Origin of the sequence: Pseudomonas sp. SWRI18 (assembly GCF_014268345.1) — a bacterium.
Lineage (GTDB): Bacteria > Pseudomonadota > Gammaproteobacteria > Pseudomonadales > Pseudomonadaceae > Aquipseudomonas > Aquipseudomonas cedrina.
Genome location: NZ_JACCQQ010000014.1, coordinates 56265 through 113935 on the forward strand (window position 1 = coordinate 56265; position 57671 = coordinate 113935).

Consider the following 57671-nt stretch of genomic DNA (forward strand, 5'->3'; position numbering starts at 1 on the left):
CACTGGTTGCTACAACACTTCAAAGCGTCATACATCGATAAGGCATACCCCCTGCTATCGGTCGTATCCTGCAAAACTTGATAGCGAGTGCCTGCAAGAGTCTTTTCCGGTAGCATTCCCACCAGATTGACCCGCCTGGAATCCCCAATGTCCGACCGCCTGACCCTGCTGCGTCCCGACGACTGGCATATTCATCTTCGCGATGGTGCTGCGTTACCCCACACCGTGGCCGATGTCGCGCGCACCTTTGGCCGCGCCATCATCATGCCAAACCTGGTACCTCCGGTGCGTAACGCCGAGCAAGCCGATGCCTATCGCCAGCGGATCCTCGCTGCACGACCGGCCGGCAGCCGCTTCGAACCGCTGATGGTGCTCTACCTCACCGACCGCACCCAGCCTTCGGAGATTCGCGAGGCCAAGGCCAGCGGCTTCGTGCATGCCGCCAAGCTGTACCCGGCCGGCGCGACCACCAACTCCGACTCCGGCGTGACCAGTATCGACAAGATCCTGCCGGCCATCGAAGCCATGGCCGACGTCGGCATGCCGCTGCTGATCCACGGTGAAGTCACCCGTGGCGATGTCGACGTGTTCGATCGCGAGAAGCTTTTCATCGACGAACATATGCGCCGGTTGGTCGAGTTGTTCCCGACCCTCAAGGTGGTATTCGAGCACATCACCACGGCCGATGCCGTGCAGTTCGTGACCGAGGCCTCGGCCAACGTCGGTGCGACCATCACCGCGCATCACCTGTTGTACAACCGCAACCACATGCTGGTGGGCGGGATTCGGCCGCACTTTTATTGCCTGCCAATCCTTAAGCGCAACACCCACCAGGTGGCGTTGCTGGAGGCCGCGACCAGCGGCAATCCGAAATTCTTCCTCGGCACCGACTCCGCGCCCCACGCCCAACACGCCAAGGAAGCCGCGTGTGGCTGCGCCGGCTGCTACACCGCCTTTGCGGCGATCGAGCTGTATGCCGAAGCGTTCGAACAGCGCAACGCCCTGGACAAGCTCGAGGGTTTCGCCAGCCTCAACGGCCCGCGTTTCTATGGCCTGCCGACGAATACCGACCGCATCACCCTGGTTCGTAAAGACTGGACCGCCCCCGCCAGCCTGCCCTTTGGCGAGCTGACCGTTATCCCGCTGCGCGCCGGTGAAACACTGCGCTGGCGCCTGCTGGAGGAAAGCAAGTGAGTGAAGACCATTACGACGACGAACAAGAGCATAACGGTGGCGGTTCCCGTCACCCGATGGCCGAGCGATTTCGCGGTTATCTGCCGGTTGTCATCGACGTAGAAACCGGTGGTTTCAATTGTGCCACCGACGCGCTGCTGGAAATCGCCGCGACCACCATCGGCATGGACGAACAAGGTTTCGTGTTCCCGGAACACACCCACTTCTTCCGCGTCGAGCCGTTCGAAGGCGCCAACGTCGAAGCGGCCGCCCTGGAGTTCACCGGGATCAAGCTCGATCACCCCCTGCGCATGGCGGTGAGTGAAGAAGCGGCGCTGACCGATATCTTCCGTGGCGTGCGCAAGGCGTTGAAGGCCAATGGCTGCAAACGTGCGATCCTGGTCGGCCACAACAGCAGTTTCGACCTGGGCTTCCTGAATGCCGCCGTGGCGCGGCTGGACATGAAGCGCAACCCGTTTCATCCGTTCTCCAGCTTCGACACCGCCACCCTCGCCGGCCTGGCGTATGGCCAGACCGTGCTGGCGAAAGCCTGCCAGGCGGCCGGGATCGACTTCGACGGTCGTGAAGCCCACTCGGCCCGCTACGACACCGAGAAGACCGCCGAACTGTTCTGCGGCATCGTCAATCGCTGGAAGCAGATGGGCGGCTGGGAAGATTTCAACGACTGAAATCCAAGGCATAAAAAACCCGGCTCGGCGCCGGGTTTTTTTATGCCTCGAATCCAGCTTACAGCTTGCCGGCGTTCTCGGTCAGGTAAGCCGCAACACCTTCGGTGGAAGCGGTCATGCCCTTGTCGCCTTTTTTCCAGTTGGCAGGGCAGACTTCGCCGTGCTCTTCGTGGAATTGCAGGGCGTCGACCAGACGGATCAGCTCTTCTATGTTACGACCCAGTGGCAGGTCGTTGATGATCTGGGAGCGAACCACGCCCTTGTCGTCGATCAGGAACGCGCCACGGAAAGCCACGCCGCCTTCGGACTCAACGTCGTAGGCCTTGGCGATGTCGTGCTTCATGTCGGCCGCCATGGTGTATTTGACTTTGCCGATGCCGCCATCATTGATGGCGGTGTTGCGCCAGGCGTTATGGGTGAAATGGGAGTCGATGGAAACGGCCACCACTTCAACGTTGCGCGCCTTGAAATCGTCCATGCGGTGGTCCAGAGCGATCAGCTCCGAAGGGCAGACGAAGGTGAAGTCCAGCGGGTAGAAGAACACCAGGCCGTATTTGCCTTTGATGGCTTCGGACAGTTTGAAGCTGTCAACGATTTCGCCATTGCCGAGAACGGCGGGTACATCGAAATCCGGGGCTTGTTTGCCGACGAGTACGCTCATTGGGTATCTCCTGATGCAAGGGTGACGATTGAAGTAAAAGGACCGGCCTCGAGTCTGCCGTTTATAAGCGACAGCCCTGTGACGCAGTCACGCTTCGTGAAGATCGACCATCATACACTGAAAAAACCGTTCGTCAGTGCGGGCGCGGTGCCAGCCATTACCTTGCGAATCTACTTTGACAATCATTCTCGTTAACATTAAGATCCATCGCACTTAAGCCTTAAACCGCGACGGTTCTCCCTATGTATGTGTGCCTGTGTACCGGCGTCACCGACGGACAAATCCGCGAAGCAATCTACGAAGGTTGCTGCAGCTACAAGGAAGTACGTGAAACCACCGGCGTTGCCAGCCAGTGCGGTAAATGTGCTTGCCTGGCCAAACAAGTGGTACGGGAAACCCTGACGCAGCTGCAGACAGCCCAGGCCGCGCTCCCCTATTCAACAGAATTTACGCACGCCTGATGGGGGTGTTTTAAAGAACCGGACTGGGTGTCCGGTTTTTTTATGCCTGAAATTCAATTAGTTAGCGCCAAGACGCGGAACACAAACATTCTTATTCCGATTAATTTTCATTTATTATTCAATCACTTAGGTTTGACACTAAGGATTTCGCCGCTCAAACTCCGCCTTATACACAGCGATTACAGGGCAGGACCCCAGTCATGAAAGGCGACATCTCAGTCATCCAGCAACTCAACAAAATCCTTGCCAATGAACTGGTCGCGATCAATCAGTACTTTCTGCATGCACGCATGTACGACGATTGGGGCCTGGAAAAGCTCGGCAAGCGCGAATACAAAGAATCCATCAAGGCCATGAAGGATGCTGACGCGCTGATCAAGCGCATCCTGTTCCTGGAAGGCCTGCCAAATGTGCAGGACCTGGGCAAGCTGAACATCGGCGAACACACCCAGGAAATGATCAGCAGCGACTTGGGTTTTGAGCGCAAGAGCCACAGCGATCTCAAGGCCGCTATCGCTCACTGCGAAGCACAGGGTGACTTTGGCAGCCGTGAGCTGCTGGAAGATATCCTGGAAGACCAAGAAGAACATATCGACTGGCTCGAAACCCAACTGGGCCTGATCGACAAGGTCAGCCTGGAAAATTACTTGCAATCGCAAATGGGTGAATAACCCATAGCCCGGCGGCTATAAAAAAGCCCCGCTCTCTTACGAGAAGCGGGGCTTTTTATTGCACTCGGATCACGCGTCAGTCTTGGCTGCCGCTTTCACCGCTGCATCTTTGATCAGCGCCTGCAACGAACCATCAGCGGCCATTTCAGTGATGATGTCGCTACCGCCGACCAGCTCGCCCGCTACCCACAGCTGCGGGAACGTTGGCCAGTTGGCGTACTTCGGCAGATTGGCGCGGATTTCAGGGTTTTGCAGAATATCCACGTAAGCGAACTTCTCGCCACACTGCATCACAGCCTGGGAAGCCTTCGCGGAGAAACCGCACTGAGGAGCGTTTGGCGCGCCCTTCATGTAAAGCAGAATGGTGTTGTTGGCAATCTGCTCTTTGATCGTTTCGATGATATCCATGGAACACCTCGGCTGGAACTTTGCGACTCACAGGTCGGCACGGTGGCGCATTGTAACGCAAAATTCCAGCCGGGTGCTCAGGCGGCTGCTACCTGTACGGGAACGCCGTTCAATGCGGCGTTGCCCGACAACTCGTCCAATTGCCGCTCGTCGGTCAAGTCATTGGCACTGGCGCCTGGCTGTTCGCTGGCGATCGTCATCCGTACGCCTGGGCGGCCATGCCCCCAACCGTGAGGCAGGCTGACGACGCCAGGCATCATCTCCAGACTGGCGACCACCTCCACCTCGATCATGCCGATGCGCGAACTGACACGCACGCGCTGGCCATCGCTCAACTGGCGGCTAGCCAGATCATCGGGATGCATCAGCAATTGATGCCGGGGCTTGCCCTTCACCAGTCGGTGATAGTTATGCATCCACGAATTATTGCTGCGCACATGGCGACGTCCGATCAGCAGCAGTTCATCGGCCATCGGCATCGGCTGCGCCGCAAAACGTACCAGGTCGGCGAGGATCACCGCCGGCGCCGCTTGCACCTTGCCACTCGCGGTTTTCAAACGCGCCGCCAGATTGGGCCTGAGCGGTCCCAGGTCCAGGCCGTGAGGGTGGTCCGCCAACTTCGCCACGCAAAGTTTATGGCTGGATGCATCACCGTAGGTGCCCGCGCGCAGTCCGAAATCAATCATCTGTGCCGGGGGCATGGTCGGCTTGAGCGCGACACTGGTCTGCGCCGCGAACGCACTGGCCAGGCCGACGAAGATCTCCCAGTCATGCAGCGCGCCCTCGGGCTTGGGCAATATCGCCCGATTGAAACGTGTGACGTTCCGCACCGCGAACATATTGAAGGTGGTGTCGTAGTGATCGTTTTCCAACGCTGAGGTGGACGGCAGGATCAGGTCGGCATACCGCGTCGTCTCGTTGATATAGAGATCGATGCTGACCATGAACTCCAGGCCATCCAGGGCTTGCTCCAGTTGCCGCCCATTAGGCGTCGATAACACCGGGTTGCCCGCGACCGTGACCAATGCGCGGATTTGCCCTTCGCCCTCGGTGAGCATTTCCTCAGCCAGGGCCGACACAGGCAACTCCCCACCGTACTCCGGGCGCCCGGAGACCCGGCTCTGCCAGCGATTGAAATGCCCACCGCCGGTCGACGCCACCAAGTCCACGGCCGGGGTGGTGCACAGCGCACCGCCAACACGGTCCAGATTACCGCTCACCAGGTTGATCAATTGCACCAGCCAATGACACAACGTGCCGAACGCCTGGGTCGATACGCCCATGCGGCCGTAACACACCGCCTTGTCGGCAGCGGCGAAGTCCCGCGCCAACTGGCGGATCTGCTCGGCAGGCACCGCGCACTGGCGACTCATAGCCTCGGCGGTGAATCCGGCGATGGCGCGGCGGACATCATCCAGGCCTTCAACCGGCAGGTGGCTATGGCGGGTCAGGTTCTCCGTGAATAACGTGTTGAGCACCCCGAACAACAGGGCCGCATCGCCGCCAGGGCGCACGAACAGGTGCTGGTCGGCCATCGCCGCGGTCTCGCTGCGCCGTGGGTCGACCACCACCACCTTACCGCCGCGGGCCTGGATCGCCTTGAGACGCTTCTCCACATCGGGCACGGTCATGATGCTGCCGTTGGATGCCAGCGGGTTGCCGCCCAGGATCAACATGAAGTCGGTGTGGTCGATGTCCGGGATTGGCAGCAGCAGGCCATGGCCGTACATCAGGTGGCTGGTGAGATGGTGAGGCAACTGGTCTACCGAGGTCGCCGAAAAGCGATTGCGCGTCTTGAGCAAACCCAGGAAGTAATTGCTGTGGGTCATCAACCCGTAGTTGTGCACGCTGGGGTTGCCTTGATACACCGCCACCGCATTCTGCCCATGGCGTGCCTGGATACCCGCCAGCCGTTCGGCCACCAGCGCAAAGGCCTCGTCCCATGCGATGGGCTGCCATTCATTGCCAACCCGCAACATCGGCTGATGCAGGCGGTCGGGATCGTTCTGGATGTCCTGCAGCGCGACGGCCTTGGGGCAGATGTGCCCTCGGCTGAAACTGTCCAGAGCGTCGCCCTTGATCGAGGTAATCGCCAGGCTGCCGTCTTCGGCTCTGGTGGTTTCCAGGGTCAAGCCGCAGATGGCTTCACACAGATGGCAGGCACGGTGGTGGAGAGTCTTGGTCATGGCCAGTCTCTTTATTGGGCTTTGGTCCAACTATGGGCCGCGGCCACCCACGGCGCCACCAACGTTCGCGCCGTGAATCGATGGGCATCAGGCCAGGCCATGGCCAAGCGTGAGTAAATGTTTCAGAAAACCACCCTCCCCCCGCAAAACCGACGCAGCCTGGCCTGCTGGCGCCCCGACGCATTGCAAAAGGTCTCAGCGCCAGTGTACAAATGGCCCGCTGCTGTCTGGAAATCGTCTTCAAACGCGCTCCGGCGCCCTCCTTGAACACCCTTAAAAACCGTAGCCTATTGGAAACACGCGACATTTAATGTCAATATCGCGCCTTCCCCTATTTCGTCGCCCCGTGCGGCTTTCGCCGCAGGTCTCGCCCGTTGTCACAATAAACAAGGCTTTGAGTATCTGCGGTCTGTTGCAAAAGGTAGTTAATGATGAGCGCAAGGCACTTTCTCTCCCTGATGGATTGCACGCCCGAAGAGCTGGTCAGCGTGATCCGTCGAGGCATTGAGCTTAAAGACCTGCGTAACCGCGGCGTACTGTTCGAGCCTTTGAAAAACCGCGTGCTCGGGATGATTTTCGAGAAGTCCTCGACCCGCACCCGCGTGTCTTTCGAGGCCGGTATGATCCAGCTGGGTGGCCAAGCCATCTTCCTGTCCTCGCGCGACACACAGCTGGGCCGTGGTGAACCGATCGCCGACAGCGCCAAGGTGATGTCGAGCATGCTCGATGCGGTGATGATCCGAACCTTCGCCCATAGCACCGTGACCGAATTTTCCGCCAATTCCCGGGTACCGGTGATCAACGGCCTGTCCGATGATCTGCACCCCTGCCAGTTGCTGGCCGATATGCAAACCTTCCTTGAGCACCGTGGTTCGATCCAGGGCAAGACCGTGGCCTGGATCGGTGACGGCAACAACATGTGCAACAGCTATATAGAAGCGGCGATCCAGTTCGACTTCCATTTGCGCATCGCCTGCCCCGAAGGCTTCGAACCCAATGCCGAATTCCTGGCCAAGGCGGACGGCCGCGTGCAACTGCTGCGCGATCCGAAAGACGCCGTGGTCGGCGCGCATCTGGTGAGCACCGACGTCTGGACCTCCATGGGCCAGGAAGAGGAGACCGCCACGCGCCTGGCCCGGTTCGCGCCGTACCAGGTGAACCGCGCGCTGCTCGACCTGGCCGCCCCGGATGTGTTGTTCATGCATTGCCTGCCGGCGCACCGCGGCGAAGAAATCAGCCTCGACCTGCTGGACGACCCACGTTCGGTCGCGTGGGATCAGGCTGAAAACCGCCTGCACGCGCAGAAAGCGCTGCTTGAATTCCTCGTTCCACCGTCGTACCACCACGCATGAGCCAGCCACTACTGCTGAACCTGCGCAACCTGGCATGCGGCTATCAAGACCAGCGAGTGGTGCAGAACCTCAACCTGCACCTCAATGCAGGCGACATCGGCTGCCTGCTCGGCTCTTCCGGCTGCGGCAAGACCACCACACTCCGGGCAATTGCCGGGTTCGAACCGGTGCACGAAGGTGAAATAAGCCTGGCCGGTGAAGTGATCTCCAGTGCCGGATTCACCTTGGCACCCGAGAAACGTCGCATAGGCATGGTATTCCAGGACTACGCACTGTTTCCGCACTTGAGCGTGGCCGACAACATCGCGTTCGGTATTCGCAAGCACCCGCAAAAAGACCGTGTGGTCGCAGAATTGCTCGAGCTGGTAAACCTGAAGAACCTGGGCAAACGCTTCCCCCATGAACTCTCCGGCGGCCAGCAACAACGCGTCGCCCTCGCCCGCGCCTTGGCGCCGGAACCCGCGCTGTTGCTGCTCGATGAACCGTTTTCCAACCTGGACGGCGAGTTGCGCCGCAAGCTCAGCCACGAAGTACGCGATATCCTCAAGGCACGGGGCACCAGCGCGATCCTGGTGACCCATGACCAGGAAGAAGCCTTCGCGGTCAGCGACCAGGTCGGTGTTTTCAAGGAGGGCCGGCTTGAACAGTGGGACACGCCCTACAACCTCTATCACGAACCGCAGACGCCTTACGTCGCCAGCTTTATCGGCCAGGGCTACTTCATCCGCGGGCAATTGAGTTCGCCTGAATCGGTCAGCACCGAACTGGGTGAGCTGCGCGGCAACCGTGCGTATACCTGGCCTACGGGTGGCGCGGTGGACGTGCTGCTGCGCCCGGACGACATCGTCCACGCGCCGGATAGCGCGTTGACAGCACGGATTGTCGGCAAGACATTCCTCGGTGCGTCGACCTTGTACCGCCTGCAATTGCCGACGGGCGCCCAGCTGGAGTCGATTTTTCCCAGCCATGCAGACCATCAGGTCGGGGCGCAGGTGGGGATTCGGGTTGCGGCTGAACATCTGGTGTTGTTCCAGGCATCGGGTAGCACTGCCGCGCAAATCCCGCAGGCCGAATCAGGCGTGCGGCGTTACAGTCCAGCTCACTGACGAAACCCAATCAGAATGTGGGAGCTGGCTTGCCTGCTCTCACATTGGAACTTCTTTGGCTTCGAAAGTGAGGTTCACGCCCGACCAATCGGTGCAAACTTGGCCTGGGTATGCTCCGCCAGCACCGCCGCCGGCAACTCGACTTCCAACCCCCTCCTCCCCGCACTCACAAAAATCGTCGCAAACGGCTGCGCCGTCACATCGATAAACGTGCGCAGGCGCTTCTTCTGCCCCAACGGGCTGATGCCGCCCAGCAGGTAGCCGGTCGAGCGCTGCGCCGCTGCCGGGTCGGCCATCTCGACTTTTTTCACCCCCGCGGCCTGTGCCAGAGCCTTCAAGTCCAGACTTCCGACGACCGGCACCACCGCCACCAACAATTCGCCTTTCTCGCTGCTGGCCAGCAAGGTCTTGAATACCTGCGCCGGGTCGAGCGCCAATTTTTCCGCGGCCTCCAGCCCATACGACGCCGCCTTTGGGTCATGTTCGTAACTGTGGATGCGATGTTCGGCGCGAACTTTTTTCAACAAGTCCAATGCAGGGGTCATGACGTCTCCGGGCGTGGCAAACAGATGGCCGATTCTAGGCCAAGCCCGCGTAAAACGCTCTAGTTCGCCCACTTTCAAGGTGCACGCGCAGCATGACAAATGTGATCATTCACGAGACCAATAGTTTGAAAGTGACTGACAGTTCACTTTCGACCTTTGACAGCCGTCATTCTTGTCTATATTTTTTCGTTTCCGAATACTGTAGGAATAGACTTACAGCGTTCCAGCAGTAAGCCGTGTCCGGGATGGGGATCCTTGCCACGGTGAAAATCGCGCAACAGCCCGTTGAGGCCGTGCGCCAGACAAGAACAACAACTGAGGTTTTCCATGACAACTGCTCTTCAACAGCCTTCACTTTCGAGCCAATGCATGGCCGAGTTCCTGGGGACTGCGCTACTGATCTTCTTCGGTACAGGATGCGTCGCTGCGCTCAAGGTCGCGGGTGCCAGCTTTGGCTTGTGGGAGATCAGTATCATCTGGGGCGTCGGCGTCAGCATGGCGATCTACCTGAGCGCCGGCATTTCCGGGGCTCACCTCAACCCTGCCGTCAGCATCGCCCTTTGTCTTTTCGCCGACTTCGACAAGCGCAAACTGCCCTTCTATATCCTCGCCCAGATCGCCGGCGCCTTCTGCTCGGCCGCGCTGGTCTACACGCTCTACAGCAATCTTTTTTTCGATTACGAACAAACCCACCATATGGTGCGCGGCTCCCAGGCAAGCCTGGAGCTGGCGTCGGTGTTCTCCACCTACCCCCATGCGCTGCTGAGCACTGCCCAGGCGTTCCTGGTGGAAATGGTCATCACCGCGATTCTGATGGGTGTGATCATGGCCCTCACCGATGACAACAACGGCCTGCCACGCGGCCCGCTGGCACCGCTGCTGATCGGTCTGCTGATCGCGGTGATCGGCAGCGCCATGGGCCCGCTGACCGGCTTTGCGATGAACCCGGCGCGGGATTTCGGCCCCAAGCTGATGACCTTTTTCGCGGGTTGGGGTGAAATGGCCTTTACCGGTGGCCGCGATATTCCCTACTTCCTGATACCGATTTTCGCGCCGATCGTCGGCGCATGCCTGGGTGCTGCGGCCTATCGCGGGTTGATTGCCCGCCATCTGCCGAGCGCCGCACCTGCTATAGCTGAAGAAACACCTGACACGGCTGTCAACGGCAATACGCGTATTTCCTGAAAACGCCAGCCTGGTCCCCTGCCCTTCGCGGCCCAGGCTGATTTCTGACTTCCTTATTTTCATGCAAGGCAATCGACATGACCGACCTTCAGAATAAGAACTACATCATTGCCCTTGACCAGGGCACCACCAGTTCGCGCGCGATCATCTTTGACCGTGACGCCAACGTGGTCTGCACCGCCCAGCGTGAATTCACCCAGCATTACCCGCAAGCCGGCTGGGTCGAGCATGACCCGATGGAAATCTTCGCCACCCAGAGCGCGGTGATGGTCGAGGCACTGGCCCAAGCCGGCCTGCACCATGACCAGGTTGCCGCCATCGGCATTACCAACCAGCGCGAAACCACTGTGGTCTGGGACAAGGTCACCGGCCGCCCGATCTACAACGCGATCGTCTGGCAATGCCGGCGCAGCACCGAGATCTGCCAGCAGCTCAAGCGCGACGGCCACGAGCAATACATCAACGACAGCACTGGCCTGGTGACCGACCCGTACTTCTCCGGCACCAAGCTCAAGTGGATCCTCGATCACGTCGAAGGCAGCCGCGAGCGTGCGCGCAACGGCGAGTTGCTGTTCGGCACCATCGACAGCTGGCTGATCTGGAAATTTACCGGCGGCAAGACCCACGTCACCGACTACACCAACGCTTCGCGCACCATGCTCTTCAACATCCACACCCTGGAGTGGGATGCGAAGATGCTGGAGATCCTCGACGTGCCGCGCGAAATGCTGCCCGAAGTGAAGTCCTCCTCGGAAATCTACGGCCGCACCAAGAGCGGCATTGCCATCGGTGGTATCGCCGGCGACCAACAGGCTGCGCTGTTCGGCCAGATGTGCGTCGAAGCCGGCCAGGCAAAAAACACCTACGGCACCGGCTGCTTCCTATTGATGAACACCGGCGACAAGGCGGTGAAATCCAAGCACGGCATGCTCACCACCATCGCCTGCGGCCCGCGTGGCGAAGTGGCCTACGCCTTGGAAGGCGCCGTGTTCAACGGCGGTTCCACCGTGCAATGGCTGCGCGATGAGCTGAAAATCATCAATGACGCCCACGACACCGAATACTTCGCCGGCAAGGTCAAGGACAGCAACGGCGTGTACCTGGTCCCGGCGTTCACCGGCTTGGGCGCGCCCTACTGGGACCCGTATGCCCGTGGCGCGCTGTTCGGCCTGACCCGTGGCGTACGCGTGGATCACATTATTCGTGCAGCCCTGGAGTCGATTGCCTACCAGACCCGCGACGTGCTCGACGCTATGCAACAGGACTCGGGCGAACGCCTCAAGTCGCTGCGTGTGGACGGCGGCGCGGTGGCGAACAACTTCCTGATGCAATTCCAGGCCGATATCCTCGGCACACAGGTCGAGCGCCCGCAAATGCGCGAAACCACCGCATTGGGTGCGGCGTACCTGGCGGGCCTGGCCTGCGGTTTCTGGAGCAGCCTGGACGAATTGCGCGGCAAGGCGGTGATCGAGCGCGAATTCGAACCGCAGTTGGACGAAGTCGCCAAGGAGAAGCTCTACGCCGGCTGGCAAAAAGCGGTGAGCCGTACCCGTGACTGGGAGCCCCACGAAGGCGCTGAATAAGCCAGGCGTCACAACCCATATGGGGTTGTAACTGGCAGGGAGCGGATTCCTGCGTCATCATGGGCCACTTTTGTATGGCAGCCCAAAGGACGCCCCATGAATCTGCCTCCCCGCCAACAACAAATCCTCGAGCTGGTCCGCGAACGCGGCTATGTCAGTATCGAGGAAATGGCGCAGCTGTTCGTTGTCACCCCGCAAACCATCCGCCGCGATATCAACCAGTTGGCGGACGCCAATCTGCTGCGCCGCTACCACGGCGGCGCGGCCTATGACTCCAGTGTCGAAAACACCGCATACGCCATGCGTGCCGACCAGATGCGCGACGAAAAACAGCGCATCGGCGAAGCCATCGCCGCGCAGATCCCCGATCACGCCTCGCTGTTCATCAATATCGGCACCACCACCGAATCCATCGCGCGTGCGTTGCTCAATCACAATCACCTGAAAATCATCACCAACAACCTCAACGTGGCCACCATGCTCAGCGCCAAGGACGACTTCGACGTGCTGCTCACGGGCGGGAATGTGCGACGCGACGGCGGTGTGGTGGGCCAGGCGAGTGTCGACTTCATCAACCAGTTCAAGGTCGATTTTGCCCTGGTGGGTATCAGCGGGATCGACGAAGACGGCAGCCTGCTGGACTTTGATTACCAGGAGGTGCGGGTTTCCCAGGCGATCATTGCCAATGCGCGAAAGGTGATCCTGGCGGCGGACTCCAGCAAATTCGGGCGCAATGCCATGATTCGCCTCGGGCCGATCAGCCTGGTGGACTGCCTGGTGACCGATCAGCAGCCGGTGCCGGCGTTGGTGCAGTTGTTGAGTGAGCATAAGGTGAGGCTGGAGGTCGTCTAGCGTCTGCACCGCCGCCATCGCGGGCAAGCCCGCTCCCACATTTGATCGAGTTCCGGCATGGGAATGCGGCCACCTGTGGGAGCGGGCTTGCCCGCGAAGGCGATCCATCCAGCACTCATTCTCTCGAGCCTGGCCCAGGCTCACGTTCACAAATTTTCCTTTCCCCCTCCTTCGATGAGTTTTTTCAATCGAACTCGACTGGCTGTGCCCGCGTTTATCAGCTACCATTTTCGCAAATGAACATTAATGTTCGAATTCCAATACGAAAAGATCGAGAGGCCAGCCGATGAACCCTTCTACCTTGCCTGCTCCACCGCTTGCCGAAGTCTATGACGTTGCCGTAATCGGCGGCGGGATCAACGGCGTCGGCATTGCAGCAGACGCAGCCGGGCGCGGTTTGTCGGTATTCCTTTGCGAAAAGGACGATCTGGCCAGCCACACGTCTTCCGCCAGTAGCAAACTGATTCACGGCGGCCTGCGCTACCTTGAACACTACGAATTCCGCCTGGTGCGTGAAGCGCTGGCTGAACGTGAAGTGTTGCTGGCCAAGGCGCCGCATATCGTCAAGCAGATGCGCTTCGTCCTGCCGCACCGCCCGCACCTGCGTCCGGCCTGGATGATCCGCGCCGGCCTGTTCCTGTATGACAACCTGGGCAAGCGCGAAAAACTGGCCGGTTCGAAAAGCCTCAAGTTCGGCCCGGACAGCCCGTTGAAAAGCGAAATCACCAAAGGCTTCGAATATTCCGACTGCTGGGTCGATGACGCCCGCCTCGTCGTGTTGAACGCCATGGCCGCCCGCGAAAAAGGCGCGCACATCCACACCCAGACCCGTTGCGTCAGTGCCCACCGCAGCAAGGGCCTGTGGGAAATGAACATGGAACGCGCCGACGGCAGCCTGTTCTCGATCCGTGCCCGTGCGCTGGTGAACGCCGCAGGCCCGTGGGTCGCCAAGTTCATCAAGGACGACCTGAAGCTGGACTCGCCGTACGGCATCCGCCTGATCCAGGGCAGCCACCTGATCGTGCCCAAACTTTATGAAGGTGCGCATGCGCACATCCTGCAGAACGAAGACCAGCGCATCGTTTTCACCATTCCGTACCTGAACCACTTGACCATCATCGGCACCACCGACCGCGAGTACAGCGGCGACCCGGCTGCAGTTGCGATCACCGAAGGTGAAACCGACTACATGCTCAAAGTGGTTAATGCGCATTTCAAGAAACAAGTGAGTCGCGACGACATCGTCCACACCTACTCCGGTGTGCGCCCGTTGTGCAATGACGAGTCGGACAACCCGTCGGCCATCACCCGCGACTACACCCTGGCCTTGTCGGGCGGCACAGGCGAGGCGCCGATCCTGTCGGTGTTCGGCGGCAAGTTGACCACGTACCGCAAGCTTGCCGAATCGGCCATGGCGCAACTGGCGCCGTACTTCACCCAGATGCGCCCGAGCTGGACCGCCAAGGCCAGCCTGCCGGGCGGCGAAGACATGACGACGCCGGAAGCTCTGGCCGAAGCCATTCGCAGCAAATTCGACTGGGTGCCGAGCGAGATCGCCCGCCGTTGGTCCACCACCTACGGCAGCCGCACCTGGCGCTTGCTGGAAGGCGTGCAATCCCTGGCCGACCTGGGCGAGCACTTGGGTGGTGGCCTGTACACCCGCGAAGTCGACTACCTGTGCGCCGAAGAGTGGGCGACCCAAGCTCAGGACGTGCTGTGGCGCCGCACCAAGCTCGGCCTGTTCACCACCGCGCAGGAGCAGGAAAGCGTGCAACGTTACCTGTCCAAGGTCGAGCAGAACCGCAGCAAGACCCAGGCTGCCTGACACACCCGTAATCCTGTAGGAGCGAGCTTGCTCGCGAAAAACGCAAAACGCCGCGTTCATGCTGAATAAACGCGGCGTTCTCAGGGTTTTCGCGAGCAAGCTCGCTCCTACAGGCCCATTCGGTTTTCCGAACACCACACGACAACCTATTCGGTTTGCCGGACCCAAGGCTTAAAAAAACTCGTCATATAAACTTAATCCCCAACTAAATCATGCAGTTAATCTTTTACTGCTGGTATGGCACGACTCATGCTCTACACTCTTGGACGATTGCCTGGGACGCCTCAGGAGCCGTCACGGGCATTCGCTGTACAAGAGAGCCGTTTAGCTGGCTTCATAAAAAAAACAAATGTCGAGGAAGTATTGATGCGCATCGTTCCCCATATTCTGGGCGCAGCTATCGCTGCCGCTCTGATCAGCACTCCAGTGTTCGCCGCTGAACTCACCGGCACCCTGAAGAAGATCAACGACTCCGGCACCATCACTCTCGCTCACCGCGACAGCTCCATTCCGTTTTCCTACATCGCGGATGGTTCGGGCAAACCCGTGGGCTACTCCCACGACATTCAATTGGCTATCGTTGAAGCCCTGAAAAAAGACCTGAACAAACCCGACCTGAAGACCAAGTACAACCTGGTCACCTCGCAAACCCGTATTCCGCTGATCCAGAACGGCACCGCGGACCTTGAGTGCGGCTCCACCACCAACAATGCCGAACGCGCCCAGCAAGTCGACTTCACCACCAATATCTTCGAAATCGGCACTCGCCTGCTGGTCAAGAAAGACAAGGAAGGCAAGCCGTCCTACGCCGACTTCGCCGATCTGAAAGGCAAGAACGTCGTGACCACCGCCGGCACCACGTCCGAGCGCATCCTCAAGGCGATGAACGCCGACAAGCAGATGGGCATGAACGTCATCTCCGCCAAAGACCACGGCGAATCCTTCCAGATGCTCGAAAGCGGCCGCGCGGTTGCCTTCATGATGGATGACGCCCTGCTCGCCGGTGAAGAAGCCAAGGCCAAGAAGCCGGACGACTGGGTCATCACCGGTACGCCGCAGTCCTTCGAAGCCTATGCCTGCATGGTTCGCAAAGGCGATCCGGACTTCAAGAAAGCCGTGGATAACGCCATCGTCGGTCTGTACAAATCCGGCGAGATCAACAAGATCTACGCCAAATGGTTCGAAAGCCCGATCCCGCCAAAAGGCCTGAACCTGAACTTCCCGATGAGTGAAAAGGTGAAGGAGCTGATCGCCAACCCAAGCGACAAACCAGCGCCTGACGTAAAAATCTGATACCTGACTAAGCTTATCGCCTGAGGGAGCCAACCCTCCCTCAGGCGTCTGTTACTACCTGCTGGTTTTACTTTGGAACACTCGACCTGGCGGTTTTCGAGCCGATCGCGTGTGCCTGGCGTTCATCGCCGGGCGGGAATGGACTTTCCCCAAGCGGGTGCTTGTACATCGATCGATTTCGGGGGAGACCCTAATGAATTACAACTGGGACTGGGGCGTATTCTTCAAGTCCACGGGCGTTGGCAGCGAGACGTATCTCGACTGGTACATCGCCGGTTTGGGCTGGACTATAGCCATCGCTGTCGTGGCGTGGATCATCGCCTTGCTGCTGGGGTCCGTCCTGGGCGTCATGCGCACGGTGCCGAACCGCCTCGTGGCGGGCATCGCGACCTGCTACGTCGAACTGTTTCGCAATGTGCCGCTGCTGGTTCAGCTGTTCATCTGGTACTTCCTGATACCCGACCTGCTGCCCCAGGGCCTGCAGGACTGGTACAAACAGGACCTCAACCCGACCACCTCGGCTTACCTGAGCGTGGTCGTGTGCCTGGGCCTGTTCACCGCCGCCCGTGTGTGCGAACAGGTGCGCACCGGCATCCAGGCGCTGCCACGCGGCCAGGAATCCGCCGCGCGGGCCATGGGTTTCAAGCTGCCGCAGATCTACTGGAACGTGTTGCTGCCCCAGGCCTACCGGATCATCATTCCGCCGCTCACCTCGGAATTCCTCAACGTGTTCAAGAACTCCTCCGTGGCGTCCTTGATCGGCCTGATGGAGCTGCTGGCGCAAACCAAGCAGACCGCCGAGTTCTCGGCCAACCTGTTCGAGGCCTTCACCCTGGCCACCCTGATCTACTTCACCTTGAACATGAGCCTGATGCTGCTGATGCGCGTGGTCGAGAAGAAAGTCGCGGTGCCCGGCCTGATCTCCGTGGGGGGTAAATAATGGAATTCGATTTCAGCGGCATCATCCCCGCCATCCCGGGCCTGTGGAACGGCATGGTCATGACCTTGCAGTTGATGGTCATGGGCGTGGTCGGCGGCATCATCCTGGGCACGATCCTCGCCCTGATGCGCCTGTCGTCCAGCAAACTGCTGTCACGCGTGGCCGGCGCCTATGTGAACTATTTCCGCTCGATCCCGCTGCTGCTGGTGATCACCTGGTTCTACCTGGCGGTACCGTTCGTGCTGCGCTGGATCACAGGCGAAGACACCCCGATCGGTGCATTCACCTCCTGCGTCGTGGCCTTCATGATGTTCGAAGCCGCGTACTTCTGTGAAATCGTGCGGGCCGGCGTGCAGTCGATCCCCAAGGGCCAGATGGCGGCGGCACAGGCCATGGGCATGACCTACGGCCAGACCATGCGCCTGATCATCCTGCCCCAGGCATTCCGCAAGATGACGCCGTTGCTGCTGCAGCAGTCGATCATCCTGTTCCAGGACACCTCGCTGGTCTACACCGTGGGCCTGGTGGACTTCCTCAACTCCGCCCGCTCCAACGGCGACATCATCGGCCGCTCCAACGAGTTCCTGATCTTCGCCGGTGTGGTCTACTTCATCATCAGCTTTTCCGCCTCGCTGCTGGTCAAGCGTCTGCAAAAAAGGTTTGCCGTATGATCTCTATCAAGAACATCAACAAGTGGTATGGCGACTTCCAGGTGCTGACCGATTGCAGCACCGAGGTTAAAAAAGGCGAAGTGATCGTGGTGTGCGGGCCGTCCGGCTCGGGCAAATCCACCCTGATCAAATGCGTCAACGCACTGGAACCGTTCCAGAAGGGCGACGTTATCGTGGACGGCACGTCGATTGCCGACCCGAAGACCAACCTGCCGCAACTGCGTTCACGCGTGGGCATGGTGTTCCAGCACTTCGAACTGTTCCCGCACCTGACCATCACCGAAAACCTGACCATCGCGCAGATCAAGGTGCTCGGCCGCAGCAAGGAAGAAGCCACCAAGAAAGGCCTGCAACTGCTCGAGCGCGTGGGCCTGTCGGCGCACGCCCACAAGCACCCGGGCCAACTCTCCGGCGGCCAGCAACAGCGTGTGGCAATCGCCCGCGCGCTGGCCATGGACCCGATCGTCATGCTGTTCGACGAACCGACCTCGGCGCTGGACCCGGAAATGGTCAACGAAGTACTGGACGTGATGGTGCAGCTGGCTCAGGAAGGCATGACCATGATGTGCGTGACCCACGAAATGGGCTTCGCCCGCAAAGTGGCCGACCGCGTGATCTTCATGGACGCCGGCAAGATCATCGAAGACTGCCCGAAAGAAGAGTTCTTCGGCGACATCAGCGCCCGCTCCGAACGCGCGCAGCACTTCCTTGAGAAAATCCTGCAGCACTAAGAGCAACATCAGTCCCGTCTGTGAAGATGGGCTTGTTGTGGCGAGCGGGCTTGCCCCGCGTTGGGCTGCGAAGCGGCCCCAGTAATGAGGAACGCGGTGTGTCTGGCAATCCTCAGTCGCTGGTTTTGGGGCCGCTACGCAGCCCAACGCGGGGCAAGCCCGCTCGCCACAATAACCCCGCTCGCCACTGGACAAGCACCATCAGCACAACTGGTTGACCCAAGGCATCTGTGATGAAATGCGACCCCAACCAATTTCGCGCCGCACCGCCATCACTTGCCGTGAAACCACGCCTGATTCGCCAACTGTTCCTGCCACCGTTGATCATCGCCCTGATGATCGGCCTGGGTTACATCGGCTTCTGGATCAGCGAGTACTACGGCATTCGCACCCTTAGCGACACCGGCGAACGCCAGCTGGAGCTGCATGCCCGCACCGTCGAAAGTGAACTGAGCAAATACACTTACCTGCCCAGCCTCCTGGAGCTGGAATCCAGCGTATCCACGCTGTTGGCCGATCCCAACCAGGAAACCCGCAAAACCGTCAACGATTACCTCGAAGGCCTCAACCGACGCAGTCGCAGCCGCGCCATCTACGTGATGGACACCACCGGCCGCGTACTCGCCACCAGTAACTGGCGCGATGCCGACAGTTACCAAGGCGAAGACCTGTCCTTTCGCGCCTACTTCCAGAACGCCGTGCGCGGCCAGCCCGGACGTTTCTACGGCATCGGCAGCACCAATGGCGAACCCGGCTACTACCTGGCCCATGGCCTGGAAGAACACGGCAAAATCATCGGTGTCGCCGTGGTCAAAGTGCGCCTCGAAGCTCTGGAAGAACGCTGGCAACGCGCGCGCCTCGAAGCCTTCGTCAGCGACGAGAACGGCATCATCATCCTCTCCAGCGACCCGGCCCGCCGCCTCAAGGCCGTGCGCCCGCTGAGCGATGAAACCAAGGACCGCCTGGCCCACAGCCTGCAATATTACTGGGCGACGCTGAACGCGCTGGAGCCCCTGGCCCGCGAACGTCTCAACGAAGGCACCGAGAAACTGACCTTCCCGGCCAACAGCGAAGTGGTCAATGACGAGCACGCCGTCAGTTACCTGGCGCAAACCCGCCCGCTCAACGACACACCGTGGAATTTCACCCTGCTCACCCCGCTCAACGACCTGCGCCGCGCCGCCATCAACCAGGGCATCCTGGTGGCGGTGGCGTTTGGCCTGGTGGCGTTTTTGCTGATTGCCTGGAATGAACGGCGCAAGGTCATCGCTACCCGCCTCGCCGCGCGCGAAGCCCTGCAGGAAGCCAACAGCCAGCTGGAACGACGGATCGCCGAACGTACCGTCGACCTGCGCGCCAGCAACGAGCGGCTCAAGGGCCAGATTCGCGAACGACGCCAGGCCGAAGAAACCCTGCGCCGCGCCCAGGATGAACTGGTGCAGGCCGGCAAGCTGGCGGCCATCGGCCAGATGTCCACCAGCATCGCCCACGAACTGAACCAGCCGCTGGCGGCACTGCGCACCTTGTCCGGCAACACCGTGCGCTTCCTGGAGCGCGGCGCGCTGGACACCGCCAGCGCCAACCTCAAGACCATCAACGAACTGATCGACCGCATGGGCCGCATCACCGCCAGCCTGCGCTCCTTTGCAAGGCGCGGCGACGACCAGGGCGAAGCCAGCCTCGCCAAGGCCGTGGACGCCGCGTTCCAGGTACTCGGCGCACGCCTGGACAGCCTGCCGCTGACCCTGCACCGCGACTTTGCCCAGGCCCAGCTGCAAATTGACCAGACGCGCCTGGAGCAGATCCTGGTCAACCTGATCGGCAATGCCCTTGACGCCATGCAAGCCCAGCCGGCCCCCGAGCTGTGGCTGGACGGCAGCAGCGCCGACGGTAAATACCGCCTGCAGGTGCGCGACAATGGTCACGGCATCGACCCCGAGGCACGCAAACATTTGTTCGAACCGTTCTTCACCACCAAACCCGGCGAGCAAGGCCTGGGCCTGGGCCTTACCCTATCCGCCAGCCTGGCGGCGGCCACCGGCGGCAACCTCGCCGTGGAACACCCGGCCAGTGGCGGAACGGCCTTTGTCCTGTGCCTGCCCTTGGCGGGCGTTCAAAAAGCTGAGTCGACATGAATACAGACGCTACAGCCCTTAAAGATGACCTCACCGTACTGATCGTCGAAGACGACCCCCATGTGTTGCTCGGTTGCCAACAAGCCCTGGCCCTGGAAGATATTCCCAGCGTCGGCGTGGGCAGTGCCGAAGAGGCGTTGCAGCGCATCGGTGAGAACTTCGCCGGCATTGTGATCAGCGACATTCGCCTGCCGGGCATCGACGGCCTGGAGCTGCTCACCCGTCTCAAGGCCCTGGATAAAAGCCTGCCGGTGGTGCTGATCACCGGGCATGGCGATATCTCCATGGCGGTCGGCGCGATGCGCAATGGCGCCTACGATTTCATGGAAAAACCCTTCTCCCCGGAGCGCCTGGTGGACGTCGCACGCCGCGCCCTGGAGCAGCGCGGGCTGGCGCGGGAAGTCTGGTCGCTGCGCCGCCAACTGGCCGAGCGCGATTCCCTGGAAGGCCGCATCATCGGCCGCTCGCCGGCCATGCAGAACCTGCGCGAGTTGATCGCTAACGTCGCCGACACCTCGGCGAACGTATTGATCGAAGGCGAGACCGGCACCGGCAAGGAACTGGTTGCGCGCTGCCTGCATGATTTCAGCCGCCGCCATGCCCACCAGTTCGTCGCGCTGAACTGCGGCGGCCTGCCGGAAAACCTGTTCGAAAGCGAGATTTTCGGCCATGAAGCCAATGCCTTCACCGGCGCCGGCAAGCGTCGCATCGGCAAGATCGAGCATGCCCACGATGGCACGCTGTTTCTCGATGAAGTGGAAAGCATGCCGATCAACCTGCAGATCAAATTGCTGCGCGTCTTGCAGGAGCGCACCCTGGAACGCCTGGGCTCGAACCAGAGCGTGGCGGTGGATTGCCGTGTGATCGCCGCCACCAAGTCGGACCTTGACGAACTGAGCCGCGCCAGTCAGTTTCGCAGCGACCTGTACTACCGCCTCAACGTGGTGACCCTGGAACTGCCGCCCCTGCGCGAGCGCCGCGAAGACATCCTGCAATTGTTCGAACACTTCCTGCAGCAGTCGTCCCTGCGCTTCGACCGCGCGGTGCCGGAGCTGGACAACCAGACCCTGTCGAGCCTGATGAGCCACGACTGGCCGGGCAACGTGCGTGAGTTGCGCAACGTGGCCGAACGCTTCGCCCTTGGCCTGCCGGCCTTCAAGAAAAGCGGCGCCAGCAGTGGCAATCAAGGCCTGGCCTTCACCGAGGCGGTTGAAGCCTTCGAACGCAACCTGCTCAACGACGCCCTGCAACGCAGCGGCGGCAACCTGACCCAGGCCAGCCAGGAACTGGGGATGGCCAAGACCACCTTGTTCGACAAAGTCAAAAAATACGGGTTGAGTCACTGATGGATCTTTTCTTGAAGGCCGCTCTGGGCGCGGCGGTGGTGTTGATTCTGGCGGCGCTGGCCAAGACCAAAAACTACTACATCGCGGGGTTGGTGCCGCTGTTTCCGACCTTTGCGTTGATCGCCCACTACATCGTCGGCAAGGGCCGTTCGGTGGAGGATCTGAAAACCACGATACTGTTCGGGATGTGGTCGATCATTCCGTATTTCGTGTATCTGGCGACGTTGTATGTGGTGGTGGATCGGATGCGGTTGGAGGCGTCGTTAGCCGTGGCGGCGGTGGCCTGGTTGATGGCCGCGACCGTGCTGGTAAGCATCTGGGTACGCGTCCATACCTGACACAACACGGTCAAAAAATGTGGGAGCGGCGGTGCGACGATTCGACTTGCTCGCGAATGCGGTGTATCAGTCACTGGGATATTGACTGAGCCACCGCATTCGCGAGCAAGCCCGCTCCCACATTTGGATCTGCGTCTGCCAGAGAGGTCAGCGGACAATCTTGTCGACCTGGATGCCCAGCTTTTTCAGGCGATACCAAAAACTGCGCTCGGAAATCCCGATCTTCGCCGCCGCAGCGGCCTGCACCCCATTGCTCTCCTGCAACGCCGCGAGTATGTAGGCCTTCTCCACCTCCGCCAACGCCGCGTCCAAGTCCCGCGGAATGCCCGGCCCGTCGCTGAGGATTGCCGTCACGCCACCCTCGCTCGGTTTCGATGCAAACAAATACCCCGGCAAGTCGATATCCTCGATAACCGGCGAAGCCGCCACGATGGTCGCGCGCTCCACGCAGTTCTGCAGTTCGCGGATATTGCCCGGCCAGTGATACGCCGCCATGGCCTGCAACGCTTCGGCACTGAACCCGGTAATGCGTTTGCCGGCAGTGGTGCTCAGCGTGTGGGCGAAGTGCCGGGCCAGGGGCGCGATGTCTTCAACGCGTTCACGCAACGCTGGCAGCGGGATCGGGAACACATTGAGGCGGTAATACAGGTCTTCGCGAAATTCCTTGTTGGCCACCGCCTCCAATAGATTCTTGTTGGTGGCCGCGATCACCCGCACGTCGACCTTGCGCTCGCGCGGGTCGCCCACCGGTTCGATCACGCGTTCCTGCAACGCGCGCAGAATCTTGGCTTGCAGGGCCAGCGGCATATCGCCCACTTCATCGAGAAACAACGTGCCCTTGTCGGCCTGCTGGAAGCGCCCTACCCGGTCGGCCACGGCGCCGGTAAACGCGCCTTTGCGATGGCCGAACATTTCGCTTTCCAGCAACCCTTCGGGGATGGCCGCGCAGTTGACCGCCACGAACGGTTTGTCGGCACGGCTGCCGTGCTTGTGGATGGCGCGGGCGACCATTTCCTTGCCGGTGCCGCTTTCGCCGGTCAGCAGAATGGTCGCGCTGCTGTCGCGCACCGAGTCCACCGCTTGCAGCACTTTGCGAAACGCCGGGCTGTCGCCGACCAGGCTGTCCAATTGCGCGTGTTCATCCAGCTCGGCACGCAGGCGTGCGTTGTCGCGCATGATGTCGCGAAACTGCAGGGCCTTGGCCACGGTGATGTCCAGTTCGTCGATGTCGAACGGCTTGGCGATGTAGTCGTAGGCACCATTGCGCATCGACTGCACGGCGTTTTTCACCGTGCTGTAGGCGGTCATCACGATCACCGGCACGTGCGGGTAGCGCAGCTTGATTTCGGCCAACAGCGCCGGCCCGTCCATGCCCGGCATGCGCCAGTCACTGATCACCAGGTCGATGTCTTCCCCTTCCAGCACTTTGAGCGCGTGCAGACCATTGCCGGCGATAAACACCTGCACATCGTTCTGGCCCAGGGCCGACGCCAGCAGGTCGCAGAGCTTGGGTTCGTCGTCGACCACCAGAATGTTATGCGTCATGACTGTCCCCGTCGTCTTCGCCTATGGCCGGAATGTACAGGCTGAACGTGGCGCCGGCATCCTTCTCACTGGCGCATTCGATGCTGGCGTCGTGACTTTCCATGATCGAATAGACTTTGGCCAGGCCCAGGCCGGTGCCGGAAGCCTTGGTGGTGACAAAGGGTGTGAAGATACGCTCGATCATTTGCGCTTCAATACCCTGGCCGGTGTCGGCAATGCTGATCACCGTATGCTCGCCCGCCGTGCGGATGCCTAACGTCAGGCGCCCGCCTTCGGGCATCGCGTCGATGGCATTAAGAATCAGGTTGAGGCACGCCTGCTTGAGCTGCTTGGCATCCGCATAGAGGGTCGCGCCCGGCGCCTGGTCATCGATCTGTGCATCGATGTTATGGGAGGCCAGTTCCGGGCCGCAGAAGCCGAGGATTTCTTCCACCAGGGCGCGCGCAGGCAGCACGACGCGCAACGGCGGGTTGGGCTTGGCGAAGTCGAGGAACTCGGTGATCAGGTCGTTGATGCGGCTGACTTCACTGATCACGTATTCCAGGTGACGCTTGTCGGTGTCCGCCAGGTCGGCCCGGCGGTGCAGCAACTGGGTCGCCGTCTTGATGATCCCCAGCGGGTTGCGGATTTCGTGGGCCAGGCCCATGGCGACTTCACCCAGGGCGTGCAGGCGATCACGCCGACGCAACTGGGCTTCAAGCTGATGCAACTCGCCCAGGCGCTCGGTCATATGGTTGAAGGTGCTGCTCAATTGCGCCAGCTCGTCGCCACCGCTGACCACCACGCGGTGCGCATAGTCGCCGGCAATCACCGCGCCGACGCCCTGGGAAAGATCCCGCAGCGGCTGGGTCAGGCGCCGCGACACCAAAACCCCCGCCGCCAGCGACAGCGCCGAGCTGAGCAGGAAGATCAGCACGAACAGATTGCTCTGGTTCACCAGCCCGACCAGGCTGGTGTGGCGCAGCAGTCCGCTGAAAATCACGCCTTGCAGCTCGCCCGCATCGTTGAAGATCGGCCAGTACAAACCGCTGTAGTTGTTGGTGAACTGTTCGCTGGGCTGCTTGGTGCTGCGCATCGCGGTTTCGACGTTCTTGGGGATGCGCGAGGGGTGGTCCTCGAAGCGCTGGGTCGAGAATATTTCGGAGAAACCGTCGGGGTTGGCCAGGTACAGGCGCAGGTCCAGGGAATGCACATCCGCCACACTGGTGAGGAAACTGCTGTCCAGGTAAGTCCCCACCAGCAGCAGATAATCGACGCCGTCCTGGCTGGTTTCGAAGGTCGAGACCACAATGCCGGTGGACGCGCCGCCTACCTGCACCGTCTGCAACACCGTGTTCCTGGTCAGGCTGATCTGCTTGACGATGTCATCGGCGGCGGTGCTGAACACCAGTTTGTGGTCACTGAGGCGGATCAGCGCCACCACGTCGATATCGGTGGCGTCGGCAATGTCGGCGGTCAACCGGTCGTGCCGGGCGGCCTGCCGGCTCGAAGGCGGGCTGGTGTAGCGCAGGAACAGTTTGGCCATGCGCGCGTTGTCGTGAAGTATGTCGCCGATCTCATCCTTGACGATCTTGGTCGACTCCTGAAGCCAGATGCGCACGTTGCTGTCAAAGATCTGCGACAGCGTGGTGGCGGCCAGCTCCGCGGCGATCATGGTGGGGATCACGCTGACCAACCAGAACGCCAGCACCAGCTTGCGCTGGACGCTCCAGCGCGAAATGGCAAAGGGGCGGGCTTTCTGGCGGGTCTTGGTGATCATCAGGTTTCGCTTATCGCAGCAGCCATGGCAGGGTCGGAACGATCCGGTCGAATAAACAGTTTTACGAGCATGAGCAGGCCGTTGACCAGCCGGTTGCGATGGCGAAAAAACACACTGTTGCCCTGGAACTCGCAACCCAGGCGCAGCTTACTGGCATACCCGGCCTGCCCGCACTCATACCGCGAAATATTGTGTTGAATACAATAGTCGACGTTGGTCAGCCAGCTGCGAAAGTAGAGGTTGTAGTCGCGGCTGAATTCCTCGTCATGCCCGAAAAACTTGTCCACCAGCCGGTGCTCGTCGACCAGCATCAGATTGAACGCTACCAACCGCTCGCCCACCCAGTAGAGCACACAGACCGCGCGCTCATCGAGGCGTTCGAGCACCCCGGTGAAGTAGCCGACGGGCAGCCGCTCGAACTGCAGCTCGGCGCGTGCCAGCGTGGCTTCGTACAGGCGCATGACCTCGGGCAGCACATCGTCGATCGTGCGCCGCCACTCTACCCGCGGCCCCGGCGCACGCAGTTTGCGGCGCAGGTCCTTGCGGGTGGATTTGCCCAGCGAGCCCAGGTAGGCGTCTACCGAGCCATAAGGCAGCGGCAGCACGCCCGTGGGCAAGCTCGGCATGCTTTGCAAGCCCGCCGCCCGGCAACTCTGGCGCCAATGCGGGTCTTTGCTCGGCGCGTCCTTGACCGCCAGCAGGCCGATACCAAAGTCGTCGGCATCCCGGCGAGCGGCTTGCAGCAGGTGCATGAGCAACTGCGGACGCAGTGTCTGCGGCACGCCACTGGCGAAACCGGCATCGCAACGTTCGGCCACCGGGGAACCGAGCGCGTACAAGCCAAGTTGCAGCAACCCCGGCCACAGCCGTTCGACACCCTCGGTCAAGCGCTTGCCGGCGCCCGACACCGTGGTGTCGAGACGATAATGGGTGATGAACGCGGCGGCCACCGCCACCAGCGTTCCATCCTTGTAGACCGCCAGGTAGCGCCACTGGAAATCATCGATGGCGGCGTTTTCCACAGCGACGTAATAGTCCCAGTCTTCCAGCGCACCCGGGAAACAGTCGTTCCAGGCGCTGCGCTGGATGGCCCGGATGGTCGGGAAGGCTTGGGTGGTGATCACATCGTTTCCCTATCTTTGACCGAGGGTTTGAGCGGGCTTGTTGTGGCGAGCGGGCTTGCCCCGCGTTGGGCTGCGAAGCAGCCCCATCACTGACACTGCATCCTTCCAGTTAGAACTGCGGTGTCTGGGTTTGGGGCGGCTTCGCCACCCAACGCGGGGCAAGCCCGCTCGCCACAGGAGGCCCGCTTGCCACAGCCAAAGGGGGTACTGTGTTGCTCGATGAAGCCAGCGCTTAGCTCGATCACCCGACGGTATTGCAGGTCGACCGTGATCATGTGGTAGCAATTATCCAGCAAGATCTTGGTCACCGGCCCGCCGAGATGGCGCTCCACGTAGTCGGCGTTCCAGCGGCTGGTGATGTCGTCCTCGATGGCGTGCAGCACCAGCGCCGGTACGTTGATTGATGGCATGCGTTTCCTGACCTCGGCATTCATCCAATGCAATTCACGCACGGTCACGCCCTCCATCGTCAACAAGCCCGCTTCGCTGCTTTCGCCTTCTTTCATCTGCCGTTCAACGATGGCGCGCAGGCGTTCGTTCTTGATGCCGTAGGGCGGTTTTTCGGTGAAACGGAACAGGCGCACGCCAAACGGAATGCGGATCAACAAGGGCGTGATGAACGCCATTTTGCTGATGCTCCAGCCGTCGTACTTGAGCGTGGTGGAATACATCAGCAAGCCGGCGACCTGGCCCGGATGCTCCGAGGCCAGGTACATCGACATCACCGCCCCCATGGACAAGCCGCCGACAAACACCTGCGCGTGGCGCTGCTTGACGCCCACGAACGTCTTGCGCACGCCTTCGTACCAGTCGCGCCAGCCGGTGGCCTGCAGGTCGCTGTTATCCCCGCAGTGCCCGGCCAGGGTGGGCACGTACACCGTGCAATTGCCCGCCTTGGCCAGGCCCCGGGCGACCTGGCGCAATTCCGTCGGGGTGCCGGTCAGGCCATGGATCAACAGAATCCCGACCGGACCGTCACCGAGAACGAAGCCGGCGTCACCTTCACCGAGGTCGATCTCTGCCTGGCTCATCGGTTGGTCGCCCGCACCAGCAATTGCTCAAGCAGCTTCAGGCCCAGCTCGATTTCCGGGTAGCTGATCTCCAGGGACGGTGCCAGGGTGATCACGTTCTTGTAGTAACCGCCCACGTCGAGGATCAGGCCGAGTTTGCGTCCATCCACCACCATATCGCCCTTCATGCCTTCCTCGACCATGTAGTCCAGGGTCGCCTTGTCCGGGGTGAAGCCGTCCGGGCCGCAGATTTCGCAGCGCAGGGCCAGGCCCAGGCCGTCGACGTCGCCGATGATCGGGAAACGTTTCTGCAGGTCTTGCAGGCCTTCGAGGAAGAACTTGCCCTTGGCCATGACCATCGCGCCGTAGTCGACCTCGTTAGTCATCTTGAACATTTCCAGGCCCACCGCCGTGCCCAACGGGTTGGAGGCGAAGGTGGAGTGGGTCGAGCCTGGCGGGAAAATCTTCGGGTTGATCAGCTCTTCGCGCGCCCAGATGCCGCCCAATGGGTTGAGGCCGTTGGTCAGCGCCTTGCCGAACACGATCACGTCCGGCTGCACGTCGAAGTGCTCGATCGACCACAGTTTGCCGGTGCGGTAGAAGCCCATCTGGATTTCGTCGCTGACCATCAAAATACCGTGCTGGTCGAGGACGTGCTTGAGCTCGCGGTAGAAGTTCATCGGCGGGATCACGTAGCCGCCGGTGCCCTGGATCGGCTCGACGTAGAACGCGGCATACTCGCTCTGGCCGACCTTCGGGTCCCACACACCGTTGTATTCGGTCTCGAACAGGCGCGCGAACTGCTGCACGCAATGGCTGCCGTACTCTTCCTTGGTCATGCCTTTGGGGCCACGGAAGTGATACGGGAACGGGATGAACTGCGCGCGCTCGCCGAAATGGCCGTAGCGGCGACGGTAGCGGTAGCTGGAAGTGATCGACGAGGCGCCGAGCGTACGCCCGTGGTAGCCGCCTTCGAAGGCGAACATCAGGCTCTTGCCGTTGGTGGCGTTACGCACCACTTTCAGGGAGTCTTCGATGGACTGCGAACCGCCGACGTTGAAGTGCACGCGACCGTCGAGGCCGAACTTGTTCTTGGCGTCGACCGCGATCATTTCCGACAGCTCGATCTTGCCCTTGTGCAGGTACTGGCTGGCGATCTGCGGCAGGGTGTCGATCTGTTGTTTCAGCGCGTTGTTCAGGCGTGGGTTGGCGTAGCCGAAGTTGACGGCCGAGTACCACATTTGCAGGTCGAGGTAGGCCTGGTCTTCGGTGTCCCACACATAGGAGCCTTCGCAGCGGCTGAAAATGCGCGGCGGCTCGATGTAGTGGACGGTGTCGCCGTAGGAGCAGTATTTGGCTTCTTTATCCAGGAGGATCTGGTCTTCGGCGGAAGCGATTCGGATATCAGACATGGTGGAAGAGTTCCTGATGTTCAACAAAGGAGGCGGCGTTGGCAGCGATGCCTTGCGGCAGTTGCGCAAGCAACGCCGGCACTTGAGCAAAGCTGTCGAAACGCGCGTGGGGGATCTGGTGGGCGACGCAGTAGTCGGCGAGGCTGCCCTTGGCGAACACGAAATCGGCGGTGGACGCCACGCACATGTCGGACTTGCCGTCGCCGATCACCAGCACGCGTCTGTCATGCGGGGTGGATTTGCACTTGCAGTTGCCGGAGGCGGCGCGGCAGGCGTCGCTGGCGTAGGGGAAATCGATGCGCCAACTGTTCTGGTCGACCTGGCGCAGGCGGTTGGCGAGGATCGGCAGCAAGGTCACGTAGTGGCGTGACAGGATCCGCGCGATGCCCTGCTCGATGCCATCGCTGACCACTTCGATGGACGCGCCCAGGCCCATCACGTGATCGACGAAGTCCGGGAAGTCCGGATCGATCTCGACGCTGTCGAAATACGCCAGCAGTTCGGCGGGGGTGGCCTTGATCAGCGCCAGTTGGCGGCTCAGGCATTCGCGTGAACCGATATGCCCATCCAGCCATTGCTGTTCGATGGTTTCCCATTCGGGCCCGGCGAAACGCTGGAGGACGTTGTCGATGACATCGGTGGGGGTAATGGTCCCGTCGAAGTCGCACACGATATGCCAGTCAATCATTGTGGTTACCTTGATGGAGTGCGCTGTCTGCGCTTGCACCAGGGGTAGAGCAGGGACTGTGCCAATTGGCCAACGCCCAGCGGGGCTGGGCGTGCGGCCGCATGCGTGGGGTGGGAGCTACAATTTTTGTAGCTTGCTACAAACAAGATGAGTGCTTGCGTGGGCATGCCGGTCTGCGCGTTCATGCGCGTGTATTCATTTTCAGGAGCCGTGACCATGTCCAGGATCACATGCGCTGCATTCGCCGGTTTACTCAGCCTCGGCGCGCACGCCGCAGGCATCACCGGTGACGTCGGCGCAGGCGTCAGCTACCAGCCCCATGACCCGACCGGCAGCCGCTACGAAACCCGGCCCGTGCCGTATCTGGACCTGGACTGGGGCGATGTCAGCCTGGACACCGACGACGGCTTGACCTGGAGCGCCCTGCACACCCACGGCTTCAGCGCCGGCCCTTACATCAATTACTTGCAGGGGCGCACCTCCAACGGATCGCTGCAGGGGCTGCGCAATGTGTCGGACATGGCTGAGGTAGGCGGTTTTGTGCAATACGCGCCGGCTGACTTCTGGCGGGTCTACGCGCAACTGGGCCAGGCCGTGGGCGGCGGGCATTCGCAAAGTGGCGCGCTCGGCAAGGTCGGGGGTGAGCTGGGTTACCCACTGGGCGGCGGGGTTATCGGCAACAGCGGCCTGGTGGCGCATTTCGCCGATGCGCGCCAGACCCAGACGTATTTCGGGGTGGATGACAGCGAAGCCGCAGCCACCGGATTCAAGGCTTACAACGCCAGCGGCGGTTTTCAGAACGTTACGCTGAGCCAGAGTTTCCAGTTCCCGCTGGCGCCCAATTGGTCGCTGTTGACCAGTGCGAGCTGGGTGCACCTGGTGGGCTCGGCGGCGGAAAGCAGCATCGTCAGGCAGACCGGCGATGTGAACCAGGGCCAGGTGCAGACGGCGATCAGTTACACCTTCAACTGATACACACTGATTAAAACTGTGGGAGCGGGCTTGCTCGCGAATGCGGTGGGTCAGTGACGTATGTATCGACTGAAACACCGCTTTCGCGAGCAAGTCGAATCGTCGCACCGCCGCTCCCACATTTGGACCCCATTTCATAGCGACATTTCAGTGTTCTTCGCCCTCAGCCAACAGGGCGATCCCACCGATAATCACCACCACCCCCACCCAATGCAACGGGCTGATATGTTCCCCCAGCCCCAGCCACGAACCGAGCAGCACCGCCACGAACACCAGCGAACTCAGCGGAAACGCCAGGGACAAGCTGCTGCGCCGCAGGATCAGCATCCACACGAAAAACGCGCCGATGTAGCAGGCAATCGCCGCCAGGATCCCCGGGTTGCGGGCCACCTCGCCCAGCCACAGCCAGTTGAAATCCATCTGCCCCAGTTGGTCCCCGGCCACTTTGGTGAACAATTGCCCGGCGCTTTCGGTACAGATCAACAAGGCCCACAGCACCAGCGTGCCGATACGCCCATGCAGCCACGTATGCGCATTCATGCCTGCCCCCCGGCAATCGCCACCAGCATCACACCCAGGGTAATCACCAGCGTGCCCAGCCAACGGCGGCGGCTGACGGTTTCCCCCAGCACCACCTTGCCCGCCAGCACCACCCCGCAATACGCCAGCGCGGCCGCCGGAAACAGCAAGCTCAACGGCGCGCGGGACAAGGCTTCAAGCCAGACGAAAAACTCGATCACATACGCGCCGATCCCGGCCCACAACAGCGGCGCGTTGAACACTTGGCCCCAGAACGCATTCAGGCGAAAACCGCCCTCCAACTCGGGCAAACGGTCCAGGCCGAGCTTGAAACACAGCTGGCCGATCACATCGAGCACGATGGAAAACCCCACCAGCCACACCACGGTCAACGTCACGGGAACAGCTCCTCAAACAGGTCGATCAGAGCTTCATTGGTCACGGCGTTGCGCTGCAGGTCCGCCGGGCTCCAGCGCTCGGCCGGCGGCTGGTCTGACTTGGCTTCCCAACGCTTGAAAGCGTTGCTGAACGCCGGCGTAGCGAACTCGCCGCACACGTCGATGCCGATGATGCGTTTGCGCGCGGCCAAGGCCCGCAGGGCTTGCAGCAAGTGCGCCAGGCGCATGCCGCCCTGGTCCCAGTTGGTGGCCGCGTCTTGGCTGGCGAGCACATCTTTGTCAAGGGTGATCCAGATCGCCTCGGTGGGCAGGCTGTCGATCATTTGCTCAAGGAACGCCGCCCAGTCCAGCTCGGCCAGGTTGCGCCAGTGCAGGTGGTTTTCCTGCTGTCGATGGCCGGCGCCGTCCCCTACCCGCCCCCAGACTTTCGAGGGCGGATGCTGCCAGGGAAACAGCTGCAACTGCCCGCGCTTGAGGGCGCCGAGGTTACCGCCGCGCAGCTGCGGGTTATGCAGGTCGTCGCTGCACGGGCCGAGGGTGACGATGCGTTTGATCGCCGGCATTTTCAATGCACGGTTAACCCACGAACCACAGTGACGCTTGGGCGCAAAACGTACCCAGTCGGGGTGATTGTCGAAGTGGATCAGGCTGATGGGTTCTTTCAAGTCGGCGAGAAACGCCGGCGTGAGGTGGTGATAGTCACCGGAGCCGACAAACAGGATTTCCGGCCGCGCATCCGTCGGCCGGGGCCTCTGGGCCAGGCGCTGGGTGAAGCGCTTCCAGGTTTTTTCGGTGGACCACAGGCGCAGTTTCGGGCCCAGGTCCAGCAGGTCGACGCGCGTGGCCCGCCCGCTTGCCAAACGCCGGGCGATCGGCGCCTGAGCGGTGAGGCTGTGGTCGAGGTCAAGAATGTTCAAGGCAGTGTTCCCCCTAAGGCTTCAGGGGGTCAATGCAAGGGCCGGGCCAGCAGATCTTTTGAAGACAGTGACTAACCAATGTGGGAGCGGGCTTGCTCGCGAATGCGGTGGGTCAGTCAGCACATGTATTGGCTGACCCACCGCATTCGCGAGCAAGCCCGCTCCCACAGTTTGAACGGTGTTCGGCTCTAGTTTTTGGCTTCGCTGATGATCTGGCGAATCGCCCCCACAAACGCCTCGGCCGGCTGGCCACCGCTGACCGCGTACTGGTCGTTGAACACAATAGTCGGCACCGAGGTCACCCCACGAGAGGTCCACAGTTGCTCCTGCTCGCGCACCTCGGCGGCGTACTCATCCGAGGCCAGAATCTCGGCGGCGCGCTGGACATCCAGGCCGACGCTTTCGGCGATGATCGCCAGGGTCGCGTGGTCGGAAGGGTCCTGACCATCAGTGAAGTACGCCTTGAACAGCGCTTCCTTGAGGTTGTACTGCAAGCCTTCCAGCCCGGCCCAATGCAACAGGCGGTGCGCATCGAAGGTGTTGTAGATACGGCTCTGGCCATCGGTGCGAAAAGCAAAGCCCAGCGCGGCGCCCATGTCGCGGATGCGTGCGCGGTTGGCCTGGGATTCTTCGGCGCTGGAGCCGTATTTTTCGGTGATGTGCTCGACGATGTTCTGCCCCTCGGCGGGCATGTTCGGGTTCAGTTCGAACGGCTGGAAACGGATCTCGGCCTGCACCTCGCCGCCGAGCTGGTCAAGGGCTTCGGTCAGGCCGCGCAGGCCGATGATGCACCAGGGGCAGGACACGTCGCTGACGAAATCGATTTTCAGGGGAGTACTCATGGTAGGCAACCTCGCTGCTTGAATGTGCCGCAAAGGTTGCACGATACACCAATGTCACAGCAGCTTCGCAGGCGCCACCGGATCAATCTGCGCCCAGTGCGCCGCATCTTCGCGATGGGCTTGCAGGTACGGCAACACCGCCGTCAGCAGCGGCGCCTTGAACGCCTCCTGGAAACGATGGGCCATGCCGGGAATCAATTTCAGCTGGCTGCCCTGGATATGCGCCGCCAGGTGCACGCCGTGCATCACCGGCAACAACGGGTCGGCGGTGCCATGCACCACGAGCGTCGGCACGCGCAACTGGTTGAGCAACGGCACGCGGCTCGGTTCGGCGAGGATTGCCATGATCTGGCGCTTGACCCCTTCGGGGTTGAAGGCGCGGTCGTAGGACAGCGCCGCCTGGTGCAGCAGCGCCTGGCGATCGTCCTTCACGTTCGGGCTGCCGAGCGCTGCGAGCAAATCGGCCTGCTGTTCCAGCGCCACTTCACGGTTGGGCGCGCTGCGGCGTGACAACAATTGCACCAACGCCGCATTCGGCGCCGGCAGGCCTTCGGCACCGGAACTGGTCATGATCAAGGTCAGGCTTTCCACCCGTTGCGGTGCCATGGCGGCCATGTGCTGGGCGATCATGCCGCCCATGCTCGCGCCCAGGACGTGGAATTGCTCGATTTGCAGCGCGTCCATCAAGCCAATGGCGTCATCGGCCATGTCGGTCAAGGTATAGGGCGCCGCCACCGGCAGGCCGAGCTTGTAGCGCAGCACTTCAAAAGTCAGGTTGGCATTGGCCGGCGCCTGGCGCCAGGTCGACAGGCCGACATCGCGGTTGTCGTAGCGGATCACCCGAAAACCTTGCTGGCACAGCGCGACGACGACTTCGTCGGGCCAGTGGATCAACTGCCCGCCCAGGCCCATCACCAGCAGCAAGGCCGGATCGGACGCACGGCCGATGCTCTGGTAGGCGATGCTCACCTGAGCCAGGTCGACCGTTTGGGTCGGGACATTGACGTCACATCGAGAAGCCGCAAAAGACGGCAGGCCGAACAATAAAGCGGCCAGTAAAAGCAACACGCGCATGAAAAACACCGAAACGCAGAACCCCAGTAGAGCGCGAGTCTGATGAAGTTTGTTCAAGCGCGCTGCCACACTTCCATGACAGTTTGATGAAGAGTGCCCAGCGGTCGAGATCGACATGCCCGGCAACATGAGACAAACTCACGCAGTCCAACTTCGTCACAAATTGTCTTCATGGAGAGCCCGTGCTCGAGATCCGTCACCTCAAGACCCTGCACGCCCTGCGCGAAGCCGACAGCCTGGTGGAGGCCGCCGAGCGCCTGCACCTGACGCAATCGGCGTTGTCCCACCAGTTCAAGGAGCTGGAGGAGCGTCTGGGCATGCAGTTGTTTGTGCGCAAGACCAAGCCGCTGCGCTTCACCAGCGCCGGCCTGCGCCTGCTGCAACTGGCCGACGCCACCCTGCCGCTGCTGCGCGGCGCCGAGCGCGATATTGCGCGGCTGGCGGGCGGCACGGCCGGGCGCTTGCACATGGCCATCGAATGCCACAGTTGCTTCCAGTGGCTGATGCCGACCATCGACCAGTTCCGTGATGCATGGCCGGAAGTCGAACTGGACCTGGCGTCCGGCTTCGCTTTCGCGCCGCTGCCGGCCCTGGCTCGCGGCGACCTGGACCTGGTGGTGACCTCCGATCCGCTGGAACTGCCGGGCATCACTTATGTACCGCTGTTCACCTACGAAGCCATGCTGGCCGTGGCCAACCAGCACGCGCTGGCGAACAAGGCGTACATCGTGCCCGAAGACCTGCTGAGCGAAACCCTGATCACTTACCCGGTCGAACGCGACCGCCTGGACATCTTCACCCGCTTCCTGGAACCGGCCGACGTGGAGCCGGCCCAGGTGCGCACCTCGGAATTGACGGTGATGATGATGCAACTGGTGGCCAGCGGCCGCGGCGTGTGCGGCATGCCCCACTGGGCGCTGCATGAATACAGCTCGCGCGGTTACGTGAAGGCCAAGCGCCTGGGCGAGAAAGGCTTGTTTGCCACGCTGTATGCGGGGATTCGTGCGGACATGCTGGATGCGCCGTATATGCGCGACTTTTTGCTGACGGCCAAGGACACGTCGTTTTCGACGTTGGATGGGGTGAGTGCGGTGCGCTAGAGGCAATTTCGAAAACAGCGCAGGTCATCTATGGGAGCTGGCTTGCCTGCGATAACGGTGTGTAGTGAGCAAGCCCGCACACACATTGGATAGGGTTCCCAAATTCGAATCTCAGTCGGCCTGCAACTCGCGCCACATGTGGATCTTATCGAAGTAGTCGACGCCCACCCGCACCGCCAAGGGCTCCAGGCCGTACTGGATGAAGCCGCAGCGCTGGTACAGGGCGAAGGCGGCGTCATTGCCGGCGGTGACGGTCAGCTGGATCAGCTTGAGGTGGGGCTGCCCGCGCGCTTCCTCCAGCGCCGCCTCGACCAACTGGCGACCCAGGCCCTGTTGCTGCCGGGCTGCGTTCACGTACATGCCGAACAGGGTGACTTTGTGCCGCGCCTTTTCACGCGGTTCGAACGCCAGGCCGACAATGCCGGCCAGTTCGTTCTCGACAAAAGCGCCGAGCAACCGGTCCAGCGCGCCGCCCAGGCGTTTTTCCCACCAGCTCAACGGCATGGCCGCACGTTCGGCCACGCTGGACGTGAACGCCTGGGGATAGGCGTCATACGCTTGCAGCATCAAGGCTCGATACGCCTCGGCATCGCTGGCCACCAAGGCGCGAATGATCACGCTGTCAGCGACTGGCGATAAAACGGCAGGATCAGGTCACGTGTCAGGGGCGCCAGCAGCAAACCGCCGTCGCCGGTAGGGTCGATCCAGCGCACCTCTTCAATCTCGGCTGCGGGCGTGACCGGTCCGTCGATCCGCACCAGGAACAACTCGGCTTGTACGGTGAACCCCGGCTCGTTGGCCGCCGGCGCCGAAAACCGGCCAAGGTAGCGTGCGTCGCCCGGCGCAATGCGCAGGTTCAGCTCTTCGTGCAGCTCACGGGCCAGCGCCTCGGCGGCCTGCTCGCCCGCGTCGATCTTGCCGCCGGGCTGCATGAAGGCCTGGGTGCCGCGCTTGCGCACCAGCAGGGTCTGGCCGTCGCTGCCGATCAGGACGGCGGCGGCGATGCGGATAAGCGAAATGTTCGTCACAGGTCAGCGGTCTCTTCGGGTAGTTTGATAAATACGCTGTACTTCGCGCCCTCCATCGCCTCGAAGGCAATCAGCTTGTCCACCAGCGGCAGGTTCAGCACCTTGCCGGCGTTGAGCAGCAGCATGCCGTTGTCGGCGTTGAGGTTGCGCGCCAGGACCATGCCGGCTTCCAGCTCGCGGGTGGTCAGCACCTTGACCGCCGGGTCGCCCAGCGTCACGTCACTCAGGAACGCGGCACAGGCCAGGACGAAGTCCTCGATCAGCTCCGGGTCATACAGGCGCCCGGCATATTTGCGGATGTACAGCAGCGCTTCGTCACTGTTCATCTGCCGCTCGAGGATAAGGCCCTTTTGCAGTTCGATGAAGTCCACCGCCAGTTTCAGCAGGCGCGAACCGAACGGGATCGCGTCGCCCTTGAGGTGGTCGGGGAAACCGCTGCCGTCCCAGCGCTCCTGGTGATGACGAATGATGCGTGCCGCGTCCTTCATCGGCTCCAGGGTCATCAGCAGCGACTCGCTCTGGGTCGGGTAACCGCGATATTGCTCGCGGTCGGTGCTGTGCAGCTTGTCGGACGGGGCGACCAGCATGCTGTCGTTCCAGCTCAGCTTGCCGATGTTATAAAGCGCGGCCGCCATGGTCAGGTCGCGCGTGCTTGCTTCATCCATGCCCTGGGCCTTGCAGTAGAGGCGCACCAGCTCGATCAACGGGCGGTTGGTCTGCTTGTCCCTGGGCAAGCGCAAGTTGGCCAGCAACGAAAACACCTCGGTGCCCGTCGCGTAGCTGCGCTTGAGTTCTTCGTAGGCCAGGTCGAGCATGTCGGCGGTCTGCTGCAACTCCGAGGTGCGCGATACCACGCGTTTTTCCAGGGTCGCGTTCAGCACCTTGAGCTGTTCGTTCTGCACGTGGGTCAGGCGCTCAAGCCGCTGATGTTCCAGGGCCTGCTGCAGGATCAGCTTCAGCTCATCGTCGTTCCAGGGCTTGGCGATATAACGGTGGATCTGCCCTTCGTTGATCGCCTTGATGATCGTCGGCACGTCGGCGTAGCCGGTGAGCAGGATACGGCTGGTGGCGGGATACAACCGATGGACTTCGGCCAGCAACTGCGCGCCGTCCATGCCCGGCATGCGCGCGTCGCTCATGACCAGGTCGACGGGCCGCGCCGCCATTATTTCCAGGGCCTGGGCGCCACTGCCGGCCAGCACGACGTCAAAGGGCTGGCCGCGCAGCAGGCGACGCAGGCTGTTGAGGATCGACTCTTCATCGTCGACCAGCAAAACGGTGGGAGGTGTGTGGGGGAGCGTAGCGAGTTGTTCATCCATGCCTACTGCGCCTTCGAATTAACTGAAAAATTGAGCCGAACCGGTCCTGTGCGCCATGACGTCTTCCTCGCTTGACGCGCGCGGTTGATTTGACGCCAACTGGCCGTCGATATCAAGGCAGTTCGACTATGCTGTCACAGCAGGTCAGCGGTGCAGCCAGGGAAGGCCAAGGCTACCTGTTCAGTCAAGCTGCTGCAGCACTGGCGCCCGATCAATACCCCCACGCTTGCAAGGAGTGCTCGCTTGAGCGACGTCTCACCCTACCGTCCCGGCCTGATACTGAGCCTGTGGCTATGCCTCGGCATGCCGCTGATGGCCGCGCCGTTGGATGAAGCGCTCAAACCCTTGCCCGCGGTGCCGGCGCTGGACCCGGCCAAGGTCGAGCTGGGCCGCCAACTGTTCAACGAGCCGCGCCTGTCGGTGAATAACACGCTGTCCTGCGCCAGTTGCCACCGCCTGGAATCCGGGGGCGCCGACAATAAGCCGTTCTCCATCGGCGTCGATGGCAAGCCGGTAGACACCAACACGCCATCGGTTTTCAACGCCAGCCTCAACTTCAAGCAATTCTGGAATGGCCGCGTCGACACGCTGGAGGCACAGGTGGAACACGTCGTCATCAGCCCCGTGGAAATGGGCAGCGACTGGAACACTGTGGTGCACAACCTCTCCGCCCTGCCCGCCTACCAGACCGCGTTCAAACAGGCCTACCCCGATGGCCTCACCGCCGCCAATGTGCAAAACGCCCTGGCCACCTATGAACGCACGCTGTTGACTCCCCATTCACGGTTCGACCAGTACCTGCTGGGCGATACCGACATCCTCACGACCCAGGAAAAATACGGCTACCAACGCTTCAAGGACTACGGTTGCATCGCGTGCCACCAGGGCATCAACATCGGCGGCAACATGTTTCAGAAATTCGGCGTCATGGGCGATTACTTCAAGGCGCGCGGCAACCCGGTCGAATCGGACCTGGGCCGTTACCTGCTGACCCAGGATGAAGAGGACCGCCACGTGTTCAAGGTGCCGAGCCTGCGCAACGTCGCGGTCACTGCGCCATATTTCCATGATGCGTCGGCCAAGACCCTGGAGGAAGCGGTCGACGTGATGTTCAGGTACCAGTTGGGGCGCAATCCAACCCAGGAAGACAAGGATCTGATCATCCTGTTTCTCAGGACCCTGACCGGCGAATGGGCAGGCAAGCCGCTATGAGCATACCGTCATGAGCCTGTCCCGCCGCCGCATCACCCAACTGTTACTGGGCCTGGCCACCCTGTTGCTGGCCTCGACGCTGGTGTACCTGTACGTTAAATCTTCCCGCGACCAGACCGCCGGCTATACCCATTCGCGGGATTTGATCCGCCAGCTCCAACAACTCAATGCGCAATGGGACAGCGAAGTGCTCAAGGCGCGGATCGCGCTTACCCACGACTACGACCCGCTGGTCGCGCCGCTCGCAGAAATGACCCGGCTATGGGCCAGCCTGGACAGCCGCGAGACCTACCACAGCCCCGAAGACCTGACCCGCTGGCAAGCCAGCCGGGACGCCTACCAGGCGGCCATCCAGGAAAAAGCCCGGTTGGTCGACCGGTTCAAATCCCACAATGCGGTGCTGCGCAATTCGCTGGCTTTTTTACCGACCGCCGAGGACGACATCCAGGCGCAGTTCAACCGCTTCAATGAGCAAGACCGCCTGCATCTGCAGGGCGTGGCCACCGACACCTACGACCTGCTGCTCAGCAGCCTGGAGTTCGCCCAGGTCACCAGCGACGAGCGCGCCGCCGATATCCTGGTGGGCCTGGGCAAACTGGCGATCAACAAGGAGCGTTTGCCCGCCGACTTCCAGGCGCCCGTGGAGATTCTGAGCAACCATATTGCGTTGATCCTGCGCGAACAGCCGGTGGTCAACGGCTTGCTGGAGCGCATTGCCGCGGTCCCGGTGGCCGAGCGCCTGGACGAACTGACCACGCATCTGGATCAGGACCAGCAGACGGCTGACCTTATCGACCACCAATACCACCGTTACCTGCTGGTTTTCTCGACCCTGCTGGTGGCGCTGTTGCTTTACCTGGCGGTACGCCTGCTGCGCAGTTTCGCCGAAATCAACCGGGTCAACCGCGCCTTGCATGCGGCCAATGAAACCCTGGAACAGCGCGTGGAGCGACGCACGCAACAGCTCAAGGATGCGCAAAGCGAACTCATGGACAGCGCTCGCCAGGCCGGCATGGCGGAGATCGCCACTAACGTGCTGCACAACGTGGGCAACGTGCTCAACAGCGTGAATATCTCCGCCGACCTGGTCACCCGCAAGCTGCGCAGCAGCAAGGCGTTGGGCCTGGGCAAAGCCATGCAGTTGATCAACGAACACCAGAGCGACCTGGGCCGCTTTTTCACCGAGGATGAAAAGGGCAAGCTGCTGCCCGGTTACTTGAACCAGTTGGTCGAGGCGATCGCCGTCGAGCAGCAAGGGATGGCCGAGGAACTGGCGCAATTGAGCAAAAGCATCGACCACATCAAAGACATCGTCTCCACCCAACAATCCTATGCCGGCGCGGCCACGCTAAAGGAAGCGCTGCATATCGGCGCGCTGATGGACGACGCCTTGCGCATGAACGAAGGGTCGCTGAGCCGGCACAATGTCACGGTGGTCAAGCATTACGCCGAGGTGCCAGAGATCCTTGCAGATAAACACCGCTTGCTGCTGATCATGGTCAACCTGATCAGCAACGCCAAACAGGCCATGTCCAACCTGTCCAATGGGCCGCGGCAAATGACCCTCAGGGTTCAGCCGCTGGAGGACGGCACCTTGCAGATCAGCGTGAAGGACGAGGGTGAAGGCATACCCGTAGAAAACATGACCCGAATCTTCACGCACGGCTTCACCACCCGCAAGGAAGGCCATGGCTTCGGCCTGCACAGCTGCGCCCTGGCCGCCGTGGAAATGCATGGCCAGCTCAGCGCCCATAGCGACGGGCCGGGCCAAGGCGCGGTGTTTACCTTGACGATCCCTCTTACCCTTGCCGGAAGCCCGACATGAACCAACCTCCCAACCGGCGCATCCTGTTGATCGACGACACGCCCTCGATCCATGATGATTTTCGCAAGATCCTGATGCCAACCGCTGAAGCGAACCAGCTCCTGGATGACATGGAATCGGCGCTGTTCGGTGACACGGCCAAGGCCCAGGCCCAGGTTTTCGAATTGCACTCGGCCTATGGCGGCGAAGAAGGCCTTGGCCTGCTGACCACCGCCATGACGCAAAAATGTCCCTACGCGCTGGCCTTTGTCGACATGCGCATGCCCCAGGGCTGGGACGGCGCCCGGACCATCGAAGAGCTGTGGAAAGTCGACCGCGACCTGCAAGTGGTGGTATGCACCGCGTACTCGGACTATGCCTGGGAAGACCTGCTGGAACGCCTGCACGGCCATGATCGCCTGCTGATCCTGAAAAAACCCTTCGACAACATTGAAGTCCAGCAGATGGCCAACACCCTGGCCAATAAATGGGACATGGCCCGCCGTGCTTCGCTGCAAACCGCCCACCTGGAGCATTTGGTGGAACAACGCACGCAAGCGCTGCAACTGGAAATCGACGAGCGCAAGCACCTGGAAAGCCAACTGGTGCAGTCGGAAAAACTCGCGTCGCTGGGGCAACTCGCGGCGGGTGTCGCCCATGAGATCAACAACCCGGTGGGCTTCATTTCTTCCAACCTCAGCACACTGGACGGCTACTTCACGCAGTTGCAACAGATACTGCAAGCCTATCAAGGCGCCGAGCCGCTGATCGCGGCACCGGAGCAGCGCGACCAACTCAAGGCGCTGCGTACCGAACTCGAACTGGATTTCCTCACGGAAGACATTCCGATCCTGATCAGGGAATCCAAGGAAGGCATCGGTCGGGTGGTGCAGATCGTCAAGGACCTGAAGAACTTTTCACGGGTGGACAACGACCAGACCTGGCAATTTGCGAACCTGCAGCAGGGCATCGACTCGACGCTGAACATCGTTGCCAGCGAGCTCAAATACAAGGCCGATGTAGTCAAGAACTACCAACCACTGCCGGAAATCGAATGCCTGGCCTCACAACTCAACCAGGTGGTGATGAACCTGGTGATCAACGCGGCGCAAGCCATGGGCCCGGAGCGCGGCATCATTACCATCAGCAATGGCGTGGAAGGCGAGAACATCTGGCTGGAAGTGGCGGACAACGGCTGCGGGATCGCCCCTGAAGCACTGCAGAAAATCTTCGACCCGTTCTTCACCACCAAACCGGTGGGCGAGGGCACGGGGCTGGGGCTGTCGCTGTCGTACGGCATCGTCAAGAAACACGGTGGCACGATCGCCGTCAGCAGCGAACCGGGCAAGGGCACCACGTTTCGGGTGGTGTTGCCGATCCGGCAGACGGCGGCGTAGGACACAAGAAACCCGGGGTTTAACGGGTCCAAACCGACTTACATAACCTCATGCGCAATGCGCAATTCGTTCGACTTCCTTGAAAATCTGCGCACCTTTGGCAATTTCGGCAGTACGCAGATCATAGGCAGTCTGCAAGTTCAACCAAAACTGCGCGGATGTTTCCAATGCAACGGCCAAACGTAGAGCGACGTCCGCGCTGATACTGCGACGCATCAATACGATGTCATTCACTGTCGGCGCGGAAACATGCAGCGCCCGCGCCAGGGCGGCGGCAGTGATGCCCAATGGCTCCAGGTACTCTTCCTTGAGAATTTCTCCGGGGTGCACAGGTCGCATTCCGTTCTTCAACATGATTCACCTCAGTGGTAATCCACAATTTCAACGTTTTCCGGACCGTTAGGCCCCCAAATGAAACAGATCCGGAATTGACCATTGATTCGGATACTGTATTGCCCCTCTCTGTCACCGCACAACTGCTCCAGCCTGTTGCCTGGCGGTGACCGCAGTCAGCAAGTTCAACGGCTGCGTCAAGCATGCTCAGCTTTCGCTCCACCACCAAAACAATGGCAGACCAGCGCCGGGTTCGACCGGTTTCAAAAAGGGTCTTGGTATGGCTGCATTTGAAGCTTCTTATCATCGCTTAATGCTTAACGTTATTCGTTAAGAAGACTGTACAGGGGTTTCTGAGATATTCAATAGGCAGTTGAAAAGACACAGGTATGTAATGACGAGTGGTTGGTACACATAAAAAAGCCGCTCTAGAAACCAGAGCGGCCTTCGACTGAGTCCTGCAAGCGTCACTCCTCGGCTTTTTTCGGACTCGACCCAAACGAAGCAAACCGCTTGTTGAACCCGGCGATGCGGCCTTCGGCCTGGGTTTTACGTTGCTGACCGGTGTAGACCGGATGCGAAGCGCTGGACACATCCAGGGGAATATAAGGGTAGGTGTTGCCGTCACTGTGGGTGTGGGTGCGATCGCTGTCGGCGGTGGAGCCGATCAGGAAGAACACGTCGGCAGCGGTGTCGTGGAACAGCACGGTACGGTAGTCGGGATGGATGCCAGGTTTCATAAAGCCTCCGGGGCGTCTGGGTGCACTTGATGCGTTATACAGTAACACAAATCATGCACCCAAACGAGAACCGATTGCAATAAGCATAGAGCGCGTGGGCCTATGCGGCTTCCTGGAAATCCATCTCCGGTGGCTGCTGCGAGAAGCCACGGGTGAGTACGCCCAGGTAAACCAGGCCGATCGCCAGCCAACCCAGGCCGAGATACATGGCCAGATGATCGAGGCTGATCATCAGCCACAGGTCCGCCAGCAGGCCGATGGCCGGGAATACCAGGAACAGGATCAACTCCCGCACGCCGCGCTGCTTGGCGCCGATCCAGTAGTGAAAGATCACCGACAGGTTGACCAGGCTGAACGCCAGGAACGCACCGAAGTTGATGAACGACGTGGACGTGGTCACATCCAGCTTCAACGCCAGCAGCGCCACGACCGCACACAACAGGATGCTGTTGACCGGCGTGCCGAAGCGCGCATGCAAGGTGCCGAAGAACGACTTGGGCAACACGCCGTCGCGGCCCATGGCGAACAACAGGCGCGAACCGCTGGCCTGGGCCGAGAGCCCCGATGCGAACTGGCCAACGATCAGGCCGATCAGGAAGACCGACACAAACAAGTCGCCACCAATATTGCGCGCGATTTCATACGCGGCCGAATCCACGTTAGTGAACTCGAACGACGGATGCGCGACCTGCACAAAGTAGGACACCGCCACGAAGATCAGCCCGCCGATGAGGGTAATCAACATGATCGCTCGGGGGATGGTGCGACGCGGGTCACGGGTTTCTTCGGTGAGGGTACTGACCGCGTCAAAGCCCAGGAACGAATAGCAGGCGATGGCCGCGCCGCTCATGATCAATGGCATGTGCATCTGGCCGTTGAAGAACGGCGTGATTGTCCACAGTGGCTTGCTCGGATCGCCGCCGATGTAGTGGATGCACAGCGCCACGAAGGCGATCAATACCAGGAACTGCACCAGCATCAGCAAGGCATTGATGCCATTGGCCAGCTTGAGGCCGACGATATTGATGGCGCTGGTGACGCCGATGAACGCCAATACCCAGACCCACTGCGGCACCGTCGGGAATGCGGAATTGAGGTACGCCGCGCCGATCAGCCAGATGGCCATGGGCAGGAACAGGTAATCGAGCAATACCGCCCAACCGGCAATAAACCCCAGCTTGGGGCTGATGGCCTTGCGCACGTAGGTGTAGGCGGAACCGGCCACTGGAAAGGCCGAGGCCATGCGCCCGTAGCTCATGGCGGTGAAAAACATCGCCACCAGCGCCGCCAGGTAAGCGGCGGGCACCATGCCCGCCGTGGATTGCGCCAGGATGCCGAAAGTGCCGAGCACTATGATCGGCGTCATATAAGCGATGCCGAACAGCACCACCGACCCTAATGACAGGGTGCGTTGCAAACGAGCCATGGGTAATTCTCCGCGCGATTATTAGATTTATGGCAGAACTGAAGTGGGTAAAGCGTCTGTCGTTGTTCTTATGGTCTGTAGTGAGCGGGCTTGCCCTCCAGCGCGGGGCAAGCCCGCTCACTACAGGGTCAGGGTCAGCATTCATTTGGGGATCAGCAGCTCGCGCGTCCCATCGCTGCGCTCGATCACCTCACCCGGCAATTTCAAGCGCTGGTCGTCCAGGTAGCGGTAGTCCTGGCGCGCCGCCGCCAGTTGGTCGAGATCCAGTTCAACCGTGAATTGCCCTTCCTCACGCCCGGCCTCGAACAGCAGCGTGCCGAACGGGTCGACCAAGGCACTGCCACCGGCGAACAACAACCCGCCATCGCCCTCTTCCACGCGGTTGACCATCAGCGCAAACGCCTGGTTTTCCTGGGCGCGGGCCATGATCGCGGTGCGGTGTGTGGGGCCGTACGGGTCCATGTTGCCATTGGTGACGATCAGCAGCTCGGCGCCCAACTGCGCATTGGCGCGGGCGCTTTCCGGGAACTCGATGTCGTAGCAGATCAACAGGCCGACGCGTACGCCATTCCAGAGGCAGGTGGCATAGCGATCGCCTGGGCTGAAGACCCCGCGATCAGAGGCCCACAGGTGGGTCTTGCGATAACGCAGGGCAATCCCTTCGGGCGTGATCAGCAAAGTGGTGTTGTAGAATTGCCCGCCATCGCGCTCGGCCGTGCCGATCACCACCGCGATATTGCGTGCGCGGGCGGCGTCGATCACGGCCTGCACGGTGGGGCCATCCAGCGGCTCGGCGACGTCGGCGACGGTCTCCGCCGACGGGAAGCCCATCAAGTGGGTTTCCGGGAAGACGATCAGTTGCGTATCGGCCGCCGCGGCAGCGATCGCCGCCAAGGCCCGCTCAAGGTTGTAAGCTGTACCGTTATCACGGCCCGCCAACTGGGCAAATTCGACCTTCATGGGTATTCCTTGTTCTGTGTACGTGCCGCAGTATGCGCAGGCGCAACCGGCCAGGGAATCACGCGGCGGGGGTAACCCGATAGGGGTAGATCAATGACCATGTCGCTGCAGGACATCGCCTGGCACCGTTCGGTGGGGCAAATGATAGACGCCCTGGACCAGCCCAATTTCTGGACCCAGCTTGTGCGTCTGCTGGACCAGTACGTGCCGTTCGACAGTTGGGTGGTGTTGCTGTTCGCAAGCCAACATCGCCCGCTGGTATTCGCAGAATGCCCAGGCGCCGACGGCGCGCCCGATCATTTGTTCCAGGACTATCTGAACGGCCTGTACCTGCTTGACCCCTTCTATATCGCCAGCCGCGAACACACGCGCACCGGGCTGTTTCGCCTGGCCGAAGTGGCGCCGGAGCACTTCGAACTCACCGAGTACTACCAGCGCTATTTCCGCCTGAACGTGGTGGCCGATGAAATCCAGTTCAATTGCCACCTGCCGGATGGGCGTACCCTGTGCCTGTCCCTGGGCTCCAGGCAGCATTTCGACCCGGCGCAAATTGCCCTGCTGTCGCTGATCCAGCCCTGGGTGCTGGGCCTGCTGCGCCAGCGCCTGCCCTATGAACTGAACCAGGTCAGCGCCCCGCAGCCGCCGATCCCGAATGATGGCTGGGGCGCGCAGCTCACTGCCCGCGAGCTGGATGTGGGGCGCTTGATGCTCAGCGGCTGCTCCAGCAAGGAAATCGCGCGCAAGCTGGAAATCTCCGTTGAAACCGTGAAAGTCCATAAGAAACACATGTACAGCAAGCTGGGGATCAAATCCCAGTCAGAGCTGTTCTCGATCTTTCTACAGGCGCAAACCGCCTAGCCGATGAGTCCGAACCCAGGAACCCCGTATGAGCCTGTCTTTACTGAGCCGTTACGCCTTCTTTGCCCTGTGCGTCGTCTTCACCCTCGCCAGCCTTCCCTTCATCGGGCATGAATGGCTGTGGCCCTTCACCCTGATCACCGGCGTACTGAGCCTGATCGGCATTTTCGACCTGCTGCAAAGCCCCCACGCGGTGCGCCGCAACTACCCGATCCTGGGCAATATCCGCTACCTGGTCGAAGCCATTCGCCCGGAAATCCGCCAATACCTGCTCGAATCCGACAGCGACGCCCTGCCCTTCTCCCGGGCCCAGCGCTCGCTGGTCTATTCGCGCGCCAAGAATGAAACCGCCGACAAACCCTTCGGCACCCTGATCGACGTGTACCAGTCCGGCTTCGAGTTCATCGGCCACTCCATGCGCCCCGCGCCGCTCAGCGACCCCAGCGCCTTTCGCGTGATGGTCGGCGGCCCACAGTGCACGCAGCCGTATTCGGCGTCGGTGTTCAATATCTCGGCGATGAGCTTCGGCTCACTGAGCGCCAACGCAATTCGCGCGTTGAACCAGGGCGCCAAGCTGGGCAATTTCGCCCACGACACCGGCGAAGGCAGCATCAGCCCCTACCACCGTGAACATGGCGGCGACCTGACCTGGGAACTGGGCAGCGGCTACTTCGGCTGCCGCACCAGCGACGGCCGTTTCGACCCGGAACGCTTCGCCGTGCAAGCGCAGGACCCGCAGGTGCGCATGATCGAAATCAAGATGAGCCAGGGCGCCAAACCCGGCCATGGCGGAATCCTGCCCAAGCACAAGGTCACCCGGGAAATCGCCGACACCCGCGGCATCCTGATGGGCGAAGACTGCATCTCGCCTTCGCGCCACAGTGCGTTTTCCACCCCGCTCGAGCTGATGCAATTCATCGCCCAACTGCGCGAACTGTCCGGCGGCAAACCGGTGGGTTTCAAGTTCTGCCTGGGCCACCCGTGGGAGTTCATGGGCATCGCCAAGGCCATGCTCGAAACCGGCATCCTCCCCGACTTTATCGTGGTCGACGGCAAGGAAGGCGGCACCGGCGCCGCGCCGGTGGAGTTCACCGACCATATCGGCGTGCCGCTGCGCGAGGGCCTGCTGTTCGTGCACAACACCCTGGTGGGCCTGAACCTGCGTGACAAGATCAAGCTCGGCGCCAGCGGCAAGATCGTCAGCGCGTTCGACATCGCCAGCGTCCTGGCCATCGGCGCCGACTGGGCCAACTCGGCGCGCGGCTTCATGTTTGCCATCGGCTGCATCCAGTCGCAAAGCTGCCACACCAATAAGTGCCCGACCGGCGTCGCCACCCAGGACCCGTTGCGCCAGCGCGCCCTGGTGGTGCCGGACAAGGCCCAGCGCGTGTTCAATTTCCACCGCAACACCCTCAAGGCGTTGGCGGAAATGCTTGCCGCTGCCGGTCTCGATCATCCGTCGCAGCTATCGGCCAAGCATTTGGTGCGGCGTATGTCGGCGAGCGAGATCAAGTTGTTTTCGCAGTTGCACGTGTTCCTCAAGCCTGGGGAGTTGCTGACCGGGGAAGTGAACGGCGCGTTTTATTCGCGCATGTGGCAAATGGCGCGGGCAGATAGTTTTGAGCCGCTGGAAGTCGTGGCGGCCTGATCCAGGCCCTACTCAGCCTGCCCGCCTTGGGCAGGCAATCGAGACATTCAGAAATACCCAGCCTTTTGCAATTGTTTAAAAATACCGCCAACCTGCGCCCGCCCAAGCGTGGCGTTTAAATCAGCCACGCCCCGTTGTCATCAATAAACCTTTTGTTCAAGAGCCCGCTGCCATGCTGAACGGACGCGACCCGCGCATCGATTTTTTTCGGGGCCTGGCGTTGATCTTCATTTTCTGGGATCACGTGCCCCACAACCCCCTCGGCCAGATCACCTTGCGTAACCTCGGTTTCAGCGATGCGGCGGAGGTGTTTGTGTTCCTTGCCGGTTTTGCCTCGGTGATGGCCTACGGCAAAGTGCTGCAACGCGAAGGCTACTGGATGGCCTGCCTGAAGATCCTGCGGCGCACCTGGGTGCTCTACGTGGTGCACATCTTTTTGCTGGCGATGCTGATGGGCATCGTATTTTTCGCCAACAGCCATGTAGAAACGCGCGACCTGGTGCAAGAGATGGGCATGACCCATTTCATCACGCATCCGCAGCAAGCCCTGCTCGATGAACTACTGCTGCGCTTCAAGCCCAACCTGATGGACCCGTTGCCGCTGTACATCGTGTTGCTGGCCAGCCTGGCGCTGGTGTTGCCGTTGATGCTGCGCAACGCCTGGGCGGTAGTGGCGGTGTCATTGACGGTGTACCTGCTGGCGCCCTGGATGGGCTGGAACCTGCGGGCCATCGAAGATGGCGTGTGGTATTTCAACCCGGTGACCTGGCAATTGCTGTTTGTGCTGGGCGGCGCGGCGGCGATTCGCAGCGGGCAACCCAGGCCGCTCGACACCCGCCCCTTGCCGCGCCAGCCGCTGTTCATGGCCGCGCTGCTGTACGTGCTGGTGACCGGCATCATCACCCTGTCGTGGCGCTGGCCGCACTTGCATGACGCGGTGATGCCAAGCCTGATAAGCGACCTGATCTACCCGATCAGCAAGACCGACCTGTCGCCCGTGCGCCTGGTGCACTTCCTCGCCCTGGCCTACGTCACCGCCAAGCTGCTGCCCGGCACCGGCTGGACGCACAACCCGGTGGCCGCGCAAGTGTGCCGCATGGGCCGTTATTCCCTGGAGATTTTCTGCCTGGGCGTGCTGCTTGCGCCGCTGGCCGACATGCTCAATGCCATGGCCGGGGATGCGCTGGCGATGCAACTGCTCACTGCCTGGGTGGGGGTGATGCTGATGGCGGCACTGGGCGCCTGGCTGGAATTCAATAAACGTCTGAGCCTGCCCCGCGCTACATAGCTAGCGCCCGCCGCACACGGGCAGGTGCTTCCATTTCCTTCCACATTTCCCAGTGAAAGGAAGCGGCACATGCCCGACCCATCTCCCGTCAACGGCCTGACCGGCCACTTGCAGTCCAGCGAATCCTGGGGCCGCCAACAGGCCCTGGAACTGCTGCGCCAGAACCTCACGCAGAACCTCAGTACCCTGACGCTCACGCAACAGCGAGAGTATGTGCGACTGCAACGCGAAGCCCTCACCGCACACCATGCGGTGCAAGCCGAAAACGCCGCCTTGGTTGAAGGGTTCACGACCAAGGGCCTGGCTCAATTGCGCAACAAGCTCGGCGGCCTCGACCCCCAGGCGGTCTTCCTCAACACCCGCTACCTGGAAAAGCTCGAGACACCCTTACCCTGGGAGCGCAGCAGCGTCGCAAACGGTTTGGGGCGCTCGCCGCGCTTTCGCCGCGCTGTCGACGAATGGCAATATCGCACCCATGTATCCAGGCTTTCGTTGTGGGACGCCGCGTGCCTGAATTTCGATTTCAACACCGGCACTCCCCAAGCCTCGGGACACAGCTTTGTGAACGCGTCCTACCTCACCGGGGCGGATGAAAAACAGCTGAGCGTCAGCCAGTTTATCGCCATCAGCCGCGAACTTGACCTCGGCGGCCAGTTGCACACCACCCTCATCCAGGCCCTGGGCGAAGGCGGCAAAATGGCCGGCCTGATTGAAACCAGCGCACGCCAGCACCTGCTGTTCGAAGCGCTGGAAGCCTATCGCAACCGCGCCAGCACAGGCGTGGACCAACACCTGTACGAATCTCTGGTGGGCGCCATCGACGGCAGCGGCGCCGCCTTGGCGTTCGACACCCTGAGCATGGACCTGGACTTGACGATCCTGCCCGCCGTGCCGTTCACGCCCTCGGGCAACCGGGTCGCTGTGCCGCTGTTGCTGATCCAGGTGGGCAGCCTGGGCGTGGTGTCGTATTTCCCATTTCGTCCTACTGGCGCCTTGCGTTATCACAACGACGCCAAAACAGCCGGTGCGCACTTCGTTGCCGACCTCAAGGCCAGCTATAGCGATGGCGACCTGGGCTGGTTTTCGCGGCAATTGCCGGTCACCGAAATCAACCAGTTCAAGCGCCTGCTGCACCAGGAGCCTCGTCCGAAAGGCCTGAGCCTCGTCGCCGGTTACCTCTACGATGCTTTCCATGCGCTGTTCCCCGCCAAGACCCTGGACCACCTGCACTTTGTCAAAGACCCGAAGCCCGCCCGCACGCCAACCCTGGTGCAAGCCCTCGCTCTTCGCCATATCCAGCAATACCAGGCCAACCTGAGCATGCTCGCGACCCAGCGCTCGGAACGCGACCTGCAAGGCGTGATCGACGGTACCGCGTCGATCGCCAACGAGATCATGGAACTGCTGATGACGCCAATGCCCAGTGGCGTCAGCGGCTTGAACCGCGTGATGCAGGCGGTGGTGTTCGGCAATCTTGCCTACAGCCTGATCATAGGCACTAACGAAGCCGCCAAGGGCCAGGCCAGTGATTTCGCCGCCGCCATGGCCGATGTCGCGGACCTTGCGATCAATGGCCTGCTGATCTCCACCGCCGGGCGCGTGCACCGCCAGCGGATCGAACGCCTGATGCAGCGCCTGGGCGACCCGCGCAAAGTGCTGCACGCCGACGGCACCGAGAAGCTCTGGAAGCCCGATATTCACCCCTATGCCATTGCCGACCAGCGCCTGCTCGATGGCCGCATGCCCAATGCCCAGGGCCTGTACCTGGTCGACGCAGAACACTACGCACGTATCCAGCAAGGCGAGCAACAGATTGTCGCCAGCGTGCGCCCCGACCCCAAGACCATGGGCTTTGTGCTCAAGACCAAAGATGGCAACGGCTTCGCGGCACCGATTGTATTCGAGCCCAAACGCCAGGCATGGGTATTGGACCTGCATGGCGCCGGCCAACTCTCCGACACCCGGTTGCTCGCGCAGCTATTACCCGAGGGTGACGCCCCTGTGCCGGACACACATTTGCACAGCCTGTTGCGCAGCACCGGCGTATCGCGCGACACCCTTGAGCGCATTTGGGCGGGCGAGCCTGCGCCGGTCAACCTGATCGAAGCGAGCCGGCGCGTTCAGGTCGATCGATTGATCGAGCAACTGGGCCGTGATTTCCATCGTAGCGGCGCGATGCCTGCCCATGCCGACAGCGTCGTCTTGAGCCTGCTGACCCAGCTCCCTACATGGCCGGCCAAGGCGGTCATCCATGTGTATGACACCAGCGCCAACCTGCTGCAAAGCCATGCCGCGAACGACAGCGCCCAGCAGCCAATCAACCTCAAGCGCAAGGCCGACGGCAGCTACATCGCCCTGGATGCACCGGACACCAGCGTGGCCACCCAGGAGTCGCTGTTCGAATTGATCCTGCGCCAGCAGCCAGCCACCTCAACCCTCGGCAAAGAGGGCAGCCCGCAACTGAGCGAGGCCCAGCGCATATCGCGGCTGCGCGTGCAGATCAGCGCGCTGGCCAACCGTGAGCGCATCGCGCTGTTCACGGCCCTGACACGTTACGCAGGGGTTGCGCGGCACCAAGTACCGACCGACGACGCAGCGCGGGTATTCGTGCCGGTCAAGGCAGCATCCAGCAACGTCGACGTCACCCCGTTACTGAGCAAACTGCACATAGAATTCGCGCCCTTGACCCCCTCCAATCTCAAGCGGTTACTGGAGCAAAAGCCGCTGAGCGAGGCGCAGCAAACGGCCTACCTCAAGCACGCGCAGTTACCCCGCGCAGTGCGCGAACACTTCGAACAGCATCGCACGGCACTGCGCATCGATGCCGTGATCGATGGCCTCTACCACGCCCGAGCGTACAACCCTGACACCGATCTGTGGGCACGGGAATTCACCCGCAGCCTGTTGCTTGAACGCCTGGATCGCCACTTAGTGGTCACCGAAATGGCGAATGGGTCGCCCAAGGATCGCTACCAGAGCAGCGGGCCCGACGACACCACTGTGGAACTGCTGCACTACGGCAACGGCCGCTATGAAGCCTACGACATGCGCAACGCCGGGCCGATTCCGGTGGCGCCGCCGGTGGACAGTTTCTACCTGGCCATCGCTTCGGTGCTGCAACCCCATGAACGCACCCTGCTGGGCATGACCAGCGCCACGAATGCGCAAGGTCTGCGCACGACCCTTGGCGACGTGATGAGCGAACGCCGCAGCCCCGCCGGCCTGGTCAGCCTGCTCGACGCATCGCTGGGTCAATACCAGCAGAACCCGCTGCTGCCCGGCGATCTGCACGCCAACCCCGAAGGTCTGTACGAATGGCAAGGCAACCTGCTACTGCCCTTGTACGGCGCGTTCTACCCGGTGATCCACGACCCGGCGGTGGGCAAGTGGCGCCTCAAACACCCGCGCAAAGTCGGCGTCGACACCCCGCGGCTGACCCACAACCGCCACGGTGCCTGGCGCCTGGAGAGCGAAAACCCGCTGGCCTGGGACGATCACCACCTGTTCTCGCGCCTGGGCAGCGGCGACTTCAACGTCGACCAGACAACAGCCGAGCGCATCCTCAAGCTCACCGACACCCCGGCCCGCGCCTTGCGAGAAGTGCATTGCGCCAACCTGGCGCCGCCCCCGCTGCTCAAAGACAGCAGCAAGCGCTTTGCGATCGAGCGGCAGATCCTGCATTTTATCCAGACCATGAGCGCTTACTCGGCCGGTCGCACGGCACGGCCTTCGCTGCAATTGCTGCTGGTTTGCGCCTTGCCGCAATGGCCGCAAAGCCACGTGCTGCAAATCCACGACGACAGTGGCCGTACGGTGTCGCATTACCCGGCAGCCAATGCCGACGCAGTGCACAAGGTGCGGCTGTCGCAAGCGCAAAGCCGCAGCCTCGAACCGCTGCTCACCCTGGTGCGCGACGATGCCCTGACCCGCGCCTTGCTCGGCGAACTGCCCGAAGGCCAGGCCGAGCGCCTGTTCAAGCTCGCGCAAAAAATCGCCGAACACGCCGACCGTGAGCGCACCCAGCTATTCGACACGCTCTACACCCAGAGCGAACGCAGCGCCAACGACCTGCACAACCGCTTGCGCCACCACCATCCGCAGTTGCCCGCCAGCGCGATCCAGGCCCTGCTCGACCAAGCCAGCCCCGTCGAACTCAAGGAGTTGCAGGACAAGGACCGCGTACCACTACGCCTGAAAGAACAAGCACGGCTGACCGGCAATGATGCGCGCCTGAACCGGGCCTTCGAAGGCCTGTACCTGACGACTCTGTACAACCCCGACAGCGAAAAAATCATGCTGCATGCACTCAAGCATCTTGCCGCCTGGCCAGCCGAGGTGCGCCTGGACGTTCACCAGGGCAGCGCCGCCGGGCCACTGCTGGAAAGCGCCGGGGTGTTGGCGGGCAGCGAGCGCAAACGGCTTGCACGGGTGGATGGGCGCTATCGGGCCTACGACGCAGAAGGCGCACTGATCAATGACCTGGGAGCGCCCGCCACTGACCTGCTCACCGCCCTCTGGCGCGTATTGAGTGACCCTCAACGCGAAGCCCTGGGCCTGGACGACAGCGGCGACGTGACAGCCCTGCGTGAGTCAATTGCCGATTGGGCGCTGAATCAGCGTATCGCGATCAAAAGCCTGCTCGGCTTGCCGCACATCCCTTATTGGCTGCAACCGCCGATGCAGGTTCACAGCTCATTTGTCGCCTACCCCTTCAGCCTGAGCAACCTGTGGCCGTTCGGCGGCGGCCAGGCGATCGACCTGGTGAACAAGACGCGCGAGCTGTTCCCGCAAATGGATCGCTTTACCGCCCAGCAATTCATCGATTCCCTGGGGATGAGCGAACCGGCGGCGCTGCTGGAACTGGATCGGCGCAAGGCGCAATACCAGGCGCTTGAATTCGGCCTGGAACGCTGGGCAACCGCCGAGCATGCCAACGACCCCGAAGGCCTGTACCTCGGGCATCGACGCTTGGCCGCGCAGAACATTTTGCGCGCCTGGCGCAGGGAGACGCGCCGGGTCATTGCCAACGGCCTGTTCGATGCTCACACCCTGGAGTTGCAATTCAACGGCAACCCGTGGCCGGATGCAGACTTCATCCTGAGCACCCGTGGTTTCGAACACATTGAGTACCTGAAAATTTCCGGCAACGGCTTTCCGGCCAACGCAGACGCCTTCCTCGGTAAATTCTCCCATCTCAAGGCACTGACCCTGGACTGCATGCTCACTCACCTGCCTGACAGCATCACCGCCATGACCCAACTGGAACACCTGGAACTGAGCGACAACCTGATCGTCCTCACCGAAGACTCACGGCGGCGCCTCAACGGGCTGACGCACCTGGAAGTGCTGAACCTGGACGGCAATCCCCTGGGATTGACGCCGGACGTCTCTGGCATGCAGCAACTGCGCAACCTGGAACTGCAACGAACCGGCATCAGCCAATGGCCCATCGGTGCCGAGCGAATGACGCACCTGCACAGCCTGCTGCTACAGGAAAACGAGATCAGCCATGTGCCCGAAGCGCTGTTCACCGACCCCGGCATGCGCCAGGCCAACCGTGGCACCGTGCTGCATGGCAACCCCTTGAACGCCGCCAGCCTGAACCGGTTGACCGAATACAACCTGCGAACCCGCATGTCGCTCGGCGGCCTGTTACCTGGCACCCTGCATACGCCCGCTTCCCCTGACGACGTCGACAAGTGGCTGCTGGGCGTGCCCACGGTCGACCATGCACAACGCAGAACCGTCTGGGAGCAACTGCGCAACCATGAAGGCGCCAGCCCCAACGATGCGTTCCAGGTATTGCGGGATTTGGTGAAGGCCTACGATTACCAGCACAACACCCACGCCTTTGTCGCCCGCGTGTGGCGCCTGCTTCAGGGCATGGCCGAATCCCATGAGCTTCGCGAAGATATCTTCCTCAACACCTATGTCTCCGGCACCTGCGGCGATGGGGCGATCCTGGTGTTTATCGATATGGAACTGCGGCACAAGCAGTTCCAGGCCATGGCACAACCCAGCTCCCACCAGGCCGACCGCGAACTGCTCGCCCTGGCCCACGGCCTGTTTTACCTGCGCCGGCTCGATCAGTTGGCCGAAGACCACTTGCGTCGGCTGCGCTTCGCCGGCGGCAGGCCCGATGACGCAGAGGTCAAGCTGTACCTGCGACTGCACTTCGCTGAGGACTTCAACCTGCCGATACTCAAGGAAAATCGCCTGTACAGCCCGGGCAGCGCGCTGACCGAGCAGGACCTGGCGGATATCCGAGGCACCATGGAGCAAGTGAAAGCCTCCAACGAAGTGGAGGATTCAGTGCGCAAGGAGCCGTTCTGGATCAAGTACCTGGCGCGCAATGTCCCGCAACCCTTCGCCACTCTCGAGGATACGGCGCGCGCCAAACTTGACGCGTTGAAGCTGGAAATCCCCGATACCCTGTCGCTGGAGTATCAGGAACGTCGCCAGTCCATCAAGGAGGTCACGGCCGCCGAACATGAGCGCCTGGTCGACCAACTGACCCGTGCGGCCCAAAGCGGGACGCAACGGGCCGATAACCCTCAGGCCGATTGACGGGCAGTCGCAACGGTATCGGTCGGTTGCAGCTTGAACACGTAGAACAGCACGGTCAGCAGCACCAGGAACGCCGGCCCCACATACAGCGCCACGCGGGTGTCCGGGAAGTAAGCCATCAGCCCGACCACCAGTACCAGGAACGCCAGCGCCAGGTACGAGCTGACCGGGAACAGCCACATGCGGTACTTGAGCCCGGCCCGCTCGGCGGGGCTCAGGCCATTGCGGAACTTGAGCTGGGCCAGCAGGATCATGGCCCAGGTCCAGATCGCGCCGAAGGTGGCAATCGACGTCACCCAGACGAAGACTTTTTCCGGTACCAGGTAGTTGAGCAACACGCCCAGCAGCAAGGCAAAAATCGACAGCAACAGCGCCTTGCGCGGCACGCCATTGCTTGAAGTGGTGCCGAAAGCGGCCGGCGCCTGGCCGTTCTGCGCCAGGCTGTAGAGCATGCGCCCGGTGCTGAAGATGCCGCCGTTGCATGACGACAGCGCGGCGGTGATCACTACGAAATTGATAATGCCTGCGGCGGTCTTGATGCCCAGGCGCTCGAAGGTCATCACGAACGGGCTGCCCTGGGTGCCGATTTCGTTCCACGGGTAGATCGACAGGATCACGAACAGCGCGCCGACGTAGAACAACAGGATGCGCCAGAACACCGAGCCGATGGCGCTGGGGATGGTCTTCTGCGGGTTGCGCGCTTCACCGGCGGTGAGCCCGATCATCTCCACGCCCAGGTAGGCGAACATCACCATCTGCAACGACATCAGCACACCGGTCACGCCATTGGGCATGAAGCCGCCGTGGGTCCACAGGTTGGAAATGCCCAGGGCCACGCCGTCATTGCCAAAGCCGAACGCGATAATGCCGACGCCGCCGACGACCATCGCAATGATCGTGACGATCTTGATCAGCGCGAACCAGAATTCGAATTCACCAAAGGCCTTCACGGCGATCAGGTTGATCGTACCCATGCTGATCAAGGCCGCCAAGGCCCAGATCCAGCGCGGCGTGTCCGGGAACCACACGCCCATGTACACCGCCACGGCGGTGATTTCCGCGACGCAGGTCACCAGCCACAGGAACCAGTAGTTCCAGCCGGTGAGAAAGCCCGCCAAGGGGCCGAGGTAGTCCTGGGCGTAACGGCTGAACGAACCGGCAACCGGGTTGTGCACGGCCATCTCGCCAAGGGCGCGCATGATCACCAGGATCGCCAGGCCGCCAATGATGTACGACAGCATGATCGCCGGGCCGGCCATTTCGATGGCCTTGGCCGAGCCGAGAAACAGGCCGACGCCAATACAGGCGCCAAGGGCCATGAGGCGAATATGGCGTTCACCGAGTTCGCGCTTGAGCGGGCCGCCTTGAGCGGTGTCGTCATGGGGCAGGGGTTTGCCAACGGGCATAGGGGTACAACCTCATCTTGTTATTGGAATGTCCCTTGAGTTTCCAATGCCCGGGCGGGTAAGCCTGGCGCACAGTCGAAACCGGGCCGTCTCATGGACGGGGCCGTCTTGCCAGGCAAGATCAACGGGACGTGCAGTATAAAAAGGCTCACAGAGGGTCTTTCACCATATAAA

49 protein-coding genes and 1 pseudogene are annotated in these 57671 nt (G+C 61.4%); 26 read left to right on the forward strand and 24 right to left on the reverse strand.

The window, feature by feature from the left end; translation table 11 throughout:
• Positions 1-147: 147 nt before the first annotated feature.
• Together pyrC and rnt are read left to right on the forward strand one after the other, a co-directional pair.
• Positions 148-1194 (forward strand): dihydroorotase, encoded by a 1047-nt coding sequence (gene pyrC, locus H0Z09_RS16580; protein ID WP_186691491.1) that lies wholly within the window; start codon positions 148-150, stop codon positions 1192-1194.
• Positions 1191-1862: a ribonuclease T gene (gene rnt, locus H0Z09_RS16585; RefSeq protein ID WP_186691492.1), complete on the forward strand. Its 672-nt coding sequence runs from the start codon at positions 1191-1193 to the stop codon at positions 1860-1862. Before pyrC ends, rnt begins: the two co-directional genes overlap by 4 nt.
• A gap of 58 nt (positions 1863-1920) precedes the next feature.
• On the opposite strand, the gene H0Z09_RS16590 is transcribed toward rnt, so the two are convergent.
• Positions 1921-2523 carry a peroxiredoxin gene (locus H0Z09_RS16590; RefSeq protein WP_186691493.1) on the reverse strand — a complete coding sequence of 201 codons (603 nt, stop codon included), beginning with the start codon at positions 2521-2523 and terminating at the stop codon, positions 1921-1923.
• 242 nt (positions 2524-2765) lie between these two features.
• Here H0Z09_RS16590 and H0Z09_RS16595 point away from each other — a divergent pair, with 242 nt between their 5' ends.
• Together H0Z09_RS16595 and bfr are read left to right on the forward strand one after the other, a co-directional pair.
• Positions 2766-2984 (forward strand): bacterioferritin-associated ferredoxin, encoded by a 219-nt coding sequence (locus tag H0Z09_RS16595; RefSeq protein WP_017526354.1) that lies wholly within the window; start codon positions 2766-2768, stop codon positions 2982-2984.
• Between the two features lie 200 nt (positions 2985-3184).
• Positions 3185-3655 carry a bacterioferritin gene (gene bfr / locus H0Z09_RS16600; RefSeq protein ID WP_186691494.1) on the forward strand — a complete coding sequence of 157 codons (471 nt, stop codon included), beginning with the start codon at positions 3185-3187 and terminating at the stop codon, positions 3653-3655.
• Between the two features lie 69 nt (positions 3656-3724).
• Here the strand turns inward: bfr and grxD are convergent, their stop codons facing one another.
• Positions 3725-4063, reverse strand: a complete 339-nt coding sequence (gene grxD / locus H0Z09_RS16605) for a Grx4 family monothiol glutaredoxin (protein ID WP_076951407.1) — start codon at positions 4061-4063, stop codon at positions 3725-3727.
• Positions 4064-4140: 77 nt separating this feature from the next.
• Positions 4141-6249, reverse strand: coding sequence for a molybdopterin oxidoreductase family protein (locus H0Z09_RS16610; protein ID WP_186691495.1), 2109 nt, complete (start codon positions 6247-6249; stop codon positions 4141-4143).
• Between the two features lie 431 nt (positions 6250-6680).
• On the opposite strand from H0Z09_RS16610, the gene argF reads away from it, so the two are divergent.
• Both argF and H0Z09_RS16620 read left to right on the forward strand, forming a co-directional pair.
• Complete coding sequence (gene argF / locus H0Z09_RS16615; protein ID WP_076951405.1) at positions 6681-7601, forward strand: ornithine carbamoyltransferase; 921 nt, start codon at positions 6681-6683, stop codon at positions 7599-7601.
• Positions 7598-8707: an ABC transporter ATP-binding protein gene (locus H0Z09_RS16620; RefSeq protein ID WP_186691496.1), complete on the forward strand. Its 1110-nt coding sequence runs from the start codon at positions 7598-7600 to the stop codon at positions 8705-8707. Before argF ends, H0Z09_RS16620 begins: the two co-directional genes overlap by 4 nt.
• 74 nt (positions 8708-8781) lie before the next feature.
• On the opposite strand, the gene ybaK is transcribed toward H0Z09_RS16620, so the two are convergent.
• Positions 8782-9252 carry a Cys-tRNA(Pro) deacylase gene (gene ybaK, locus H0Z09_RS16625; RefSeq protein WP_076951403.1) on the reverse strand — a complete coding sequence of 157 codons (471 nt, stop codon included), beginning with the start codon at positions 9250-9252 and terminating at the stop codon, positions 8782-8784.
• A gap of 327 nt (positions 9253-9579) precedes the next feature.
• Between ybaK and H0Z09_RS16630 the strand changes: the two genes are divergently transcribed.
• The 11 genes from H0Z09_RS16630 (at position 9580) to H0Z09_RS16680 (ending at position 22151) form a co-directional block, all read left to right on the forward strand.
• On the forward strand, positions 9580-10437 hold the full coding sequence (locus tag H0Z09_RS16630) for an MIP/aquaporin family protein (protein WP_186691497.1): 858 nt from the start codon (positions 9580-9582) through the stop codon (positions 10435-10437).
• A gap of 77 nt (positions 10438-10514) precedes the next feature.
• The gene (gene glpK / locus H0Z09_RS16635; RefSeq protein ID WP_076951401.1) at positions 10515-12020 is read left to right on the forward strand and encodes a glycerol kinase GlpK; all 1506 of its coding nucleotides are present in this window, start codon (positions 10515-10517) and stop codon (positions 12018-12020) included.
• Positions 12021-12116: 96 nt separating this feature from the next.
• A complete protein-coding gene (locus tag H0Z09_RS16640) occupies positions 12117-12872 on the forward strand; it encodes a DeoR/GlpR family transcriptional regulator (RefSeq protein WP_076951400.1) in 756 nt (251 codons plus the stop codon).
• 286 nt (positions 12873-13158) lie between these two features.
• On the forward strand, positions 13159-14697 hold the full coding sequence (gene glpD / locus H0Z09_RS16645) for a glycerol-3-phosphate dehydrogenase (RefSeq protein ID WP_186691498.1): 1539 nt from the start codon (positions 13159-13161) through the stop codon (positions 14695-14697).
• A 366-nt stretch (positions 14698-15063) separates the two neighbouring features.
• On the forward strand, positions 15064-15990 hold the full coding sequence (locus H0Z09_RS16650) for a glutamate/aspartate ABC transporter substrate-binding protein (RefSeq protein WP_186691499.1): 927 nt from the start codon (positions 15064-15066) through the stop codon (positions 15988-15990).
• A gap of 193 nt (positions 15991-16183) precedes the next feature.
• Entirely contained in the window at positions 16184-16930 is a 747-nt protein-coding gene (locus H0Z09_RS16655; RefSeq protein ID WP_186691500.1) for an amino acid ABC transporter permease, read from the forward strand.
• The gene (locus H0Z09_RS16660) at positions 16930-17601 is read left to right on the forward strand and encodes an ABC transporter permease subunit (protein WP_057021812.1); all 672 of its coding nucleotides are present in this window, start codon (positions 16930-16932) and stop codon (positions 17599-17601) included. Before H0Z09_RS16655 ends, H0Z09_RS16660 begins: the two co-directional genes overlap by 1 nt.
• Positions 17598-18332, forward strand: coding sequence for an amino acid ABC transporter ATP-binding protein (locus H0Z09_RS16665; protein WP_076951395.1), 735 nt, complete (start codon positions 17598-17600; stop codon positions 18330-18332). The genes H0Z09_RS16660 and H0Z09_RS16665 overlap by 4 nt, the downstream gene beginning before the upstream one ends.
• Positions 18333-18565: 233 nt before the next feature.
• Positions 18566-20467: a sensor histidine kinase gene (locus H0Z09_RS16670; RefSeq protein ID WP_186691501.1), complete on the forward strand. Its 1902-nt coding sequence runs from the start codon at positions 18566-18568 to the stop codon at positions 20465-20467.
• The gene (locus tag H0Z09_RS16675) at positions 20464-21813 is read left to right on the forward strand and encodes a sigma-54 dependent transcriptional regulator (protein WP_273017313.1); all 1350 of its coding nucleotides are present in this window, start codon (positions 20464-20466) and stop codon (positions 21811-21813) included. Before H0Z09_RS16670 ends, H0Z09_RS16675 begins: the two co-directional genes overlap by 4 nt.
• The gene (locus H0Z09_RS16680; RefSeq protein WP_076951392.1) at positions 21813-22151 is read left to right on the forward strand and encodes a GlpM family protein; all 339 of its coding nucleotides are present in this window, start codon (positions 21813-21815) and stop codon (positions 22149-22151) included. The genes H0Z09_RS16675 and H0Z09_RS16680 overlap by 1 nt, the downstream gene beginning before the upstream one ends.
• A 147-nt stretch (positions 22152-22298) precedes the next feature.
• Here the strand turns inward: H0Z09_RS16680 and H0Z09_RS16685 are convergent, their stop codons facing one another.
• The 6 genes from H0Z09_RS16685 to H0Z09_RS16710 all read right to left on the reverse strand — a co-directional run bounded on the left by H0Z09_RS16685 (position 22299) and on the right by H0Z09_RS16710 (position 29689).
• The gene (locus H0Z09_RS16685) at positions 22299-23696 is read right to left on the reverse strand and encodes a sigma-54 dependent transcriptional regulator (protein ID WP_186691502.1); all 1398 of its coding nucleotides are present in this window, start codon (positions 23694-23696) and stop codon (positions 22299-22301) included.
• A complete protein-coding gene (locus H0Z09_RS16690; RefSeq protein WP_186691503.1) occupies positions 23686-25455 on the reverse strand; it encodes a HAMP domain-containing sensor histidine kinase in 1770 nt (589 codons plus the stop codon). The genes H0Z09_RS16685 and H0Z09_RS16690 overlap by 11 nt, the downstream gene beginning before the upstream one ends.
• Positions 25455-26579 (reverse strand): GNAT family N-acetyltransferase, encoded by a 1125-nt coding sequence (locus tag H0Z09_RS16695; RefSeq protein ID WP_186691504.1) that lies wholly within the window; start codon positions 26577-26579, stop codon positions 25455-25457. Before H0Z09_RS16695 ends, H0Z09_RS16690 begins: the two co-directional genes overlap by 1 nt.
• A gap of 86 nt (positions 26580-26665) precedes the next feature.
• Positions 26666-27610: an alpha/beta fold hydrolase gene (locus tag H0Z09_RS16700; RefSeq protein ID WP_186691505.1), complete on the reverse strand. Its 945-nt coding sequence runs from the start codon at positions 27608-27610 to the stop codon at positions 26666-26668.
• Positions 27607-29001 (reverse strand): aminotransferase class III-fold pyridoxal phosphate-dependent enzyme, encoded by a 1395-nt coding sequence (locus H0Z09_RS16705; RefSeq protein ID WP_186691506.1) that lies wholly within the window; start codon positions 28999-29001, stop codon positions 27607-27609. The genes H0Z09_RS16700 and H0Z09_RS16705 overlap by 4 nt, the downstream gene beginning before the upstream one ends.
• Positions 28994-29689 carry an MtnX-like HAD-IB family phosphatase gene (locus H0Z09_RS16710; RefSeq protein ID WP_186691507.1) on the reverse strand — a complete coding sequence of 232 codons (696 nt, stop codon included), beginning with the start codon at positions 29687-29689 and terminating at the stop codon, positions 28994-28996. Before H0Z09_RS16710 ends, H0Z09_RS16705 begins: the two co-directional genes overlap by 8 nt.
• A 216-nt stretch (positions 29690-29905) precedes the next feature.
• Here H0Z09_RS16710 and H0Z09_RS16715 point away from each other — a divergent pair, with 216 nt between their 5' ends.
• Positions 29906-30661: a MipA/OmpV family protein gene (locus H0Z09_RS16715; protein WP_186691508.1), complete on the forward strand. Its 756-nt coding sequence runs from the start codon at positions 29906-29908 to the stop codon at positions 30659-30661.
• 147 nt (positions 30662-30808) lie between these two features.
• Here H0Z09_RS16715 and H0Z09_RS16720 read toward each other — a convergent pair whose 3' ends face one another.
• From H0Z09_RS16720 to H0Z09_RS16740, 5 genes are all read right to left on the reverse strand, one after another.
• A complete protein-coding gene (locus H0Z09_RS16720) occupies positions 30809-31201 on the reverse strand; it encodes an EamA family transporter (protein ID WP_186691509.1) in 393 nt (130 codons plus the stop codon).
• Positions 31198-31578, reverse strand: a complete 381-nt coding sequence (locus H0Z09_RS16725; RefSeq protein WP_186691510.1) for a transporter — start codon at positions 31576-31578, stop codon at positions 31198-31200. The genes H0Z09_RS16720 and H0Z09_RS16725 overlap by 4 nt, the downstream gene beginning before the upstream one ends.
• Complete coding sequence (locus tag H0Z09_RS16730) at positions 31575-32495, reverse strand: arginase (RefSeq protein ID WP_186691511.1); 921 nt, start codon at positions 32493-32495, stop codon at positions 31575-31577. Before H0Z09_RS16730 ends, H0Z09_RS16725 begins: the two co-directional genes overlap by 4 nt.
• Positions 32496-32683: 188 nt before the next feature.
• A complete protein-coding gene (locus tag H0Z09_RS16735) occupies positions 32684-33337 on the reverse strand; it encodes a DsbA family oxidoreductase (RefSeq protein WP_186691512.1) in 654 nt (217 codons plus the stop codon).
• A 54-nt stretch (positions 33338-33391) separates the two neighbouring features.
• Complete coding sequence (locus H0Z09_RS16740) at positions 33392-34411, reverse strand: alpha/beta hydrolase (RefSeq protein ID WP_186691513.1); 1020 nt, start codon at positions 34409-34411, stop codon at positions 33392-33394.
• A 182-nt stretch (positions 34412-34593) separates the two neighbouring features.
• On the opposite strand from H0Z09_RS16740, the gene metR reads away from it, so the two are divergent.
• Complete coding sequence (metR, locus tag H0Z09_RS16745; RefSeq protein WP_076951379.1) at positions 34594-35511, forward strand: transcriptional regulator MetR; 918 nt, start codon at positions 34594-34596, stop codon at positions 35509-35511.
• Positions 35512-35622: 111 nt separating this feature from the next.
• On the opposite strand, the gene H0Z09_RS16750 is transcribed toward metR, so the two are convergent.
• Genes H0Z09_RS16750 through H0Z09_RS16760 form a run of 3 tightly spaced genes read right to left on the reverse strand, consistent with a single transcriptional unit; the run spans position 35623 to position 37858 of the window.
• Positions 35623-36129, reverse strand: coding sequence for a GNAT family N-acetyltransferase (locus H0Z09_RS16750; protein WP_186691514.1), 507 nt, complete (start codon positions 36127-36129; stop codon positions 35623-35625).
• Complete coding sequence (locus H0Z09_RS16755) at positions 36126-36530, reverse strand: NUDIX domain-containing protein (RefSeq protein ID WP_186691601.1); 405 nt, start codon at positions 36528-36530, stop codon at positions 36126-36128. Before H0Z09_RS16755 ends, H0Z09_RS16750 begins: the two co-directional genes overlap by 4 nt.
• 5 nt (positions 36531-36535) lie before the next feature.
• A complete protein-coding gene (locus tag H0Z09_RS16760; RefSeq protein ID WP_186691515.1) occupies positions 36536-37858 on the reverse strand; it encodes an HD domain-containing phosphohydrolase in 1323 nt (440 codons plus the stop codon).
• Positions 37859-38101: 243 nt separating this feature from the next.
• Here H0Z09_RS16760 and H0Z09_RS16765 point away from each other — a divergent pair, with 243 nt between their 5' ends.
• From H0Z09_RS16765 to H0Z09_RS16775, 3 genes are read left to right on the forward strand one after another with little or no spacing between them, the layout of a single operon-like run.
• Positions 38102-39070 carry a cytochrome c peroxidase gene (locus H0Z09_RS16765; RefSeq protein WP_186691516.1) on the forward strand — a complete coding sequence of 323 codons (969 nt, stop codon included), beginning with the start codon at positions 38102-38104 and terminating at the stop codon, positions 39068-39070.
• A 10-nt stretch (positions 39071-39080) separates the two neighbouring features.
• The gene (locus H0Z09_RS16770; RefSeq protein ID WP_186691517.1) at positions 39081-40895 is read left to right on the forward strand and encodes a DAHL domain-containing protein; all 1815 of its coding nucleotides are present in this window, start codon (positions 39081-39083) and stop codon (positions 40893-40895) included.
• Positions 40892-42271: an ATP-binding protein gene (locus H0Z09_RS16775; RefSeq protein WP_186691518.1), complete on the forward strand. Its 1380-nt coding sequence runs from the start codon at positions 40892-40894 to the stop codon at positions 42269-42271. Before H0Z09_RS16770 ends, H0Z09_RS16775 begins: the two co-directional genes overlap by 4 nt.
• A gap of 48 nt (positions 42272-42319) precedes the next feature.
• Here H0Z09_RS16775 and H0Z09_RS16780 read toward each other — a convergent pair whose 3' ends face one another.
• From H0Z09_RS16780 to H0Z09_RS16800, 5 genes and pseudogenes are all read right to left on the reverse strand, one after another.
• Positions 42320-42625 carry a HigA family addiction module antitoxin gene (locus H0Z09_RS16780; protein ID WP_076951373.1) on the reverse strand — a complete coding sequence of 102 codons (306 nt, stop codon included), beginning with the start codon at positions 42623-42625 and terminating at the stop codon, positions 42320-42322.
• Positions 42626-42633: 8 nt separating this feature from the next.
• Positions 42634-42911 (reverse strand): annotated as a pseudogene (locus H0Z09_RS16785) (type II toxin-antitoxin system RelE/ParE family toxin).
• Positions 42912-43071: 160 nt separating this feature from the next.
• Positions 43072-43344, reverse strand: coding sequence for a type B 50S ribosomal protein L31 (locus H0Z09_RS16790; RefSeq protein ID WP_186691519.1), 273 nt, complete (start codon positions 43342-43344; stop codon positions 43072-43074).
• A gap of 100 nt (positions 43345-43444) precedes the next feature.
• Positions 43445-44770 carry an APC family permease gene (locus H0Z09_RS16795; protein WP_076951371.1) on the reverse strand — a complete coding sequence of 442 codons (1326 nt, stop codon included), beginning with the start codon at positions 44768-44770 and terminating at the stop codon, positions 43445-43447.
• Positions 44771-44911: 141 nt separating this feature from the next.
• Positions 44912-45730: a carbon-nitrogen hydrolase family protein gene (locus H0Z09_RS16800; RefSeq protein WP_186691520.1), complete on the reverse strand. Its 819-nt coding sequence runs from the start codon at positions 45728-45730 to the stop codon at positions 44912-44914.
• 93 nt (positions 45731-45823) lie between these two features.
• Here H0Z09_RS16800 and H0Z09_RS16805 point away from each other — a divergent pair, with 93 nt between their 5' ends.
• The 4 genes from H0Z09_RS16805 (at position 45824) to H0Z09_RS16820 (ending at position 56091) form a co-directional block, all read left to right on the forward strand.
• Positions 45824-46588 carry a LuxR C-terminal-related transcriptional regulator gene (locus tag H0Z09_RS16805; RefSeq protein ID WP_186691521.1) on the forward strand — a complete coding sequence of 255 codons (765 nt, stop codon included), beginning with the start codon at positions 45824-45826 and terminating at the stop codon, positions 46586-46588.
• Positions 46589-46616: 28 nt separating this feature from the next.
• Positions 46617-48236, forward strand: coding sequence for an FMN-binding glutamate synthase family protein (locus tag H0Z09_RS16810; RefSeq protein ID WP_186691522.1), 1620 nt, complete (start codon positions 46617-46619; stop codon positions 48234-48236).
• A gap of 172 nt (positions 48237-48408) precedes the next feature.
• The gene (locus tag H0Z09_RS16815; RefSeq protein WP_186691523.1) at positions 48409-49524 is read left to right on the forward strand and encodes an OpgC domain-containing protein; all 1116 of its coding nucleotides are present in this window, start codon (positions 48409-48411) and stop codon (positions 49522-49524) included.
• A gap of 69 nt (positions 49525-49593) precedes the next feature.
• Positions 49594-56091, forward strand: a complete 6498-nt coding sequence (locus tag H0Z09_RS16820; protein WP_186691524.1) for an NEL-type E3 ubiquitin ligase domain-containing protein — start codon at positions 49594-49596, stop codon at positions 56089-56091.
• On the opposite strand, the gene H0Z09_RS16825 is transcribed toward H0Z09_RS16820, so the two are convergent.
• Positions 56079-57497 carry an amino acid permease gene (locus tag H0Z09_RS16825; RefSeq protein WP_186691525.1) on the reverse strand — a complete coding sequence of 473 codons (1419 nt, stop codon included), beginning with the start codon at positions 57495-57497 and terminating at the stop codon, positions 56079-56081. The two genes, H0Z09_RS16820 and H0Z09_RS16825, sit on opposite strands and share 13 nt — an antisense overlap.
• Between the last annotated feature and the right edge of the window lie 174 nt (positions 57498-57671).

What these genes read in the sequence shown, in the direction of transcription:
- pyrC (WP_186691491.1), top strand. Translation starts at nt 148, where the DNA reads ATGTCCGACCGCCTGACCCTGCTGCGTCCCGACGACTGGCATATTCAT.
- H0Z09_RS16590 (WP_186691493.1), bottom strand. Translation starts at nt 2,523, where the DNA reads ATGAGCGTACTCGTCGGCAAACAAGCCCCGGATTTCGATGTACCCGCC.
- H0Z09_RS16595 (WP_017526354.1), top strand. Translation starts at nt 2,766, where the DNA reads ATGTATGTGTGCCTGTGTACCGGCGTCACCGACGGACAAATCCGCGAA.
- bfr (WP_186691494.1), top strand. Translation starts at nt 3,185, where the DNA reads ATGAAAGGCGACATCTCAGTCATCCAGCAACTCAACAAAATCCTTGCC.
- grxD (WP_076951407.1), bottom strand. Translation starts at nt 4,063, where the DNA reads ATGGATATCATCGAAACGATCAAAGAGCAGATTGCCAACAACACCATT.
- H0Z09_RS16610 (WP_186691495.1), bottom strand. Translation starts at nt 6,249, where the DNA reads ATGACCAAGACTCTCCACCACCGTGCCTGCCATCTGTGTGAAGCCATC.
- argF (WP_076951405.1), top strand. Translation starts at nt 6,681, where the DNA reads ATGAGCGCAAGGCACTTTCTCTCCCTGATGGATTGCACGCCCGAAGAG.
- H0Z09_RS16620 (WP_186691496.1), top strand. Translation starts at nt 7,598, where the DNA reads ATGAGCCAGCCACTACTGCTGAACCTGCGCAACCTGGCATGCGGCTAT.
- ybaK (WP_076951403.1), bottom strand. Translation starts at nt 9,252, where the DNA reads ATGACCCCTGCATTGGACTTGTTGAAAAAAGTTCGCGCCGAACATCGC.
- H0Z09_RS16630 (WP_186691497.1), top strand. Translation starts at nt 9,580, where the DNA reads ATGACAACTGCTCTTCAACAGCCTTCACTTTCGAGCCAATGCATGGCC.
- glpK (WP_076951401.1), top strand. Translation starts at nt 10,515, where the DNA reads ATGACCGACCTTCAGAATAAGAACTACATCATTGCCCTTGACCAGGGC.
- H0Z09_RS16640 (WP_076951400.1), top strand. Translation starts at nt 12,117, where the DNA reads ATGAATCTGCCTCCCCGCCAACAACAAATCCTCGAGCTGGTCCGCGAA.
- glpD (WP_186691498.1), top strand. Translation starts at nt 13,159, where the DNA reads ATGAACCCTTCTACCTTGCCTGCTCCACCGCTTGCCGAAGTCTATGAC.
- H0Z09_RS16650 (WP_186691499.1), top strand. Translation starts at nt 15,064, where the DNA reads ATGCGCATCGTTCCCCATATTCTGGGCGCAGCTATCGCTGCCGCTCTG.
- H0Z09_RS16655 (WP_186691500.1), top strand. Translation starts at nt 16,184, where the DNA reads ATGAATTACAACTGGGACTGGGGCGTATTCTTCAAGTCCACGGGCGTT.
- H0Z09_RS16660 (WP_057021812.1), top strand. Translation starts at nt 16,930, where the DNA reads ATGGAATTCGATTTCAGCGGCATCATCCCCGCCATCCCGGGCCTGTGG.
- H0Z09_RS16665 (WP_076951395.1), top strand. Translation starts at nt 17,598, where the DNA reads ATGATCTCTATCAAGAACATCAACAAGTGGTATGGCGACTTCCAGGTG.
- H0Z09_RS16670 (WP_186691501.1), top strand. Translation starts at nt 18,566, where the DNA reads ATGAAATGCGACCCCAACCAATTTCGCGCCGCACCGCCATCACTTGCC.
- H0Z09_RS16675 (WP_273017313.1), top strand. Translation starts at nt 20,464, where the DNA reads ATGAATACAGACGCTACAGCCCTTAAAGATGACCTCACCGTACTGATC.
- H0Z09_RS16680 (WP_076951392.1), top strand. Translation starts at nt 21,813, where the DNA reads ATGGATCTTTTCTTGAAGGCCGCTCTGGGCGCGGCGGTGGTGTTGATT.
- H0Z09_RS16685 (WP_186691502.1), bottom strand. Translation starts at nt 23,696, where the DNA reads ATGACGCATAACATTCTGGTGGTCGACGACGAACCCAAGCTCTGCGAC.
- H0Z09_RS16690 (WP_186691503.1), bottom strand. Translation starts at nt 25,455, where the DNA reads ATGATCACCAAGACCCGCCAGAAAGCCCGCCCCTTTGCCATTTCGCGC.
- H0Z09_RS16700 (WP_186691505.1), bottom strand. Translation starts at nt 27,610, where the DNA reads ATGAGCCAGGCAGAGATCGACCTCGGTGAAGGTGACGCCGGCTTCGTT.
- H0Z09_RS16705 (WP_186691506.1), bottom strand. Translation starts at nt 29,001, where the DNA reads ATGTCTGATATCCGAATCGCTTCCGCCGAAGACCAGATCCTCCTGGAT.
- H0Z09_RS16710 (WP_186691507.1), bottom strand. Translation starts at nt 29,689, where the DNA reads ATGATTGACTGGCATATCGTGTGCGACTTCGACGGGACCATTACCCCC.
- H0Z09_RS16715 (WP_186691508.1), top strand. Translation starts at nt 29,906, where the DNA reads ATGTCCAGGATCACATGCGCTGCATTCGCCGGTTTACTCAGCCTCGGC.
- H0Z09_RS16720 (WP_186691509.1), bottom strand. Translation starts at nt 31,201, where the DNA reads ATGAATGCGCATACGTGGCTGCATGGGCGTATCGGCACGCTGGTGCTG.
- H0Z09_RS16735 (WP_186691512.1), bottom strand. Translation starts at nt 33,337, where the DNA reads ATGAGTACTCCCCTGAAAATCGATTTCGTCAGCGACGTGTCCTGCCCC.
- H0Z09_RS16740 (WP_186691513.1), bottom strand. Translation starts at nt 34,411, where the DNA reads ATGCGCGTGTTGCTTTTACTGGCCGCTTTATTGTTCGGCCTGCCGTCT.
- H0Z09_RS16760 (WP_186691515.1), bottom strand. Translation starts at nt 37,858, where the DNA reads ATGGATGAACAACTCGCTACGCTCCCCCACACACCTCCCACCGTTTTG.
- H0Z09_RS16770 (WP_186691517.1), top strand. Translation starts at nt 39,081, where the DNA reads ATGAGCCTGTCCCGCCGCCGCATCACCCAACTGTTACTGGGCCTGGCC.
- H0Z09_RS16775 (WP_186691518.1), top strand. Translation starts at nt 40,892, where the DNA reads ATGAACCAACCTCCCAACCGGCGCATCCTGTTGATCGACGACACGCCC.
- H0Z09_RS16780 (WP_076951373.1), bottom strand. Translation starts at nt 42,625, where the DNA reads ATGTTGAAGAACGGAATGCGACCTGTGCACCCCGGAGAAATTCTCAAG.
- H0Z09_RS16790 (WP_186691519.1), bottom strand. Translation starts at nt 43,344, where the DNA reads ATGAAACCTGGCATCCATCCCGACTACCGTACCGTGCTGTTCCACGAC.
- H0Z09_RS16795 (WP_076951371.1), bottom strand. Translation starts at nt 44,770, where the DNA reads ATGGCTCGTTTGCAACGCACCCTGTCATTAGGGTCGGTGGTGCTGTTC.
- H0Z09_RS16800 (WP_186691520.1), bottom strand. Translation starts at nt 45,730, where the DNA reads ATGAAGGTCGAATTTGCCCAGTTGGCGGGCCGTGATAACGGTACAGCT.
- H0Z09_RS16805 (WP_186691521.1), top strand. Translation starts at nt 45,824, where the DNA reads ATGACCATGTCGCTGCAGGACATCGCCTGGCACCGTTCGGTGGGGCAA.
- H0Z09_RS16810 (WP_186691522.1), top strand. Translation starts at nt 46,617, where the DNA reads ATGAGCCTGTCTTTACTGAGCCGTTACGCCTTCTTTGCCCTGTGCGTC.
- H0Z09_RS16815 (WP_186691523.1), top strand. Translation starts at nt 48,409, where the DNA reads ATGCTGAACGGACGCGACCCGCGCATCGATTTTTTTCGGGGCCTGGCG.
- H0Z09_RS16820 (WP_186691524.1), top strand. Translation starts at nt 49,594, where the DNA reads ATGCCCGACCCATCTCCCGTCAACGGCCTGACCGGCCACTTGCAGTCC.
- H0Z09_RS16825 (WP_186691525.1), bottom strand. Translation starts at nt 57,497, where the DNA reads ATGCCCGTTGGCAAACCCCTGCCCCATGACGACACCGCTCAAGGCGGC.